59 protein-coding genes (2 of these 59 only partly in view) are annotated in these 55194 nt (G+C 71.1%); 31 read left to right on the top strand and 28 right to left on the bottom strand.

Annotated features, from left to right (window positions below):
* Window positions 1–153, bottom strand: the 5' end (the start) of a protein-coding gene (locus KNO15_RS15050; RefSeq protein WP_241704586.1) for an FBP domain-containing protein. 333 nt of this gene lie to the left of the window's left edge; 153 of the gene's 486 nt are visible here — the first part of the coding sequence; its start codon is at window positions 151–153; the stop codon falls past the left edge of the window.
* A 272-nt stretch (window positions 154–425) separates the two neighbouring features.
* The gene (locus KNO15_RS15045; protein WP_241704585.1) at window positions 426–2315 is read right to left on the bottom strand and encodes a dienelactone hydrolase family protein; all 1890 of its coding nucleotides are present in this window, start codon (window positions 2313–2315) and stop codon (window positions 426–428) included.
* 495 nt (window positions 2316–2810) lie between these two features.
* On the opposite strand from KNO15_RS15045, the gene KNO15_RS15040 reads away from it, so the two are divergent.
* From KNO15_RS15040 to KNO15_RS15020, 5 genes are all read left to right on the top strand, one after another.
* Window positions 2811–3410, top strand: a complete 600-nt coding sequence (locus KNO15_RS15040; protein WP_241704584.1) for a TetR/AcrR family transcriptional regulator — start codon at window positions 2811–2813, stop codon at window positions 3408–3410.
* A 111-nt stretch (window positions 3411–3521) separates the two neighbouring features.
* A complete protein-coding gene (locus tag KNO15_RS15035) occupies window positions 3522–4553 on the top strand; it encodes a LacI family DNA-binding transcriptional regulator (protein ID WP_241704583.1) in 1032 nt (343 codons plus the stop codon).
* Between the two features lie 84 nt (window positions 4554–4637).
* Window positions 4638–6146 (top strand): arabinosylfuranosidase ArfA, encoded by a 1509-nt coding sequence (gene arfA / locus KNO15_RS15030; RefSeq protein WP_241704582.1) that lies wholly within the window; start codon window positions 4638–4640, stop codon window positions 6144–6146.
* A 41-nt stretch (window positions 6147–6187) separates the two neighbouring features.
* Window positions 6188–6895, top strand: a complete 708-nt coding sequence (locus KNO15_RS15025; RefSeq protein ID WP_241704581.1) for a helix-turn-helix transcriptional regulator — start codon at window positions 6188–6190, stop codon at window positions 6893–6895.
* Window positions 6896–6989: 94 nt separating this feature from the next.
* Entirely contained in the window at window positions 6990–7364 is a 375-nt protein-coding gene (locus tag KNO15_RS15020; protein WP_241704580.1) for a VOC family protein, read from the top strand.
* A 76-nt stretch (window positions 7365–7440) separates the two neighbouring features.
* Here the strand turns inward: KNO15_RS15020 and KNO15_RS15015 are convergent, their stop codons facing one another.
* A complete protein-coding gene (locus tag KNO15_RS15015; protein WP_241704579.1) occupies window positions 7441–8229 on the bottom strand; it encodes an aquaporin in 789 nt (262 codons plus the stop codon).
* 156 nt (window positions 8230–8385) lie between these two features.
* On the opposite strand from KNO15_RS15015, the gene KNO15_RS15010 reads away from it, so the two are divergent.
* The 4 genes from KNO15_RS15010 to KNO15_RS14995 are packed head-to-tail and all read left to right on the top strand — an operon-like array spanning window position 8386 to window position 10139.
* Window positions 8386–8613: a hypothetical protein gene (locus KNO15_RS15010; protein ID WP_241704578.1), complete on the top strand. Its 228-nt coding sequence runs from the start codon at window positions 8386–8388 to the stop codon at window positions 8611–8613.
* Entirely contained in the window at window positions 8610–9008 is a 399-nt protein-coding gene (locus KNO15_RS15005; protein WP_241704577.1) for a type II toxin-antitoxin system death-on-curing family toxin, read from the top strand. The genes KNO15_RS15010 and KNO15_RS15005 overlap by 4 nt, the downstream gene beginning before the upstream one ends.
* 10 nt (window positions 9009–9018) lie before the next feature.
* Window positions 9019–9564, top strand: a complete 546-nt coding sequence (locus KNO15_RS15000) for a GNAT family N-acetyltransferase (RefSeq protein WP_241704576.1) — start codon at window positions 9019–9021, stop codon at window positions 9562–9564.
* Between the two features lie 23 nt (window positions 9565–9587).
* Window positions 9588–10139: a GNAT family N-acetyltransferase gene (locus KNO15_RS14995; RefSeq protein WP_241704575.1), complete on the top strand. Its 552-nt coding sequence runs from the start codon at window positions 9588–9590 to the stop codon at window positions 10137–10139.
* Window positions 10140–10163: 24 nt separating this feature from the next.
* On the opposite strand, the gene KNO15_RS14990 is transcribed toward KNO15_RS14995, so the two are convergent.
* Window positions 10164–10838 (bottom strand): BMP family ABC transporter substrate-binding protein, encoded by a 675-nt coding sequence (locus KNO15_RS14990; RefSeq protein ID WP_241704574.1) that lies wholly within the window; start codon window positions 10836–10838, stop codon window positions 10164–10166.
* Between the two features lie 167 nt (window positions 10839–11005).
* Here KNO15_RS14990 and KNO15_RS14985 point away from each other — a divergent pair, with 167 nt between their 5' ends.
* The 3 genes from KNO15_RS14985 (at window position 11006) to KNO15_RS14975 (ending at window position 15405) form a co-directional block, all read left to right on the top strand.
* Window positions 11006–12280, top strand: a complete 1275-nt coding sequence (locus tag KNO15_RS14985; RefSeq protein ID WP_241704573.1) for a HupE/UreJ family protein — start codon at window positions 11006–11008, stop codon at window positions 12278–12280.
* 125 nt (window positions 12281–12405) lie between these two features.
* Window positions 12406–14238 (top strand): FN3 domain-containing metallophosphoesterase family protein, encoded by a 1833-nt coding sequence (locus tag KNO15_RS14980; RefSeq protein WP_241704572.1) that lies wholly within the window; start codon window positions 12406–12408, stop codon window positions 14236–14238.
* 72 nt (window positions 14239–14310) lie between these two features.
* Complete coding sequence (locus KNO15_RS14975; RefSeq protein ID WP_241704571.1) at window positions 14311–15405, top strand: WxL protein peptidoglycan domain-containing protein; 1095 nt, start codon at window positions 14311–14313, stop codon at window positions 15403–15405.
* 34 nt (window positions 15406–15439) lie between these two features.
* Here the strand turns inward: KNO15_RS14975 and KNO15_RS14970 are convergent, their stop codons facing one another.
* Entirely contained in the window at window positions 15440–16135 is a 696-nt protein-coding gene (locus KNO15_RS14970) for an ABC transporter ATP-binding protein (RefSeq protein WP_241704570.1), read from the bottom strand.
* Window positions 16132–17214 carry an ABC transporter permease gene (locus KNO15_RS14965; protein ID WP_241704569.1) on the bottom strand — a complete coding sequence of 361 codons (1083 nt, stop codon included), beginning with the start codon at window positions 17212–17214 and terminating at the stop codon, window positions 16132–16134. Before KNO15_RS14965 ends, KNO15_RS14970 begins: the two co-directional genes overlap by 4 nt.
* A 151-nt stretch (window positions 17215–17365) precedes the next feature.
* On the opposite strand from KNO15_RS14965, the gene KNO15_RS14960 reads away from it, so the two are divergent.
* Both KNO15_RS14960 and KNO15_RS14955 read left to right on the top strand, forming a co-directional pair.
* Window positions 17366–18544, top strand: coding sequence for a sensor histidine kinase (locus KNO15_RS14960; RefSeq protein ID WP_241704568.1), 1179 nt, complete (start codon window positions 17366–17368; stop codon window positions 18542–18544).
* Window positions 18541–19161, top strand: coding sequence for a response regulator (locus KNO15_RS14955; RefSeq protein ID WP_241704567.1), 621 nt, complete (start codon window positions 18541–18543; stop codon window positions 19159–19161). Before KNO15_RS14960 ends, KNO15_RS14955 begins: the two co-directional genes overlap by 4 nt.
* 101 nt (window positions 19162–19262) lie before the next feature.
* Here KNO15_RS14955 and KNO15_RS14950 read toward each other — a convergent pair whose 3' ends face one another.
* Window positions 19263–19958: an SDR family oxidoreductase gene (locus tag KNO15_RS14950; RefSeq protein ID WP_241704566.1), complete on the bottom strand. Its 696-nt coding sequence runs from the start codon at window positions 19956–19958 to the stop codon at window positions 19263–19265.
* 208 nt (window positions 19959–20166) lie between these two features.
* On the opposite strand from KNO15_RS14950, the gene KNO15_RS14945 reads away from it, so the two are divergent.
* Entirely contained in the window at window positions 20167–20916 is a 750-nt protein-coding gene (locus KNO15_RS14945) for a polyprenol monophosphomannose synthase (protein ID WP_241704565.1), read from the top strand.
* Window positions 20917–20929: 13 nt separating this feature from the next.
* Window positions 20930–22282 carry a hypothetical protein gene (locus KNO15_RS14940; protein WP_241704564.1) on the top strand — a complete coding sequence of 451 codons (1353 nt, stop codon included), beginning with the start codon at window positions 20930–20932 and terminating at the stop codon, window positions 22280–22282.
* Between the two features lie 113 nt (window positions 22283–22395).
* On the opposite strand, the gene KNO15_RS14935 is transcribed toward KNO15_RS14940, so the two are convergent.
* Window positions 22396–23130, bottom strand: a complete 735-nt coding sequence (locus KNO15_RS14935) for a hypothetical protein (RefSeq protein ID WP_241704563.1) — start codon at window positions 23128–23130, stop codon at window positions 22396–22398.
* 189 nt (window positions 23131–23319) lie between these two features.
* Here KNO15_RS14935 and KNO15_RS14930 point away from each other — a divergent pair, with 189 nt between their 5' ends.
* Both KNO15_RS14930 and KNO15_RS14925 read left to right on the top strand, forming a co-directional pair.
* Window positions 23320–24732, top strand: a complete 1413-nt coding sequence (locus KNO15_RS14930) for a 3' terminal RNA ribose 2'-O-methyltransferase Hen1 (protein ID WP_241704562.1) — start codon at window positions 23320–23322, stop codon at window positions 24730–24732.
* Window positions 24729–27269 carry a polynucleotide kinase-phosphatase gene (locus KNO15_RS14925; RefSeq protein WP_241704561.1) on the top strand — a complete coding sequence of 847 codons (2541 nt, stop codon included), beginning with the start codon at window positions 24729–24731 and terminating at the stop codon, window positions 27267–27269. Before KNO15_RS14930 ends, KNO15_RS14925 begins: the two co-directional genes overlap by 4 nt.
* A 16-nt stretch (window positions 27270–27285) precedes the next feature.
* Here the strand turns inward: KNO15_RS14925 and KNO15_RS14920 are convergent, their stop codons facing one another.
* Window positions 27286–27423, bottom strand: a complete 138-nt coding sequence (locus tag KNO15_RS14920; protein ID WP_241704560.1) for a hypothetical protein — start codon at window positions 27421–27423, stop codon at window positions 27286–27288.
* 45 nt (window positions 27424–27468) lie between these two features.
* Here KNO15_RS14920 and KNO15_RS14915 point away from each other — a divergent pair, with 45 nt between their 5' ends.
* The 3 genes from KNO15_RS14915 (at window position 27469) to KNO15_RS14905 (ending at window position 29462) form a co-directional block, all read left to right on the top strand.
* Entirely contained in the window at window positions 27469–28269 is an 801-nt protein-coding gene (locus KNO15_RS14915; RefSeq protein ID WP_241704559.1) for a thioesterase family protein, read from the top strand.
* Window positions 28270–28377: 108 nt separating this feature from the next.
* Window positions 28378–28815: a VOC family protein gene (locus tag KNO15_RS14910; RefSeq protein ID WP_241704558.1), complete on the top strand. Its 438-nt coding sequence runs from the start codon at window positions 28378–28380 to the stop codon at window positions 28813–28815.
* A 5-nt stretch (window positions 28816–28820) separates the two neighbouring features.
* Window positions 28821–29462: a winged helix-turn-helix transcriptional regulator gene (locus KNO15_RS14905; protein ID WP_241704557.1), complete on the top strand. Its 642-nt coding sequence runs from the start codon at window positions 28821–28823 to the stop codon at window positions 29460–29462.
* A 79-nt stretch (window positions 29463–29541) separates the two neighbouring features.
* Here the strand turns inward: KNO15_RS14905 and KNO15_RS14900 are convergent, their stop codons facing one another.
* Both KNO15_RS14900 and KNO15_RS14895 read right to left on the bottom strand, forming a co-directional pair.
* Complete coding sequence (locus KNO15_RS14900) at window positions 29542–30078, bottom strand: dihydrofolate reductase family protein (protein ID WP_241704556.1); 537 nt, start codon at window positions 30076–30078, stop codon at window positions 29542–29544.
* Between the two features lie 72 nt (window positions 30079–30150).
* Window positions 30151–30447 carry a hypothetical protein gene (locus tag KNO15_RS14895; protein ID WP_241704555.1) on the bottom strand — a complete coding sequence of 99 codons (297 nt, stop codon included), beginning with the start codon at window positions 30445–30447 and terminating at the stop codon, window positions 30151–30153.
* A 159-nt stretch (window positions 30448–30606) separates the two neighbouring features.
* Here KNO15_RS14895 and KNO15_RS14890 point away from each other — a divergent pair, with 159 nt between their 5' ends.
* Together KNO15_RS14890 and KNO15_RS14885 are read left to right on the top strand one after the other, a co-directional pair.
* Window positions 30607–30930 carry a hypothetical protein gene (locus tag KNO15_RS14890; protein WP_241704554.1) on the top strand — a complete coding sequence of 108 codons (324 nt, stop codon included), beginning with the start codon at window positions 30607–30609 and terminating at the stop codon, window positions 30928–30930.
* A 6-nt stretch (window positions 30931–30936) separates the two neighbouring features.
* A complete protein-coding gene (locus KNO15_RS14885; RefSeq protein ID WP_241704553.1) occupies window positions 30937–31626 on the top strand; it encodes a GNAT family N-acetyltransferase in 690 nt (229 codons plus the stop codon).
* Here KNO15_RS14885 and KNO15_RS14880 read toward each other — a convergent pair.
* Window positions 31614–32033, bottom strand: a complete 420-nt coding sequence (locus KNO15_RS14880) for a hypothetical protein (protein WP_241704552.1) — start codon at window positions 32031–32033, stop codon at window positions 31614–31616. The genes KNO15_RS14885 and KNO15_RS14880 overlap by 13 nt on opposite strands.
* Window positions 32034–32089: 56 nt before the next feature.
* The gene (locus tag KNO15_RS14875; RefSeq protein ID WP_241704551.1) at window positions 32090–32872 is read right to left on the bottom strand and encodes an alpha/beta fold hydrolase; all 783 of its coding nucleotides are present in this window, start codon (window positions 32870–32872) and stop codon (window positions 32090–32092) included.
* A gap of 351 nt (window positions 32873–33223) precedes the next feature.
* On the opposite strand from KNO15_RS14875, the gene KNO15_RS14870 reads away from it, so the two are divergent.
* Together KNO15_RS14870 and KNO15_RS14865 are read left to right on the top strand one after the other, a co-directional pair.
* The gene (locus KNO15_RS14870) at window positions 33224–33889 is read left to right on the top strand and encodes a DUF433 domain-containing protein (protein WP_241704550.1); all 666 of its coding nucleotides are present in this window, start codon (window positions 33224–33226) and stop codon (window positions 33887–33889) included.
* Window positions 33890–33897: 8 nt separating this feature from the next.
* Complete coding sequence (locus KNO15_RS14865) at window positions 33898–34302, top strand: hypothetical protein (RefSeq protein WP_241704549.1); 405 nt, start codon at window positions 33898–33900, stop codon at window positions 34300–34302.
* A gap of 3 nt (window positions 34303–34305) precedes the next feature.
* On the opposite strand, the gene KNO15_RS14860 is transcribed toward KNO15_RS14865, so the two are convergent.
* A complete protein-coding gene (locus KNO15_RS14860; RefSeq protein WP_241704548.1) occupies window positions 34306–34704 on the bottom strand; it encodes a hypothetical protein in 399 nt (132 codons plus the stop codon).
* 98 nt (window positions 34705–34802) lie between these two features.
* Here KNO15_RS14860 and KNO15_RS14855 point away from each other — a divergent pair, with 98 nt between their 5' ends.
* Window positions 34803–35984: an MFS transporter gene (locus KNO15_RS14855; protein WP_241704547.1), complete on the top strand. Its 1182-nt coding sequence runs from the start codon at window positions 34803–34805 to the stop codon at window positions 35982–35984.
* 98 nt (window positions 35985–36082) lie between these two features.
* On the opposite strand, the gene KNO15_RS14850 is transcribed toward KNO15_RS14855, so the two are convergent.
* From KNO15_RS14850 to KNO15_RS14820, 7 genes are all read right to left on the bottom strand, one after another.
* The gene (locus KNO15_RS14850; RefSeq protein ID WP_241704546.1) at window positions 36083–37669 is read right to left on the bottom strand and encodes a CDP-alcohol phosphatidyltransferase; all 1587 of its coding nucleotides are present in this window, start codon (window positions 37667–37669) and stop codon (window positions 36083–36085) included.
* Between the two features lie 71 nt (window positions 37670–37740).
* Window positions 37741–38436: a RibD family protein gene (locus KNO15_RS14845; protein ID WP_241704545.1), complete on the bottom strand. Its 696-nt coding sequence runs from the start codon at window positions 38434–38436 to the stop codon at window positions 37741–37743.
* Window positions 38433–39518 (bottom strand): lysylphosphatidylglycerol synthase transmembrane domain-containing protein, encoded by a 1086-nt coding sequence (locus tag KNO15_RS14840; RefSeq protein ID WP_241704544.1) that lies wholly within the window; start codon window positions 39516–39518, stop codon window positions 38433–38435. The genes KNO15_RS14845 and KNO15_RS14840 overlap by 4 nt, the downstream gene beginning before the upstream one ends.
* Complete coding sequence (locus KNO15_RS14835; RefSeq protein ID WP_241704543.1) at window positions 39515–40333, bottom strand: SAM-dependent methyltransferase; 819 nt, start codon at window positions 40331–40333, stop codon at window positions 39515–39517. Before KNO15_RS14835 ends, KNO15_RS14840 begins: the two co-directional genes overlap by 4 nt.
* Window positions 40330–41394 (bottom strand): glycosyltransferase family 4 protein, encoded by a 1065-nt coding sequence (locus tag KNO15_RS14830; protein WP_241704542.1) that lies wholly within the window; start codon window positions 41392–41394, stop codon window positions 40330–40332. The genes KNO15_RS14835 and KNO15_RS14830 overlap by 4 nt, the downstream gene beginning before the upstream one ends.
* On the bottom strand, window positions 41391–41789 hold the full coding sequence (locus KNO15_RS14825) for a 6-pyruvoyl trahydropterin synthase family protein (RefSeq protein WP_241704541.1): 399 nt from the start codon (window positions 41787–41789) through the stop codon (window positions 41391–41393). The genes KNO15_RS14830 and KNO15_RS14825 overlap by 4 nt, the downstream gene beginning before the upstream one ends.
* Window positions 41789–42766, bottom strand: a complete 978-nt coding sequence (locus KNO15_RS14820) for a zinc-dependent alcohol dehydrogenase (RefSeq protein ID WP_241704540.1) — start codon at window positions 42764–42766, stop codon at window positions 41789–41791. The genes KNO15_RS14825 and KNO15_RS14820 overlap by 1 nt, the downstream gene beginning before the upstream one ends.
* Before the next feature lie 110 nt (window positions 42767–42876).
* Here KNO15_RS14820 and KNO15_RS14815 point away from each other — a divergent pair, with 110 nt between their 5' ends.
* Genes KNO15_RS14815 through KNO15_RS14805 form a run of 3 tightly spaced genes read left to right on the top strand, consistent with a single transcriptional unit; the run spans window position 42877 to window position 44547 of the window.
* Window positions 42877–43653: a CDP-alcohol phosphatidyltransferase family protein gene (locus KNO15_RS14815; RefSeq protein WP_241704539.1), complete on the top strand. Its 777-nt coding sequence runs from the start codon at window positions 42877–42879 to the stop codon at window positions 43651–43653.
* 52 nt (window positions 43654–43705) lie between these two features.
* Window positions 43706–43924: a hypothetical protein gene (locus tag KNO15_RS14810; protein WP_241704538.1), complete on the top strand. Its 219-nt coding sequence runs from the start codon at window positions 43706–43708 to the stop codon at window positions 43922–43924.
* 59 nt (window positions 43925–43983) lie between these two features.
* On the top strand, window positions 43984–44547 hold the full coding sequence (locus KNO15_RS14805; protein WP_241704537.1) for a YbhB/YbcL family Raf kinase inhibitor-like protein: 564 nt from the start codon (window positions 43984–43986) through the stop codon (window positions 44545–44547).
* 103 nt (window positions 44548–44650) lie between these two features.
* On the opposite strand, the gene KNO15_RS14800 is transcribed toward KNO15_RS14805, so the two are convergent.
* Entirely contained in the window at window positions 44651–47527 is a 2877-nt protein-coding gene (locus KNO15_RS14800; RefSeq protein ID WP_241704536.1) for an alkaline phosphatase family protein, read from the bottom strand.
* 332 nt (window positions 47528–47859) lie between these two features.
* Between KNO15_RS14800 and KNO15_RS14795 the strand changes: the two genes are divergently transcribed.
* Both KNO15_RS14795 and KNO15_RS14790 read left to right on the top strand, forming a co-directional pair.
* Window positions 47860–48123 (top strand): DUF1905 domain-containing protein, encoded by a 264-nt coding sequence (locus KNO15_RS14795; RefSeq protein ID WP_241704535.1) that lies wholly within the window; start codon window positions 47860–47862, stop codon window positions 48121–48123.
* 81 nt (window positions 48124–48204) lie between these two features.
* Window positions 48205–48624: a hypothetical protein gene (locus KNO15_RS14790; RefSeq protein WP_241704534.1), complete on the top strand. Its 420-nt coding sequence runs from the start codon at window positions 48205–48207 to the stop codon at window positions 48622–48624.
* Window positions 48625–48679: 55 nt separating this feature from the next.
* Here the strand turns inward: KNO15_RS14790 and KNO15_RS14785 are convergent, their stop codons facing one another.
* The 6 genes from KNO15_RS14785 to KNO15_RS14760 all read right to left on the bottom strand — a co-directional run.
* Window positions 48680–50086: an MATE family efflux transporter gene (locus KNO15_RS14785; protein WP_241704533.1), complete on the bottom strand. Its 1407-nt coding sequence runs from the start codon at window positions 50084–50086 to the stop codon at window positions 48680–48682.
* 75 nt (window positions 50087–50161) lie between these two features.
* Complete coding sequence (locus KNO15_RS14780) at window positions 50162–50650, bottom strand: MarR family winged helix-turn-helix transcriptional regulator (RefSeq protein WP_241704532.1); 489 nt, start codon at window positions 50648–50650, stop codon at window positions 50162–50164.
* A gap of 52 nt (window positions 50651–50702) precedes the next feature.
* Window positions 50703–52517, bottom strand: coding sequence for a glycoside hydrolase family 35 protein (locus KNO15_RS14775; protein WP_241704531.1), 1815 nt, complete (start codon window positions 52515–52517; stop codon window positions 50703–50705).
* Window positions 52514–53368 carry a carbohydrate ABC transporter permease gene (locus KNO15_RS14770; RefSeq protein ID WP_241704530.1) on the bottom strand — a complete coding sequence of 285 codons (855 nt, stop codon included), beginning with the start codon at window positions 53366–53368 and terminating at the stop codon, window positions 52514–52516. Before KNO15_RS14770 ends, KNO15_RS14775 begins: the two co-directional genes overlap by 4 nt.
* Window positions 53365–54327, bottom strand: a complete 963-nt coding sequence (locus KNO15_RS14765) for a carbohydrate ABC transporter permease (protein ID WP_241704529.1) — start codon at window positions 54325–54327, stop codon at window positions 53365–53367. Before KNO15_RS14765 ends, KNO15_RS14770 begins: the two co-directional genes overlap by 4 nt.
* A gap of 96 nt (window positions 54328–54423) precedes the next feature.
* A protein-coding gene (locus KNO15_RS14760; RefSeq protein ID WP_241704528.1) for an extracellular solute-binding protein crosses the window boundary here: on the bottom strand, window positions 54424–55194 show its 3' portion. It continues 525 nt past the right edge of the window; the window shows 771 of its 1296 coding nt (coding positions 526–1296); its start codon lies beyond the right edge, outside the window; it ends in the stop codon at window positions 54424–54426.

The raw sequence follows: 55194 nt of genomic DNA, 5'->3' as shown, positions 1-55194 counted from the left end.
ACCGAGGTTCGGGTTCTTGCGGTCGCGCCAGCCGAGGTAGTCGATGTCGTCCCAGCGGACGGCGTCCAGGTCGGGGAGGGTGAGCTCCTTGCGCTCGCGCTGGGAGGCGTTCACGAAGGAGGAGCGGAGCTGCGGGTCGGTGAGGGGAAGCATGGGTGGATGTCCTGTCTGTCTGAAGGGTGCGCAGGGCGCGCGGGCACGACGAACGGCCCGGAAGGATGCGCGGAGCGCGGGATCACGAGAGGGGAGACAGGACTATCTCGCGCCGGCGATGATGACGCCGACGACCTCCAGACGCCCCGATCGCGGGGCTGAGACGAACTGATCCACGGACGGCAGTCTACGCCTCGGTGCAGGGGGCGAAGACGGAAGCGGCGCCGGATGAGGTCATCCGGCGCCGCTTCGGCTGAGGCGGGGCTCGCGGACTAGCTGGCCACTGTCAGGGTGTTGCTGACGGAGATCATGGTGACGGTCGCCGCCATGATGAAGCCGCCGATGTACGGGTTGTTGGTCGCCCGGTAGATCTTCCTCGTGATCACCGCGGCGGCGGCGAGGATCACGATGACCGGGAAGAGCCAGATGCTGAAGATGCCGCCGAAACCGGGGATCAGGTCACCGGTCGCGAAGAAGGTCCAGTACTGCACGAGGACGAGGATCGCCGGGGCGAGCGCGTTGAACACGGCGAGCAGTGCCGTGTTGACCCACTCCTTCTCGCGGATGGTGAAGCGGTTGAAGCCGTTGATCGCCACCGAGTTCGCGAAGAAGTAGATCAGGAACAGCGGCAGGTAGAGCAGCGCGATGCCGATCTTGTCGGGGGTGAACGCCTTGACCGCGAGCACCCAGAGCCGGAAGTCGGTCGTGAAGAAGTAGTCGACGACGAAGACGATGGAGAACGCCGCGATCACCACGACGGCGCCCAGCCCGATCCCGTGGAAGAAGCGTCGCCAGCCGGGGAGGATCCCCACCGCACGCAGGTCCTGCCCGTTCTTGCGGCCGAACAGCAGATACGAGACGGTCATGACGATGATGGCGAACACACCGTTGATCGCCGACCACAGCCCGATGAAGAACGGCGCGCCCTGCGGGATCCAGGTGGGCACCGCGTTGAAGACGACGCCCTGGATCGCGCTCCACTGGCTGAGGGCGATGTAGCTCCACGCGGAGAACAGGGCCGACACGACGAGCGCGCCCCAGAACCAGAACAGCCCGCGGCGGGTGTTCGCCCTGAGCTCGAGTGGACCGGTCGCGCGCAGGGCGGCGAAGGGGCGCGTGGCGAGGAGGAGCTTGGCGAACGCGACCAGGAAGATCCCGAAGCCGACGAGGCCGACGGCGTTGAAGAGCTCCTTCCACTGCCAGGTCTGCGACCCGGCCGCGATGGGGTCGGGCGCTCCGAACGCCCGCTGGAAGAAGTCGATCGTGTACTCGGTGGTCTGCTTCGAGAAGGGACCCCAGGGGTGCGTCTGGGCGGGCGTGTAGATCACCCGGAAGGCGTCGCGCCCGTCGACGGTCGAGGTGTAGTAGGTCGCGGCGGTGCGCTGCGCTCCGGAGGGGTTCCTCCCGAACTCCAGGAACGACTGGGCGTTGGGCGTGTGGATGAACTCGCGCGGCGGGGTGAGCTCCCTACCGGTGGCGTCGTAGCTGCGGAAGAAGAACTCGTCGTACTGGTCCGCGACGATCCCGACGTCGCGCGAGCCGTAGTTGTTGACGTACTTCTTCGGGTCCTTCAGGTCGGTGTAGAAGCCTTCGTTGTCGACCAGGAGGGCCGCGGCGATGAGCGGAGACTTCGCGGTGTTGTCGATCATCAGGGAGAAGTTGGCCGCCCTGGCGCCGTTCGAGTGGCCGGTGACGCCGATCCTGCTGTGGTCGACGTAGGGCAGCTGGGCGACGAGCTTGACGGCGTCGTACATGCCCGTCCCGGCGTCGGCCTCCTTACCGAGGGGAAGCGGACCGGAGTCGCCGTGGCCGTACATGTCGATCGAGACGACGACGTAGCCGCGCTTGGCGAGCTCGACGTAGTTGGCGTCCTGCATCTCGCGGTTGTTCCACCAGCCGTGGCTGACCACGACCGCCGGCGCCTTGGCGGTGGCGGTGGCCGAGTCGGGCTTGTAGAGCAGGGCGCTCATCTCGATGCCGGACGCGGTCTCCCACCGCAGATCCTTCACCGCGACCGTGGCGCCGTTCGTCTGGACGAAGAAGGCGCCGACCGCGGAGATCAGGCAGAGCGCCAGCGCGATGATGACCCAGACCCCGTCGCGGCGCAACAGTGCGGGGCGGGCGGTGGCTGTGGGGGATGTCGGAGGTGGTGTGAGCGTCACTGCTTCTTCTTTCTGTGTGACTGAGCCGGTCGACCGGTCAGCGGAGGTCGCGCGTGTTCGCCGTTCCGGGCGGACAGCGGGCACGTGGGCGGCTGCGCCCGTGCCCATCCCCAGGGGGCCGAGGGTCGGGGAGACAGCTGATATCGGCAGCTGTCTCCCCTATCCGAGACCGAGCCGACGTGGATCGGCCGTGGAGGCCTCGGAATGGTGGACGCGGATGCAGGTCTCCGCGCACGGTCCGGCCCTCGGTCGATCGAACGGCCACGTCACGGTCGATCACCAGGGTGCTGTCGAGCTCCGAATCGCTCGACATAGCCAGATGCTAGCGAGAACCCGGAGCGGTTCTCGCCGTGGAGGACTGCACAATTGTGCGGATCGACCACAGTGATCCGCGGAATCCGGCTGATCTTCGTGCGAACAAATGTGCAGCGCACCGCCGGATGGCCTTACTTAGTGGCTGCTAACTAAGTTGCGGACTCCGCTAGATTTGTCTCCATGGCCCGAGAGCGAATGTCCGCTGCCGATCGGCGGCCGCTGGCCACCCGCGCTGCGCTGAGCGTCTTCGCCGATGCGGGATACGTCGGGACCTCGATGACCCAGGTCGCTCAGCGGCTCGGCGTCTCGCAGCCGTACCTCTTCCAGCTGTTCGACTCGAAGCACGCCCTGTTCGTGGAGTGCGTCGAGCTCTGTCACGACCTCATCGAGGCGACCATCGACGAGCTGGAGGAGGAGGCCGGGGCGACCGGTGGCACGCTGACGCTGGCCGCCCTGGGTGCGGCGTACGCGCACCTCCTCGCCGACGAGTCCGTCCTTCAGTTCCAGCTCCAGGCGTGGGCCGCGGCGTGCGCCGACGACGAGATCGAGCGGATCTGCCGAGTCCGGATGACACGCCTGGTCGCGCGGGTGCGCCAGCTCACCGATGCGAGCGAACAGGACGTCGACATGTTCTTCGCCCGCGGAGCGCTGAGGATCGTCCGGACCGCGATCCGGATGCCCATGCCCGCCGAGTTGGACGCGACGATCGACTACGGCGGCGGCGCAGGCGACACGGCGACCGCGGTCACCTTCCTGCCGCCGGACCGCCCGCGAGGGTAGGCCGCGCGGAGCGGACGGGGGCAGCTGCGCCGGCCGTTCCCGTCGCCCCGAGATCGCGCGGATCACGGGTGGTATAACGTTGTAAAACCTGCGGCCCGTGGAGGGGGAGCGATGGCGGTGACGCTGCACGACGTGGCCCGGCGGGCCGGGGTCTCGATCAAGACGGTCTCCAACGTCATCAACGACTACCCCCACATCCGTCCGGCCACCCGCACCCGGGTCGAGGAGGCGATCGCCGAGCTCGGCTACACGCCGAATCTGACCGCCCGCAACCTGCGGTCGGGCCGCACGGGCGCCATCGCGCTCGCAGTGCCCGATCTGGCGTTGAACTACTTCGCCGAGCTGGCTGCCGCCGTGATCGCGGAGGCCGAGAGCGCCGGCTTCGCCGTTCTCGTCGAGCAGACCGGGGGCGAGCGGGAGCGGGAGCTGGAACTGCTGCAGAGCCCGCGGCGGAAACTCACCGACGGTCTGATCTTCAGCGCCCGAGGCATGGGGCAGGAGGACGCGTCGCGGCTCGACGTGCCGTACCCGCTCGTGCTGCTGGGCGAGCGGATCTTCGATGAGAACGTGGACCACGTGACCATGCGGAACGTCGAGGCCGCCCAGGCCGCAACCCGGTACCTGCTGGGGTCGGCTCGGCGTCGCATCGCGGTCGTCGGCGCCCACCGCGGCGAGGTCGTGGGTTCGGCGGGGCTCCGGCTGCGCGGCTACCGGGAGGCGCTCGAGGAGGCCGGGATCCCGTCTGACCCTGACCTCATCACCTACGCCGATCCGTGGCATCGGTTCAACGGCGCGGCCAGCGTGCGGACTCTCATCGAGACGGGCGTCGCCTTCGACGCGGTCTTCGCGTTCAACGACGCCCTCGCGTTCGGGGCGATGCGCGCGCTCGACGAGGCCGGCCTCCGGGTTCCCCAGGACGTCGCCGTGATCGGCTTCGACGACGTCGACGAGGCCGAGTACTCCATCCCCTCGCTGACGAGCGTCGATCCGGGACGCGCCTGGATCGCCCGTTCGGCGGTGGGGCGCCTCCTGGAGCGGATCACCGCGCCGGAGGCCGCGGGGCCGCCCCGGCTGCTGCTCGCCGATTTCCGCATCGTCGAGCGCGAGTCGGCGACGGCGGGCGCCAGAGGCAGCGGCGCCTGACCCGGCCCGTCCTTGACGGGACCCGGACCGCTCGATATTCTCTACAACGTTTACCTACAACGTTGGAGAGCGACGAGAAGCCCTATGACCAGTGCACACCTCACCATCGACCCGCGTTCGGCGATCGGCGCCGTGCGACGCCGCCTCTTCGGCGGGTTCGTCGAGCACCTCGGCCGCCACGTCTACGACGGCATCTACGAGCCCGGCCACCCGGAAGCCGACGGCGAGGGCTTCCGCCGCGACGTGATCGAGCTCGTGAAGGAGCTCGGTGTGTCCACCATCCGCTACCCGGGGGGCAACTTCGTCTCCGGGTTCCGCTGGGAGGACAGCGTCGGTCCGCGCGAAGACCGGCCGCGGCGTCTCGACCTGGCCTGGCACTCGACCGAGACCAACGAGGTCGGTCTCCACGAGTTCGCCTCCTGGCTCGACAAGGTCGGCAGCAACCTGATGATGGCCGTGAACCTCGGGACGCGGGGCACGCTCGAAGCGATCGATCTGCTCGAGTACGCCAACGTGCCGGGCGGGAGCACCCTCAGCGACCGCCGCGTCGCGAACGGCCGAACGGCGCCGTTCGACGTGCGCATCTGGTGCCTCGGCAACGAGATGGACGGCCCGTGGCAGCTGGGCCACCGCTCGGCCGACGACTACGGCAAGCTCGCAGCGCAGACCGCGAAGGGGATGCGCCAGCTCGACCCGTCGATCGAGCTGGTGGTGTGCGGCTCGTCGGGCGCCGCCATGCCCACGTTCGGCGAGTGGGAGCGGGTCGTGCTCACCCACACGTACGACGACGTGAACTACATCTCGCTGCACGCCTACTACCAGGAGCGCAACGGCGACCTGGACAGCTTCCTGGCGTCCTCCACCGACATGGACCGCTTCATCGAGTCGGTGGTCGTCACGGCGGACCACGTGAAAGCCGTCCGCGGAAGCGACAAGACCATCGAGCTCTCGTTCGACGAGTGGAACGTCTGGTACATGGACCGCTGGCAGGGCGTCGACAAGATCGAGGGCATCGACAACTGGCCGGTCGCGCCGCGCCTCCTGGAGGACGTGTACTCGGTCGCCGACGCGGTCGTCTTCGGCAGCCTGCTGATCTCGCTGCTCAAGCACGCCGACCGGGTGACGAGCGCGTCGCTGGCCCAGCTGGTGAACGTGATCGCGCCGATCATGACAGAGCCGGGAGGCCCCGCCTGGCGGCAGACGACGTTCTTCCCGTTCTCGATCACTTCACGGCTCGCCCGCGGCGAGGCGCTCCGGATCCCGATCGAGAGCCCGACCCACTCCACCGCCGTCTACGGGGAGGTGCCGCTGGTCGACGCGGTCGCGACGAACGACCCCGAGTCGGGGCGGACCGCCCTGTTCCTGGTGAACAGGAGCGTGACGGAGCCCATCACGGTGATCGCCGACATCAGCGCGCTCGGCGACGTGGGCGTCCTCGAGTCGCACACCCTCACCGACGACGACGTGAACGCGAAGAACACGCTCGAGGACCGCGAGCGGGTGGCGCCGCGCGCCGCCGCGGTCTCGATCGCCGATGGCGTCCTGCGCGTCGAACTGCCGCCGGTGTCGTGGACGGCGGTGTCGCTGGGGTGAGCGACGCGGGCGGGACCCGGGCCGCCGTCTAGAGTCGAGGCGTGAACCGCACCGACCGTCTCTACGCACTGGTCGAGGAGCTCCGCGCCGTCGCGCCGCGCCCGCGCAGCGCCCGGTGGCTCGCCGAGCGTTTCGAGGTCAGCTCGCGGACGATCGAGCGGGACCTGTCCGCCCTGCAGCAGGCCGGCGTGCCGATCTGGGCGGAGTCCGGAAGGACGGGCGGGTACACGATCGACCGCGCGCACACCCTGGCCCCGCTCGGGTTCACCGTCGACGAGGCGCTCGCCGTCACGACGGCGCTCGGGATGCTGGCGTCGAGTCCGTTCGCGACGTCCGCCGCCTCCGCGCTGCGCAAAGTGGTCGCCGTGATGGACGAGCCGAAGCTCCGCGAGACGGCGGAGCTGGCGGCACGCATCCACCTCCTCGACGACGGCCGGGCGGCGGAGGTCGTGGCGGGCCTCGACGGCGCGCTGCGCTCCGGACGCGTGCTGCGGATCGTCTACCGCGACCGCGCCGGTACCGAGACGGAGCGCGAGGTGGAGCCCCTGGGCTACGTGGGCAAGGGGCGCGACTGGTATCTCATCGCCTGGTGCCGGCTGCGCGACGGGATCCGCGCCTTCCGCGGCGACCGGATCGCCTCGGTGGAGACCACGGGCGAGCGCCCGCCCCGCCGCGCCCTCACCATCGCGGAGCTCGACATCGCGTACGGGGAGGTCCGCAGCCTCCGGCTCGGCGACGATCAAGCCTGAACGCCGTCCGCTCGTAAACACCGACAGGACGGTGTCGCCCGGCCGCCGCAGTCTGGATGGCGGGGTCGAACGGCCCCGGCAGAGAGGATCACCCATGGACTTCGCATCCGTCCGCATCATCACCGACGATCTCGACGGTCTCGTCGCGTTCTACGAACTCGTCCTGAACGCTCCCGCGTCCCGGCCGGCCCCGGTGTTCGCCGAGTTCCGCACGCGGGCCGGCGCGCTCGCCATCGGGAGCACGGCCACCGTGGCGATGCTCGGCGAGGCGGCGCCCCGGCCCGGAAGCAACGCGTCGGTCATCCTCGAGTTCGTCGTCGCCGACGTCGACGCCGAGTTCGCCCGCATCGAGTCACGGCTGCGGGAGGTCGTGCTGGCGCCGACGACGATGCCCTGGGGCAACCGGTCGGCACTCTTCCGCGACCCGGACGGGAACCTGGTCAATCTCTTCAGTCGGCCGGTGGAGTAGGCCGGTGGAGTAGGCCGGTGGACGACGGGAGGCCGGCCCCGCCATCCGGGACCGGCCTCCTGTCGTCGCGCGTGGATCAGCTCGCGCGGCGCAGCTTGTCGAACAGCGGCTTGAAGGTGATGCCGGCGATCGCCGCGCCGACGATCGGCGCGACGATGGACAGCCAGAGCTGGGCGAGAGCCGTGGGTCCGCCGTAGATCGCGGTCGCGATCGAGCGGGCCGGGTTGAACGACCCGTTCGAGATCGGGATCGCGACCAGGGCGACCAGGGTGAGGGTGAGCCCGATGGCGAGGGGGCCGAAGCCGTCCGCCGCGCGGCTGCTCGTGACGCCGAGGATGACGTAGACGAGGATCGCGGTCGCGATGATCTCCACCAGCAGCGAGGAGACCAGACCGAAGCCGCCGGGGGAGAGCTCGCCCCAGCCGGTCGACGCGAAGCCGCCCTTCTGCGCGTTGGCGAGGAACCCGTCCGGCCCGGCTGCCGCGATGGCGACGAGGAGGGACGACGCGACGATGCCGCCGACGAGCTGCGCGACGATGTAGCCGGCGACGTCCTTCCAGGCGAACCGGCCGGCGATCGCCAGGCCGATGGTCACGGCCGGGTTGAAGTGGCCTCCCGAGACCGGCCCGAAGGCGTAGGCGGAGACCAGCACGCTCAGGCCGAGGGCGAGCGCGACGCCGAGGAAGCCGACGTTCAGCCCTGCGGTGCCGCCGTTGAACCCGGCAGCGAAGAGCGCCGTGCCGATGACGCCGAAGACCAGGACGAACGTCCCGGCGACCTCGGCGGCGAGACGCGCGGCCACCGCGGGGGAGGCGGGCGCGACGGGCGCGGCCGACACGGTGGCGGGCGGTGCTGCTTCTGACATGCTGATCCTTTGCTGGATGTTCAGGGGGAGTCGGAAGTGACTCCGATTTGAACATAGCGAGGGTCGACGGGGAGCGCGAGGAGTGTTACGCGGGTTTCATCCGCTGCTAAAGAGATATATACTCGCCGCACATCTCTATATACAGGGGGGGGGCTTGTGACCCAGACAGAACCCGTCCACCGCAGCAAGAAGCTCATCGCCTTCCGCGACGATCAAGTGGCCATGCTCTCGGCGATCGCGGATGACACCCACTCGACCTTCACTGCCACGGTGCTCGACGCCGTCGATGCCTACATCGCGGCGCACGACAGGGTGGTGCAGCAGGCCATCGACCGGATCGTGACGGAGAACGCCGGCCTGCTCGAGCGGCTGCGCGACGCGTGAGCGTCCGCTACCTGACGCTCGAGGAGGCGCTTCTGGGCATCGCGGCCGTCCATGGCGGCAGGCCGCTCGACTACATTCGCGACACGGTTCTCCTGCAGTCCGCTCTCGAGCGGCCGGCGGCGACACTGTTCGGTCGCGACGCCTATCCCGATGTCTACGCCAAAGGCGCGGCTCTGCTGCACTCGCTCCTGCGCAACCACGCGCTGCTCGACGGGAACAAGCGCACGGGCTGGATCCTCTGCGTGCTCTTCTTCCAGCTCAACGGGTTCGAGGAGAACTACGACGAAGACGCGATGTTCGACACCATCGTGGCGATCGCCGCGGGGGAGCTGCAGGAGATCGGGGACATCGCCGAGCGGCTCGCGCTGTGGTTCACACGCGTCACCAACGATTGAGTCCGCCCGCATGACCATCACGCTTTCACGCGTCGATCCCGTGGCGGATGCCGCCGAGCTCATCGCGTTGCTCTCGACCAACCGGTTCCCGTTCCACAGCTCCGTGCAGCCCACCCGCGAGGAGGTGGCGAGACGTGTCGCCCGGGGCGACTTCAGCGGACCGGCGAACGAGGCGTACTGGATCCAGGATGCGTCGATCGGGGAGGGCCATCGCGTGGGGCTCATCGTCTTCGAGGAGATCACCGACGGCACTCCGCTGATCGATCTGCGAATCGCGGAAGCACATCGCGGGCGCGGCCTCGGCCGGGCAGCCCTTCGGCTGGCCACCGCGACGGTCTTCCGCGCGCATCCCGAGCTGAACCGGATCGAGGGCAACACCCGCATCGACAATGCGGCGATGCGTCGCGTGTTCACGGCGGCCGGGTACGTCAAGGAGGCTCACTATCGCGAAGGCTGGCCCGTCGCGGGGAAGCCTCCGCTCGACGCGGTGGCGTACGCGATCCTGCGGAGCGATTGGACCGAAGGCACCATCACGCCCGTGCCCTGGGCGACCTGACCCGCCCTCGATAGGGTGACTCCATGCTCTCCACCACCCTCCCGTCCGGCGCCACCCTCAGCCCCCTCGAACCGTGGCGGGCCGAGGAGTTCGCCGCGCATCTCGATCGGGCGCGCGAGCACATCCGGCCGTGGGTCGGGCCGTCGTTCGTCACCACCGACATCGACGGCGCGCGGGCGACGCTGGACCGCTACGCCGAGCGTGCGGCTCGGGAGGGTGCGGGCATCTACGGGATCCGGGTCGGTGAGATGCTCGTCGGCGGCGTCATGTTCGTCGACTTCTCGCCGGCGACCGGCTCCTTCGAGATCGGCTGCTGGCTCGAGCCGGGTGCGGAGGGCCGTGGCCACATCACCGCCGCCGTGCGCGTGCTGCTCGCGTATGCGTTCGACGAGCGCGGTATGCACCGCGCCGAGTGGCGGTGCCGCAGCGACAACGAGCGCAGCTCCGCCGTCGCCCGGCGCCTCGGGATGACGCTGGACGGCGTGCTCAGGGAGGCGTGGCCGGTCGCCGGCGTGTTCCACGACAAGCAGGTGTGGTCGCTGCTGGCGGGGGAGTGGGAGGCCGCTCGAGGCTGACACCCGCCGGGCGGGAGCGAGGGCTCACTTCAGGTGCAGCACGATCCCGGTCAGGCCGTGCAGCACGCTCGCGACCCCCGCCGAGACCGCGTCGGTCGCGCGCCGGGCGGTGACGGCGGTGGGATCGATGTCGCCGTCCTGGCTGATGCCGGTGCCCCGGAAGCTGGCTCCGGCCCAGATCACCGAGGTGACGTTGGCCGTCGGCTCCGGCAGTTCCGCGCCGACGATGAGGAACTGCTGGTGCAGGTGCTGCGCGGTGGTCAGCGAGAACACGTCGACGACGTCCGGGCCGGCTCCGATCACCAGGTCCGGTGACGTCTCGATCGCGCGGAGCAGCTGGTCCTCGACCTCGTCGTCGCCGCGCGCGGTGAGCGCGGTGACCGTCACGCCGCGCTGCCGCGCCCAGCGCGTGACCCCGGAGACCAACGTCGAGGTCGCGCTGTCGGCGCCCGCGCTGACGACGACGACGGTGTAGCCGGCCGGGGGCTCGACGCCGTCCCACGATCCGCGTTCCGGCTCGATCGTCGCCTCCGGAGTCGGCGTGGTGACGCTGCCGAGAAAGCCGCTCCCGAGCGGCTGGACGCCGGAGGCGCCCGTCGTCACGGGCTCGGGTGCGAGCGCCGCGCAGCCGGAGAAGAGAAGGGCAGCGGCGGCGCACACGGCAGCGACGAGCGGCGCGCGTGGGTGGAGTCGAGGCACGCCCCCACGCTCCCCGAGAGGGCGAGCCGAACAATGACGACGGGGCCGTGGGCGGGTGAACGGGAGGCAAACACTCGTGACGGCCCCGGGCCGCCCCGGTGGCCCGCGTTCCCCCGCGTTCGCGTCCCGGCCCCGACCCGTTCACCCGGCTCCGAAACGTTGTGGCGGTGATCCAGACCCTCCCTCGCCTCCAGACCGACCTCCGACCGCGCCGCCGAGCAGGTCGACGAGCCCGCATCCGGGCGCTCGTCGCCGTCGCGCTGGCCGCCGCCGCCGTGCTCCTCCCCGCCGCGGCCGCCGGGGCGCACGGCTTCTCGTCCGTGGCGTACGTCGACGTGACCGGACGAGCCGACGGTGTGGTCCGCACCGCCCTCGACCTCGAGTACGACCTGCTCGTGGTCTCGGCGGCCGAGAGCGAGAAGGACCGGGCGCTGTTCGACCAGGGGACGGAGCTCTTCCAGACCGGCGAGGAAGCGACCGCGATGAACGCTCACGCCGACTCGGTCACCTCCTATGTCACCGATCGCTTCACCGTGAGCGCCGGCGGCGCCACCTGCCGGCCGGCCCGCGTCGGCGACATCACCGTGCACGAGCGCGACGGGGTGCCCTACGCCACGCTCGTCCTCGACCACACCTGCGCGGGAGGCTCCGGTCACGAGTTGCGGAGCGGGTTGTTCCCCGACGCGGAGGGCTACGTCAAGGACACCAAGACCATCGTCACCTATGCGATCGACGACAAGGACGGCAGCGCGGCGCTCGACGCGGAGCACCCGTCGTTCTCCACCGAGCAGACCGCGGGGGAGCGGTTCGGGGAGTTCTTCCTGCTCGGCGCCGAGCACCTGCTGAGCGGGATCGACCACATCCTGTTCCTGCTGGCGCTGATCGTCGGATCCCGTCGCCTCCGGGATGTGGTGCTCGCCGCGACGACGTTCACGGTCGCGCACTCGATCACCTTCCTGCTGGCCGCGCTCGGGCTCGTCACCGTACCGGCCGCCGTCGTCGAACCGGTGATCGCGCTGTCGATCGCCGTCGTGGCGGCCTGGTACCTGTGGACCGTGCGGCGCCGCATCCTCCTGCCGTCCGCCGAGCTCGCGCCCGAGCTCGTGCCCACGCCGCCCGGGCCCCTCGGGCTCGGGCGCGCGGACTGGCTGCGCCTCGCGGTGGTCTTCCTCTTCGGGCTCGTGCACGGCCTCGGGTTCGCGAGCGCGCTCGGCATCGACGAGCCGTGGTCGTGGACGCTGCTGTGGTCGCTCCTGGTCTTCAACGTCGGCATCGAGGCCGTGCAGCTCGGGATCATCGCCGTCGTCTTCCCACTGCTCCTCCTGCTGCGCCGACGCACTCCACGGACGGCGCTGTGGATCGGCATCGTGGTGGCCGCGGCGGTCACCGTCGTCGCCCTGTTCTGGTTCGTCGGCAGAATACTGGGACTCGAATGGGGGTGACTTTCGCGCCCAGTCCACGCTTACAACTCTGAGAGTTCACTCAGGATTCATCACGGCCCGAGACGGTGGTCACATCCGCGCTTCGCGGACACCTCACCAGATCACCAGAAAGGCATCGGACCTCCATGTCGAGTGACGACATCCGGCGCGCCAGCGCGTCCCTCCATCGCCGCACCACAACACGCCTCGCCGCAGCAGCGGTGTGCATCGGCGTGATGCTCGGAGGCGGCGCCATCGCCGCCCCGGCCGCCTTCGCGGCCTCCGCCAACCAGACCGACATCGTGTTGCACGTCGGCTCCGACCAGTCTCAGCGCAACTTCTCCTGGTACTCCGCGGCCGACGTGCCGCAGGTCGTCCAGGTCGCCTACGCGTCCGACGTCGTCGGGGGCGCGTTCCCGCAGGTCTCCAAGAGCATCCCCGCCACGGGAGGCCCGACCACCAGCGGTGAGTTCAACCGCTTCGCGACCGTCACCGGTCTCAAGGAGAACACGGCCTACGTGTACCGCGTCGGCACCGAGGGCGACTGGTCGGCGACCTACTCGTTCCGCACCCAGAAGTTCACGGGGGACTTCAACTTCCTGTTCTTCGGCGACCCGCAGATCGGTTCGTCCGGCAACGTGCCGAACGACGCGGCCGGCTGGGTCGACACGCTCAACGTCGCCACCGCGGCCTACCCCGACACCGAGATGCTGTTCTCGGCCGGCGACCAGGTCGAGACCGCGGCCAACGAGACCCAGTACGAGGCGTTCCTGCAGTCCGACAAGCTGCGCCAGATCCCGTTCGTCGCCACCAACGGCAACCACGACGTCGGCTCGAAGGCGTACGAGCAGCACTTCAACACCCCGAACGTCGACCGCACCGCCGGCGCGAACACCGGCACCGGCTCGGGCGGCGACTACTGGTTCATCTACAAGGACGTGCTGTTCCTCGACATCAACTCGAACAGCCGCGACGCCTCGCACATCGCGTGGATGCAGAAGATCGTCGCAGAGCAGGGCTCGAAGGCGAAGTGGAAGGTCCTCGCCTTCCACCACTCGATCTACTCGTCCGGTCCGCACGCCACGGACAGCGACATCCTCGACCGCCGCAACGTGCTGCCGACGGCCATCTCCGACCTCGGCATCGACCTGGTGCTGCAGGGACACGATCACAGCTACGCGCGCAGCTACCTCATCCGCAACGGTGAGAAGGCGAACGCGGCCGAGGCGGCCGGGGCCGACTCGGTGGTCGCCGGCCCGGGCGGGGTGCTCTACGTGACGGCCAACTCGGCGTCCGGATCGAAGTACTACGACCTGCAGAACAAGGGCTTCTGGTGGCTCTCGGTCCAGAACCAGGAGAAGGTCCGCAACTACAGCGCGATCGACATCACCTCGAACGCCATCACGGTCAAGACGCTCCGCAGCCAGGCCAACGGCTCGGACAAGCCCGTGAACAGCATCGTCGACCAGGTCACCCTGACCCGCGAGGCGAAGCCGGACACCGACGCGCAGCAGCTGCAGGTCACCGTCCCGGAGGCCGCCCCCGGCGAGTTCGTCTGGAACGTCGACGGCACCAACGGCCTCGTCGACCTCGGCAAGGCCGTTGCGGCCGGCGACCACTACGCCGCTGTCGGCTCGATCAACCCGATCCGCGTCACGGACACCCGTGCCGCCGGACCGCAGTGGTCGATCTCGGCCCAGGTGAGCGACTTCGCCGCGGGTGACAAGAAGTTCTCGGGCAAGTACCTCGGCTGGACGCCGGCGGTCACCCAGGCCGGCGGCGACGCCAAGGCCGGCGACCGCGTGCAGTCCGGGTTCTCGGGCGGAAACGGTCTCTCCGCGTCGTCCACGCTCGGTCACGCCGACGGCGGTCACTCGAAGGGCTCCGCCAAGCTCGGCGCCGCCCTGGAGCTCGACATCCCCGTCGACGTCGCCAACGGCACCTACACGGCGACCCTGACGCTCACCGCGCTCAGCTAGCCGACCGCACCACTGGTCCGGGCGGGCGGCCGCCGCCCGCCCGGACTCCCACGAACCTCACCAGGAAGAACGATGCGCACCGCGACCCTCCCCTCCGCCTCCCCGCTCGCGCGCCTCACCGCCGCGCTGGTCTCCGCCCTCCTCGTCGCCGCGACCGTCGCCGTCGGCGGTTCCGCGTCGCCGGCGCTCGCCGCGGGCGACGGTGACGTCACCTGGGGTGTGCGCACCGCCGCCAACCAGAACGGCGCCGACCGCCAGAACTTCGGCTACCGGATCGCGCCGGGCGGCACGATCACCGACGCGATCGTCGTCGGCAACCACGCGGCAACACCGATCACACTCGACGTCTATGCGGCGGACGGCTTCACCACGAGCAGTGGTCAGCTCGACGTGGCGAAGCGCGACGCGAAGGCGGTGGCCGTCGGCGCGTGGACCGCACTGCGCGACCACACGGTCACGATCGCCCCCGGCGGCGCGGTGGAGGTGCCGTTCACCGTCACCGTTCCGAAGGACGCGACACCCGGCGACTACGCGGGCGGCATCCTGACGTCGCTGCCGCACGCCGCGCAAGAGAACGGCATCAGCGTGGACCGCCGTCTGGGGATCCGGATGCACCTCCGGGTGGACGGGAAGCTCGCCCCCGCGGTCGCCGTCGAGAAGATGCGCGTGGACTACACCGGCACGCTCAACCCCTTCGGGACAGGTGACGCCACGGTGACCTACACCGTTCGCAACACCGGCAACGTGCGGCTCTCGGCCGGTCAGACGGTGGCGCTCAGCGGGCCGTTCGGCTGGTTCCCCGTCGAAGCGGGAACGGTCACCGCCGTCCCCGAGCTGCTGCCGGGCGAGTCGTGGAGTGTGTCCGTGCCGGTCCGCGGCGTCATCCCCGCCTTCTGGCTGACAGCGAAGGCCGTGCTGAGCCCGAAGCTGCCCGCTGTCACGGGATCGACGCCGGGCGTCGACGGCGTCGCGGCCGAGGCCGGCGCCCTGGCCGTGCCGTGGCCGCTGCTGGTGCTCCTGCTCGTGATCGCGGCCGCGGTCGTCGGGACCGTGCTGCTGCTCCGCCGTCGCCGGCGCTCGAGCGCGGAGCGCGAGGACGAGCGCGTCAAGAAGGCGGTCGAGGAGGCGCTGAAGGGCGTGGAGGGCGAACCGGCGGCGGGCGCCTGACCCGCGCGCCGGGCGCGCCTACCGCCCGGCGCGCCTACCGCCCGGCGCGGCTCCCGGTCGCGATCCGGCCGTCCACCACGGTGACGATCTCGTCGAGGGTGGGCGAGTGGACCAGGTCGTGCGTGACGAGCAGGGTGGCGGTCTCCTGGCCGTGCGTGAGCCGCGCGATGAGGTCCATGATCGCCGCGCCGCGCTCCTGGTCGAGTGCGCTGGTCGGCTCGTCGACCAGCAGCACAGAGGGCTGCCGCACGAGCGCTCGTGCGATCGCGACCCGCTGGCGCTGGCCTCCGGAGAGCTGGGCCGGTCGCTTGTCGGCGTGCTCGGCGAGCCCGACCGCGTCGAGCAGCCCGTCGACGCGGTCGCGGACCGCGGCCCGCGCCGACTTCCTGCGGCTTCCGCCGAGCTCGCCCATGACCTGCAGCTGCTCGCGTGCGGTCAGCGACGGCAGCAGGTTGGACTGCTGGAAGACGATGCCGATCCTCTCGCGGCGCAACCGGGTGGCCTGCTCAGCGGACAGTCCGCTCGCGTCTTCTCCATCGATCAGCACCCGCCCGCTGTCGGGGCGGATGAGGGTCGCGGCGAGGGCGAGGATGCTCGACTTGCCGGAGCCGGACGGACCGGTGATGCCGGTGACCACACCGGGCCGGCCGTAAAGGGTGACGCTGTCGACCGCGGTGATGCGGCCGGCGCCGTCGGGGAAGGTCAGGGTGACGTCGTCGAGGGTGATCATCGGTTGCTCCCGAGTGCGGTGAGGGGGTCGGCGTGGGTGACGGTGCGGAGGGCGACGGCGGCGCCCGCGAGCCCGAGGACGGTCATCGCCGCCGCGGGGACGAGCGTCGTGATCGGCGCCACGAGGAACGGCAAGGCGTTTCCGGCGAGAGCGCCGAGTCCGACGACGGCCAGCATCCCGATCCCGATGCCGCCCACCAGCACGACGAGCGCCTGGCCGAGGGCGTCGAGCACGAGCGAGCGCTGGGTGGCGCCCAGGGCTTTCAGCACCGCGATGTCGGCGGAGCGCTGCATGGTCCAGACGGTGAAGAAGGCGCCGACGACGAGGGCGGAGATCCCGAACAGCATCGCGACCATCAGGCCGAGGGAGCCGATCTCGCTCTTGAAAGCCTCCAGCGCCGTCAGGCTGAGCAGGGTCGGCTGGGCGCTCGTGCCCGTCGCCGACGCGACGGCGTCCCAGTTCGGGCTGCCGGTCACGGCGAGCACGGTGGCGTCGCCGTCCCCGCCCATCCGCTTGTCGGCCTGCGCCCAGGCGGCGGGCGTCAGCGCGACCACCGCGGTGTGGCTGTACCAGGCGTCGCCGCCGACGGAGGCCACGCGGTAGTCGGTGCCCAGGATCGTGACGGTGTCGCCCGCGGACGCGTGCAGTTCCTTCGCGGCGCCGGCCGAGAGGCCGACGGTGTCGTCGGTGCTCGGGGCGAGGGCGGTGAGGTCCGTCTCCCTGGGTGCGCCGGTGTCGGGGAGTCCGAACAGCGCGACCCCGGAGGAGGCCGAGCCCGACTGGGCGCGGGTCTGCGCGATCCCGATCGGGACGACCGTGTCGACCCCGTCGGCCTTCCGCCAGTGCTCGACCGTCGCGGGGGACAGCGACGACTCGCTGAAGCTCGCGCTCCCGGTGGCCGGTTTCTCGAGCACGAGGTGGTCGCCGGGGAGCCCGAGCACCGCGGAGATGTTCTGGGCGGCGAGTCCGCCGGTGAGGCCGGCCAGGAAGCCGACGAGGACGGTGATGAGCGCGACGACGGTCCCGATGAGGAGGAACCGGCCGCGGGCGTGGCGCAGGTCTCGCCAGGCGACGAACACGAGGAGTCCTTTCCGAGGGCGGAACGGTTCCGCCTTTCGTTCCTCCAGCCTTCTCGTGATCCCCAGCGGTCACATCGTCAGCACGGTCCAACCTCGTCTCCGACTTTCCATTGATGCCACGGGCGCGGCCGATCCCTAGGCTGGAGTCGTCATGTCCCACAGCGCACTCACCCCGGTCTTCGTCGGACTGCGAGTCGGGCTGCACGTCCTCATCGCGGGACTGCTCGTCCTCGTGGTCGTCCGGCTGCCCGGGCTGGAGCCGCAGGCAGCGGTCGCCGGGCTGGTCCTCGCCGTGCTGTTCGCCGTGGTGTACCTCACGAGCCTGCTGATGCGGGCCGTCCCCCCGCAGAGCAGGAGGCGCGCGGGCGTCGTCTGGATCAGCGCGCTGGGCCTGGTCTGGGTGGGGCTGGTCATCGTGGTCCCCGAAGCGGCCTACCTCGCGTTCCCGCTGTTCTTCCTCTGCCTGCACCTGCTGCCGCGCTGGGTCGGCCCTGTCGCCGTCGTGGCGCTGACCGTCGTCGCGATCGTCGCTCTGAGCCTCCATCAAGGCTTCTCGGCCGGGGTCGTGATCGGCCCGCTGATCGGCGCGGCCGTGGCGATCCTCCTGGGTCTCGGCTACCGGGCGCTGGCGCGGGAGGCCGTGGAGCGCGAGGCGCTGCTCACGGAGCTCATGGCGACGCGCGACCGGCTCGCCGCGACCGAGCGGGAGCAGGGCGCGCTGGCGGAGCGCGGTCGCCTCGCCCGCGACATCCACGACACCGTCGCGCAGGGCCTGTCGAGCATCCAGCTGCTGCTGCACGCCGCGGAGCGGGCCGACCCTGACGGCCCGGGGATCGAGCAGATCCGACTCGCCAGGACGACAGCGGCCGACAGCCTCGCCGAGACCAGGCACATCATCCGCGAGCTGACGCCGCCGTCGCTCGACGGCGGCCTCGGGGAGGCCCTCCAGCGCCTCGGCGCCGCGCAGGCCGTTCCGGGCTCGCTGCGCGTGGACGTCGAGACGCCGCCGGCGATCGACCTGCCGATGGACGTGCAGACGGCGTTCCTGCGGATCGCGCAGGGCGCGATGGCGAACGTGCGGACGCACTCCGGCGCGACGCACGCGCGCATCCTGCTGCGGTCGAGCGACGACGGGACGGTGCTGCGCATCGCCGACGACGGCGTGGGCTTCGACCCCGACTCCGTCGGGTCCGGTGCCGGCGGAGCCGATTCGTTCGGCCTGCGTGCCATCGCCGAGCGCGTGGCCCAGCTGGGCGGCCACCTCTCCGTCGAGAGCGCCCCAGGGGAGGGGACCTCGGTGACGGTCACGCTGAGGAAGGACGCGACGTGATCCGCATCCTCATCGCCGACGACCACCCGGTGGTCCGCGCCGGCATCCGCGCCCTCCTCGACGGGGAGGACGACCTCGAGGTCGTCGGCGAGGCGCCGACCGCGGATGAGGCGGTGACGCTCGCGTCGGCCTCCACCCCCGATCTGGTGCTGATGGACCTGCAGTTCGCCGACGGCCCGCGCGGTGTGGAGGCCACGCGCCTGATCCGCGCGCTGCCTTCGCCGCCGCACGTGCTGGTGCTGACCAACTACGACACCGACACCGACATCCTCTCGGCCATCGAGGCCGGCGCGAGCGGCTACCTCCTGAAGGACGCGCCGCCCGACGAGCTGGTCGCGGCCGTGCGGGCCGCCGCCGCGGGCGAGAGCGCCCTCGCGCCCGTGATCGCGAGCCGGCTGATGGCCCGGATGCGCTCACCGCAGATCACCCTGTCGTCCCGCGAGCTCGAAGTGCTCGAACTGGTGGCGCAGGGAGCGGGCAACGCCGAGATCGCCCGCCGCCTGCACATCGCCGACGCGACGGTGAAGTCGCACCTGGTGCACGTGTTCACCAAACTCGGGGTGGCGTCGCGCACCGCGGCCGTGAACGCGGCGCGGGAGCGGGGGATGCTGCGGTAGGAGGCGCCCCCACCCCCGGCATTCCCGAAGATTCGTGACGAATGTCGACATTCGTGCCACGAATCTCGACATTCGTCACGAATGTCGAGCTGGCAGCGGCCTCACCGCCGGCGCATCGGCCGCACGGTGAGCGACTCGATCGCGCCGGTGGGAGGGAGGTCCACAGCGACGCGCACGGTCGCCGCGACCATCTCGGGGGTGATCGCGTAGGCCGGGTCGTAGGCGTGGCCCTCCCGGGCGACGAGGGCTCGCTGCATGTCGGTGTCGACCCGGCCCGGGTGGATGCTGGTGACCCGGACGCCGTTCGGCCGTTCCTCCTCGCGCAGGGCGTCGGTGAGGGCGCGGAGCGCGAACTTCGAGCCGGAATACACACCACCGCCCGCTCCACTGGCGAGTCCCGACCCGCTGTTGATGGCGACCACGAGCCCCTGCGCCGACCGCAGGGCGGGGAGCGCCCGGCGCAGGAGTGCGGCGATCGAGAACACGTTCACCTCGAACACACGGCGCCAGGTGGCGTCGTCGGTGTCGGCGATCGTGCCGCCGTCCTCCACGCCGGCGGACAGCACGATCACGTCGAGGCGGTCCGGCAGCGGCGGGAGCGTCTCCCCGGTCAGGTCGCCGACGAACGGCTCGGCGGACGGCAGGGCAGCCACCACCGCGGCGACGGCGTCGGCATCGCGGCCGCCGACCACCACGTGATGCGTGCGGCCGAGCTCTTCGGCGATGGCGCGGCCGATGCCGCGCGAGGCTCCGGTCACGAGGACGACAGGGCGGGACGGGGATTCGGTGGCGGCCACCATCCGACTCTACGACGCCGACGCGATACCGATGCCGACGCCGATGCCGACGCCCAGGTGGAGGCGTTTCTGTGAACCTCCATCGACGCACGCACACGACCCCGGCGGATCGATCGGATACCCATAGCAGACATTCAGGATATGTCCCGATTTCTGTGTCGAATATTGGAGCCCGCGAGCTTGAATGGAGGGGAGAGAAGGGCCGGGAATGGAACTGAGCGAGGTCGACGAGGGCACCCTCCTGGCGGGGGTCTCCGTCGTGGTGCCGACCTTCGACGAGGCGGGCAACATCGGTGAACTCGTCGACCGGCTGGCCCGACTGCTCGACCCGGAGCTCAGCGAGATCGTGATCGTCGACGACTCCGCCGACGACACCGCCCTGGTGGCGTCGACCCGCGCCGCCCTGCTCCCTCACCGCATCACCGTCGTCCACCGGGAGACCCCCGTCGGCGGTCTGTCCGGCGCGGTCCTCGTCGGCATGGAGCTCGCGACGCAGCCCTGGGTCGTCGTGATGGACGGCGACTTGCAGCACCCTCCGGAGGACCTCCCCCGGATGATCGGCGCGGCTCGCGACCGCGGTGCCGACATCGTCGTGGCCTCCCGTCACCTCGACGGCGGCAGCGCCGGCGGCCTCGACGGCCTGCTGCGCCGCATCGTCTCCGCCGCCAGCACGGTCGCCGCGCGCGCGATGTTTCCGCGCCGCCTGCGCGACTGCACCGACCCGATGACCGGGTTCTTCGCCGTGCGGCGCGAGACGCTGGTGCTCGATTCGATGCATCCCCAGGGGTTCAAGATCCTCCTGGAGGTCCTCCTCCGGCACCGCCTGTCGCTCATCGAGGTCCCCTTCGTGTTCGGCACCAGGACGGCCGGAGTCTCGAAGGCGACCTTCGCCAACGGCGCGGCCTACCTGCGTCAGCTCGTCGCGCTCCGGTTGCGCGTGCCGGCCGGGATCGGCTGACCGGGCGGCGACGATGACGATCGCTCCGGTCGTCCCCCGCTCCCGGCGGCTCCGCCTCCCGGAGGCGCTGGCCCGACGGCCGGGGCTGCTGCTCCTGCTGCTCGGCGCGAGCTGTGCCGTGATCGCGTGGCTCCGGCTGCCGGAGATCGCCCGCGACACCTTCTGGGCGGAGGACGGGAGGACGTTCGTCTCCGCCGCGGCCATCGGCGGACCGGGTGTGATCGTTCAGCCCTACGCGGGCTACCTGCACACCGTGCCCCGCCTGGTGGCCGCCCTGGTCGTGCTGCTGCCCGTGGGCTGGTGGGCGCTCGCGACGACCGCGGCGGCGTGCGCGATCGCCGGAGGGCTGGCGGTCGTCGTGTTCGTCTGCGCCCGCGACCTCGTGCCGTGGCTTCCGGCCAGGGTCGCGGTCGCCGCACTCACCGTCCTCGCGCCGTTCGCGCCGCGCGAGGTGCTGGGGAACCTGGCGAACCTCCATTCGCTGTTCCTGTGGGCGCTGTTCTGGATCGTGCTGTCGCGTCCCCGCAGACTGCGGACCGCAGTCGCGCTCTCGATCGTGGGATTCTTCGGCGCGCTGACGGAGATCCAGGCGGTGTTCCTGACGCCGCTCCTCCTGTTGCACCGGCGGGATCGGCTGGTCTGGGCCGCCAGGGCGGGACTCGTCGCCGGCCTCCTCATCCAGATCGCCGTGACGCTGGGCTGGCCGCGCGCCCACAACACGAACCCCGGGATCGACCCGCTGTCGCTGGGCTACGGGTTCCTGATCAACGCGGTCATGCCGCTGGCCGTCCCGCAGTCGCAGCTCGGTGCCGTGCTCGCCGCGAGCGGGCCGCTCGCGGGCCTGACCGTGCTGGCCGTCCTCCTCGCCGCAGCGGTGTACGCGGGCGTGCGGGGCTCACGCGCGCAGCGGATGCTCGTCGTGGCGGCGCTGAGCGGAGCCGCGCTGATCTTCGCGGCCGACGTCGAGACGAACCCCAACGGCTTCTACGACTATGCGGCGCTCGCGCCGGGCCAGCTGCGCGACGCGTGGCTGACCCGGTACGGCGTGATCCCGTCGATGCTGCTCGCGGTCGTGCCGTTGGTCGCGGTGTCGATCGCACTGGCGAGGCGCCGGGAGCACGTCGCGCTCCGGTGGACGGCGGCCGCGGTGGCGGCGCTCTCGCTCGTCCTCGTGCTGGCGCAGGCCGGGCCGCAGTGGACGCGGCGGTCGGAAGGCCCCGCGTGGACACCTCAGCTCGCGGCGGCCGGCGAGCAGTGCCGGCGCGACGACGAGCTCGCGTTCGTGAACCTCCACGAGACCATCGGCTGGAAGGTCACGGTGCCCTGCCGGTATCTCCTCCCGGCCGGCTCCGACCCGGATTCTTAGCCCTTCCTGGGTTCGGTCCTCCTACGGTGTTCGCAGGCGCCGGCGGTGGGCGTCCCCAGTGCCCCGCTGCCGGCGCCTTCCACGTCGGGTTGTGCCTCGGTCAGCGGCGCCCCCTACTTCAGCGCCTGCCGGATCGCCTTCGCGTCCGCCTCCGCCTTCTTGGCCGCCGTCCGCGCCGACTGCAGCGACGACTTCACGGACGACAGCGCCGAGTGGTTCGAGTCGTAGGCGCTCGGTGTGACGGCGAGGGCCGCCGGCGCCTGGCCGCTCGCGTCGTGGGAGGCTGTCGCGAGCTGCGCGCTCAGGTCGCTCAGATCGGACTGCAGTGCGGCGGTCGACTTCGCCTTGTCCTTGCCGGAGAGCAGCCCGGACAGCGTCGACTGCTCCTTCGTGAGCTTCGGGAGGGTCGTCCCGGTCAGCCGGTCGGCGTCGGAGGCGAGGCGGGCCTGGGGGAGGGCGACGGCGTAGACGCGGTACTTCGAATACACCGCCTTCAGGTCGGCCTCGGCCTGGGTCCTCGTGGTGTCGCCTGCGATGGCGGAGGCCGACGACTTCATCGCGGCGAGGTCGGCGTTCAGCGTGCCGAGGATCGTGGAGCGGTCGCTCGAACTGAGCGCCTTGTCGGCGGTCACCTTCGTGATCGCGGCGCCGAGCTTCGCCTCGCGGTCGCTGGTCGCCTTCGCGCCGGCCGCCTGGATCTCGGCCAGGGTGCGCGGCGCGTGCGACTTCGCGCTCGGGCTCGGCGTCGGGGTCGCCGTGGTGTCCGCGAGCGCGGGTGAGCCGATCAGGGCGAGGCCGGTGATTCCGGCGGCCGCGGCGACGACGAGGCCGGTGATGCGTGTTGGCATGGTTCTCCCGTTCAGAGGTGGATGCCGGAGTCTTTCCGGCCTCCCTCAGCGTCGCTCCCGAATGTTCGGGTCCCGTAAAGGGACCGTTCGGGACGGGTATCGCGCGTCGCGGGCCGGTAGGCTGCTTGCGCCATCCGTTCGTCGAGCGCACCCTGCTCGCCGTGATCCGGAAGCCGAGGGGGACTCCGCATGCTGATGACCGTGTCCTACCGCGGTGCCGACCCGGGCGATCTCGGCTACCTCCTGCACAAGCACCCCGATCGCGTCCACGACTTCGACCTGGCCGTCGGGCAGGCGCACGTGTTCTATCCGGAGCTCGACGAGCACAGCTGCACGGCCGCGCTGCTGCTGGAGGTGGACCCGATCGAGCTGGTCCGCAGCAAGCGGTTCCGCGGAGACGCGGGGACGCTCGGGCACTACGTCAACGATCGGCCGTACGCGTCGGGGTCGATGCTCGCGGTCGCGCTCGGCTCGGTCTTCCGGACCGCGATGACCGGCCGCAGCGATGCGCGCCCCGAACTCGCCGCCTCGCCGCTCGACCTGCGGATCGGCCTGCACGCGGTGCCGTTGCGCGGAGGCGCCGACCTCCCTCGCCGCCTCTTCGAGCCGCTCGGCTGGCGGCTGGAGGAGTCGACGGGGCTGCTCGACGACCGGTTTCCCGAGTGGGGAGCGTCGCCGTACGCGTCGATCACCCTGCGCGGCTCGCTGCGGCTCGGCGAGGCACTGCGGCAGCTGTACGTCCTCCTCCCGGTGCTCGACGATGCCAAGCACTACTGGGTCGCCGACGCCGAGGTCGACAAGCTCCTGCGCGCGGGCGAGGGCTGGCTGCCGCAGCATCCCGAGCGCGAGCTGATCTCGCGGCGGTACCTCGTGCACCAGCGCGAGTACGTCGCCGCCGCGACCGCGCGGCTGGCCGAGCTCGACCAGGATGCCGGGACACTCACCGAGCCGGGAGGCGAGGCGGAGGACGCCACGGTCGCGGAGGCCGCGCGTCCCCTCAACCGGCTCCGCGCCGACGCCGTCCTCGCCGCACTCGACGACGTCGGTGCGCGCTCGGTCGCCGACGTGGGATGCGGCCCCGGCGCCCTCCTCTCCCGCCTCGCGGCCGACCCTCGGTACACCAGGATCATCGGGACGGACGTCTCGCCCGCTGCCCTCGAGACGGCGGCCAGGAGGCTCGACCTCTCCGAGCGCAGCGACGCCCAGCGCGACCGCATCACGCTGCATCCCTCGTCCGTCACGTATCAGGACGACCGCATCGCCGGGCTCGACGCGATCGTGCTGATGGAGGTCGTCGAGCACATCGAGCCCGAGCGCCTGGACGCGGTGGCCCGGTCTGTGTTCGGCCTCGCGAAGCCCGCGGCCGTCGTTCTCACCACGCCGAACGCCGAGTACAACGCGCGGTATCCGTCCCTGGCGGCCGGTGCGTTCCGCCATCCGGATCACCGCTTCGAGTGGACGCGGGCGGAACTCGCCGCATGGGCCGGCGGGGTCGCGGACCGCTACGGCTACCGGGTGGAGTTCCGCGCGGTCGGTGACCCCGATCCCGTGCTGGGGCCACCGACGCAGCTCGCACTGTTCCGTGTGGAGGTCGCCGCATGACCGAGCTCGCCGTCCCCGCCACCTCGCTCGTCGTGCTCGTCGGCGTCAGCGGCTCGGGCAAGTCGACCTTCGCGCGCGAGAAGTTCGGCGCGTGGGAGACGCTGTCGAGCGACGCCTTCCGCGGGCTGGTCTCCAACGACGAGAACAGCCAGAGCGCAACGGGCGACGCCTTCGACGCCCTGCGCTACGTCGCCGGCACCCGGCTGCGGAACGGCCTGCTCACCGTCATCGACGCGACGAACGTGCAGCCAGCGGCCCGCAAATCGATGGTCGCGCTGGCCAAGGAGCACGACGTGCTGCCCGTCGCGATCGTCCTCGACGTGCCGGAGCGCGTCGCCATCGAGCGCACCGAGGCACGCGACGACCGCGGCTTCGGAGCGGAAGTCATCCGCCGGCAGTCCACGCAACTGCGCAGGGGACTGGCGGGGCTGCGCCGCGAGGGCTTCCGGACGGTGCACATCCTCCGCGACCAGGCCGAGATCGACGAGGCGACCATCGTCCGCACCCGCCTGCTCAACGACCGCACCGACGACCACGGGCCGTTCGACGTCATCGGCGACGTGCACGGCTGCCGGTCCGAGCTGGAAGCGCTGCTCGAACGGCTCGGCTACGACCTCCAGCGCGACGACCGGGGCCGGCCGATCGACGCGGTGCACCCGGAGGGCCGCCGCGCGCTCTTCCTGGGCGACCTGGTCGACCGCGGTCCCGACACCCCTGGCGTCCTGCGACTCGTGATGGGGATGGTCGGCGCCGGTCACGCGGTCGCCGTCGCCGGCAACCACGAGGACAAGCTCGCCCGTGCGCTGCGCGGCGACACGGTGACGGTGGCGCACGGCCTGGAGGTCTCCCTGGCGCAGCTGGCGGCGGAGACCCCGGAGTTCCGGGACGAGGTGCAGCGGTTCTGCCGCGAGCTGGTCTCGCACTTCGTGCTGGACGACGGCAGGCTCGTGGTCGCGCACGCGGGACTCCCCGAGCAGTACCACGGCAGGGCGTCGGGACGCGTCAGGGCGTTCGCGCTCTACGGTGACGTCACCGGCGAGAAGGACGAGTACGGCCTCCCGGTGCGCCTCGACTGGGCGCGCGACTACCGCGGGGCGGCCACCGTGCTCTACGGGCACACGCCGGTGCCGCGCGCCGAGTGGGTCAACAACACGATGTGCCTCGACACCGGCTGCGTCTTCGGCGGCGCGCTCACGGCGCTGCGGTATCCCGAGAAGGAGCTGGTTTCGGTGGCGGCCGAGCAGGTGTGGAGCGAGCCGGCACGGCCGTTCGCGCTCGCCGTGGACGCCTCCGCGGAGCGCGAGGGCGACGTCCTCCGGATCGACGACGTGCTGGACACACCGATCGTGGAGACGCGCACGTCGGGCAAGATCCGGCTGCGCCCGGAGTTCGCCCTCGGTGCGCTGGAGACCATGAGCAGGTGGGCGGTGGATCCCCGCCGGCTGCTCTACCTGCCGCCGACGATGTCGCCGCCCGCGCCGTCCTCGCGGCCCGGGATGCTGGAGCACCCCGACGAGGCGTTCGCCGCGTACCGCAAGAGCGGAGTCACGAGCCTCCTCGCCGAGGAGAAGCACATGGGCTCGCGCGCGGTCACGCTCGTGACGCGCGACGGTGCCCGGTTCGGCGCGGACCCGGATTGGCCCGGGATCGTCCACACCCGTACCGGACGCCGGTTCTTCCCCAGCGCCGACGACGAGACCCTCTTCCTGTCGCGCCTGCACGACGCGGTCTCCCGCGCCGGGCTGTGGAGCGAACTGGGCACCGACTGGCTGCTGTTCGACGGCGAGATCCTCCCCTGGTCGCTGAAGGCCGGAGCGCTCATCCGCGAGCAGTACGCCGCCGTCGGCGCCGCCGCCTCCTCGGCGCTTCCCGCCGCGGTGGCGACGCTGGAGCAGGCTGCCGCGCGCGGACTCGACGTCGCGTCGATCCTCGACCGGACCCGTCGGCGGGAGGCCGATGCCGCCCTGTACACCGAAGCGTACGGCCGGTATGTGCGGCGCACGGACGGCATCGACGGCGTGCAGCTCGCGCCGTTCCAGGTGCTCGCGGGCGAGGGCGCCGTCTACGCCGAGCGCGAGCACGCGTGGCACCTCGCGCTCGCCGACCGGCTGGTCGAGGCCGACCCCGTCCTGATCCGCGCGACACGGTGCATCGCCATCGACCTGGACGACCCCGGGTCGGTCGACGCCGCGGTGGCCTGGTGGTCGGCGCTCACCGACGCCGGCGGCGAGGGGATGGTCGTCAAGCCGGCGGCCGGCCTCGTGAGGAACGAGCGCGGGCTGGCTCAGCCGGGCATCAAGGTGCGTGGACGGGAGTACCTGCGCATCATCTACGGACCGGAGTACACCGAGGAGTCGAACCTGGAGCGGCTGCGCGACCGCAACGTCGGCCACAAGCGGTCGATGGCACTGCGCGAGTACGCGCTCGGCCTCGAGTCGCTGCACCGGTTCGTGGAGCACGAGCCGCTGTGGCGCGTGCACGAGGCCGTCTTCGCCGTGCTCGCGATGGAGTCCGAGCCGGTCGACCCGCGGTTGTGAGCGGCGCGGCCGGGCGTTAGCCCGGTTCCTCCTCCGCCTCCAGCGTCTCGTCGGCGTCGACGAAGCCGTCGTCCGTCTCCGTGGCCTCCACTGCTTCCGCCGCTTGCGCGCGGGCTTCGGCGTCGGCCTCCCGCTGCCGCTTCTCTCTGTTCATGCCCACAGTCTCTCCCGTTCCACCCACTGCGCCTAGGTTGGAGACGTGGATGCTCAGACGACCCCCGATGCCTACTTCGTCCCCCTCGGCGACGGGAGGTACGCCCCGACCCGGCACGCGGGCGGTGCGTGGGCCGACGACGAGATGCACTTCAGCCCGCTGGGCGGTCTGATCACCCACGAGATCCTGCGCTTCGCCGCGAACTCCGACGGACCGGAGCTCCAGCTCGCGCGGATCAGCTTCGACATCCTCGGCTTCCTCGCCCTCGCGGACGTGGAGGTCGCCGTCCAGACCATCCGGCCCGGCCGCACCATCGAGCTCCTCGAAGCGACGGTCGTCATCCACGGGCGCACGGCCGTGCGGGCGCGCGCCTGGCTGCTCTCCGCGTTCGACACCGCGGAGGTCGCCGGCGGAGCGCCCGCCGCGCTGCCGTCGCCGGAGACCGCTGTGCCGTGGTCGATGTCGGACGACTGGATCGGCGGCTACGTCGCCTCCCTCGACTCGCGTGCCGTGCAGCCGCCGCAGGCCGGGCGCGGGATCGCGTGGCTGTCGACGCACTGCGCCCTCGTCGACGGCGAGGAGGTCGACCCGGTCGCCGCCTGGATCACCCTGGTCGACACCGCGAACGGCGTCGCCGTGCGCGAGCATCCGACCCGGTGGATGTTCCCGAACGTCGATTTGACCATCCACCTGCACCGGGCGCCGAGCGGAGGCTGGCTCGGGCTCGACACGGAGGTCGTGTTCGGGGCCACCGGCCTGGGTGTCACGCACTCGGTGCTGCACGATCGGGACGGAGCCGTGGGCTTCGCCGAGCAGGCGCTCACGGTGCGGCGGCTGACCGAATAGGGCGTCCCGCACGTCCCGCACGGCAGGGGGATCCGGGTCTTGACGACCCACTTGTTTTTTGCAAGTATGGGTCTCAACAACAGCGATCCACGACAAGGGAGAACCACGATGACCGCGATGATGTTCGTCAACCTGCCGGTGACCGATCTGGAGCGCGCGAAGGCGTTCTACACGGCCGTCGGTTTCACCATCAACCCGCTCTTCACCGACCACAACGCCGCCTGCGTCGTCGTCGACGAAGACCACAACTACTTCATGATCGTCACGCGCGAGTTCTTCTCGACGTTCTCCGACCGCCCGGTCGGCGAGCCCTCCAAGACCGTGTCGGCATCCACCTCGATCATGCTCGACAGCCGCGAGGTCGTCGACAAGACGATCGCCGACGGCGTCGCCGCCGGTGGCGTCGAGGAGCGTCCGGCCGCCGACTACGGCTTCATGTACCAGCGTCAGCTGGCCGACCCCGACGGCAACATCCTCGAGTTCGGCTGGATGGACCCGGTCGCGGCGCAGCAGGGCCCCGAGGCGTACCTGAACCAGCAGGCCTGAGGCCGATGGTCGCGCGAGACTACGGCCAGTACGACGGCATCACGCGCGGCCTGGAGCTGGTGGGGGAGCGCTGGGCCCTGCTCATCGTCCGTGACCTGCTCGTCGGGCCGCGCCGCTACGGGGAGCTCGCGGCGGGACTGCCCCGCATCCCGAGCAACATCCTGGCGGCGCGGCTCAAGGAGCTGCAGGCGGCCGGCATCATCCGCCGGGCGCCGCGCTCCCGCATCATCCTCTACGAGCTGACGCCCTACGGCCGGGAGCTCGAACCGATCGTGCTCGCGCTCGGCGCCTGGGGGTTCAAGGCGATGGAGGATCCGCGCCAGGAGCAGATCGTCACCCCGGACTCGATGGCGATCTCGCTGCGCACCGCGTTCCAGCCGCAGGTCGCCGCCACGCTCCCGTCGACGGCGTACGGTGCCCGCTTCGGCGAGGGCAGCCTGTTCATCCGGGTGGACGGTCCGACGCTCGCGGTGGCGCGCGGCGAGGGTCCCGTCGACTTCGCCTTCGCGAGCGGCCCGGGCCTCCATCGGCTCATCTCGGGCGAACTCGCCCCGGCCCGCGCCATCGAGACGGGAGTGGTGGAGGTGCTCCGCGGCTCCGGCGACCTCCTGTCGCGCTTCGCGAGCACCTTCCATCTGGCCGCCTGACGCGCACCTGACGCCGAGGGGCACGCAAACGCCCCTAAAACACGCACTTAGGGGCGTTTGCGTGCCCCTCGGCGGGTGGTCAGTGCGCGATGCGGTAGTCCACGAGCAGATACCCCGTCGCCGAGGTGACGTTGCGGATCGTCTCGAGCCGCAGCGGCGGGAGGCCGTCGAGAAGCCGGCGTCCGGCCCCGGCGATCCGGGGCGCGATCACGAGCCGCAGCTCGTCGACAACGCCGGCCGCCAGCAGCGTGCGCGCGACCGAGATGCTGGCGTGCACCCCGATGTCGCCGCCGTCGCCCTCCTTCAGCCGCCGCGCGAACGCGACAGGGTCGCCGTCGACGGCAGTGGCGTTCGCCCACCGCCCGTCGAGCGGCGTCGACGTGACGATGTGCTTCGCCACCCCGTTGATGAACGTGGCGAACGGCTCGATCGTGCTCGTCGGCCAGAACCGGGACCACTCGTCGTAGCTGCGGCGCCCCAGGATCACGTCACCCTGCGTCCCGATCACGGCGCCGAGCTCGGCGTCCATGTCGTCGTCCCAGCCGACGATGAACGCGTCGGGGTCCTCGGCCACCCCGTCGAGGGACAGCAACTCGTAGACCACGATCTTCCGCATCGGAACCTCCTCGGCTGAGGCCACCCTACGCGGCGCGCCGGACGCGACCGCGCGTCCGGCGCGCACGCCTGCTCACATGTCGATGGTCTCGTGGATCTCGATCCGGCCACCGGAGGCCAGGTGCGGATGCCCCACGAGCAGCCCGTCCACCGCGGCGGCCGAGCCGGCCTCGACGACCGAGTATCCGTTGACTCCGCTCGCGGGCAGGTCGGCCCCCTCGGCGGTCGACGCGCCGAAGGCGTTGCCGCGGTCGAGGATGGCGTCACCGGCCCTGCCGAACCACTCCACCCACGCCTTCGTCAGCTGTTCGCCCTCTTCGGGGCTCTGGGGTGCCGCACCGCCCTGGTACAGCAGAACGAATTTCGTCATCGTCGTCCTCCTCGTCTCGCGCTGCCGGTCGGCAGCTGTTCACCCCTACGACGTGCCGACCGGCCCGAAATCGACAGCCGTCGCCACGAACGGATCGCACCTAGCGGTGTGGCGACGATTCCGGTTCGATAGGATCCTGACCCGATCGAGAGGATCGCCATGACCGACCGCCCCGACGTCGCCTTCGACCTGCTCTCCACCCAACTGCTCAACGACCCCGACCTGGACGTGTCGCTGACGGTCACCGGCCTCCACGTGCGCGGCCGGCTCTTCGCGTATCTCGACGACGACGCCCTCGTGACCGACCTGCCGCCCTCGCGCGCCGCCGACCTCGTCGGCCGCGGAGTCGCGTCCGCCGTCGCCGCCGGCCGGGCCGAGCCGAAGGGCGCCTGGGTCGCCGTCTCCGAGGCCGAGGACTGGCCGGAGCTCGCCGGCGAGGCGCACCAGTTCGTCGGCGAGCCCGCGGTCGGGATGGACTCCTGAGGTGGCGTGAGCGCTCCGACCGACCGCGCCGACGAATACTGGGCGGGCGTCTTCGGCGTCGAGACGCGTGAGCTGCGGCGGCCCGGCCTGCACACGACCTACGTCGACGACCCCGGAGCCGGCATCTACGTGCTGAGCCTCGGCGGGACGGTCCGCGTGCGCGCACCGAGCCTGCGCCGCCCAGAGGTCGAGGAGATCTCCCACGATGTCGCGTTGGACCCCCGTGCCTGGCGAGAGGTGCTCGGTGATGCATCGCCGGTCGTCCTCGGCCCTGCCGCCCACTATCTCGGGAGCGCGAGCGTGGCGCCGACCATCGCGGAGGTCCACCCCGATCCCGCCGAGGTGCTGCGGATGGTCGAGCGCATCGAGCCGGAGGAGGTCGAGGAGTCCGGCGTCGTGGAGCCCGACGCCATCCGGTTCGGGCTCTGGCACGGAAAGACTCTCGTCGCCGTGTCCGCACTGGGCGGATGGGTCGGCGGCCATACGGATGTCGGCCTCCTCGTCGCTCCCGAAGTCCGCGGTCTCGGCCTCGGCAGGGCGGTGGCGTCCGTCGCGTTGAGCGCGGCGACCCGGGAGGCCGGGATCGCGCGGTGGCGCTGCCGCGAGGACAACGCGGCCTCGGTCGCTCTCGCCGGGAGCCTGGGGCTGCAGCGCTACGGCAGGAACCTGGGGATCCGGCTGCCTCAGATCCAGTGAGATCCCGCGACGCCTGCGGTGCCGGAGCGTGGTACCGCGATCGCCTGAACAGCGTCCTCGTAGATCACCCGCCCCGGGTCGTCCGTCTCGACCCGCTCCCATGCCACCTGATGCGCGTCAAGCAGTTCCGCGTAGAGCGTCGTCATCTCGATCAGCTCGACGGCCGTGCGTCTGAACCAGGCCACCGCCCCCGGGTTCGCGGTGCGATCGTACACACACGGGTCGATCGACGTGGGCTCCGGATACGCGGCCTCGAACCAGGCGTTGGCGCGCCTCCACCGTTCGCTCTCCTCCGGGGTGAACGCGCCGACGCGCTCGAGCCCGTTGGCCAGGGCGAACATGCCGACCTGCACGCCGCGGGCGTTGGGAGTGGGCGAGCGGAATCGCACATACCGGAGGGCGGCCATCGGCCTCACCCTAGCGTGCATCGAGGTCGACGCCTCAGCTGCCCCTCGACCGCTCCTCAGCGGAGGAACGCGGCGATCCGCTCCGGCCAGGTGTCGGCGTCGGCGGCGTGTTCGGCGACGAACAGCTGCGAGCCGGGCAGGAGCTCGCGCAGCCGCTCGGCGGTCGCGAGCGGGTGGCCCGGGTCGCCGGCCCACGGCAGCAGCAGCACCGGCATCCGCAGGGTCGCGAGCTCGTCCGGCGCCGGGAGGTCGGAGAGCGCGGCACCGCGCGGCACCGTCGGCGCTGTCTCCGGCCGCAGCTCGAATCGCGGTGTCAGCTCCCGCTCCGCCATCACCGGCGGCAGCGTCACGGGCGCGGCGGCCAGCAACTGCTCCAGCCCCTCCCAGCCTCGCGTCTCGATGATGTCCGCCATCTGCCCGTAGAGGGCGGCCTGCGCCGGACGGGTGTCCCACGCCGTCGGCGGCAGCCCCAGCACGAGCCGACGGAAGCGTTCGGGATGCCGCACGGCCGCCGTCAGGATCGTGCCCGTTCCCATCGAGATGCCGATGGCGTCGACGGGCTCCTGCCCGCCGACCTCGTCGAGCAGGGCGATCAGGTCGTCCGCGAGCGTGGTCCAGCGGTAGCGCTCCGGGTCGTCGGAGCCGGGAGACCGCCCGTGCCCGGCCGCGTCGTAGCGGACCAGCCGGTGGCCGTCGTCCGCCAGGGCCCGCACATCGAGCAGCTCCAGCTCCGCGTCACGGCTCGAGGTCAGGCCATGGGCTTGCACCACGAGCGGTCCATCGCCCGAGCTGTCGTAGGCGAGGGTCGCACCGGGTCGGGTCAGCGTGAGGTCGTCCATGTCGGGCCATCGTAGTCGGCGGCAGTGCTGAGGACGGGTGCAGCTCCGCACCGCAGGCCGACGCGATGGAGCCAACCGCTGCATGCGCGCGTCGGCCGCCCGACATGGCGTTCGCCTCGACCTTCGCGAGCGGATGGCCGAGAGCACCGGCCGACACCGTCATCTCATCGCTCGTGCTCTGCACGGTCACCGACGCGGACGCCGTTCCTGCGGAGGTGTGCTGCATCCTGCGCCCCGGGGAGCCTTCCGCTTCGTCGAGCACGTCTCGGCACCTTTCGGAGCGGCGACGCGTCTCGGCAGGTGCGCGCTCCGGTAGTATTTCTCATTGAGCCGACTCCGGGAGGGGACATTGTGGATGAGCTGCTGATGACCCCGCTCTACGCGCAAGGCGAGGCGGCTGACTTGATCGGGATGCCTCGGTCGACATTCAATCACTGGGCGACCGGATACACGACCACGGCGGGCAATCGTATGTCGCCGTTCATCACCGTCGAGCGTCCGGGCCGTGGTTACACCGTCCCGTTCGTCGGTCTTGCGGAGGCCTGGATCGTCCGTGCTTTCACGAGAGCGGGCGTGCCGGTGGCGCGGATCCGACCTGCGCTCGAGCAACTCCGCACGCAGATAGGGCTCGAGCACGCACTAGCGAGCGACCGGCTTAAGACAGACGGCGCCGATATCCTCTGGGATCTTCGAGAGAGGGACAGCGCCTTCGATGACAACCGGTTGGTCGTCGTCCGCAACGGTCATGCGATGTTCGGTGAGATCGTGCGAGAGCACCTCAAGCACGTGGACTACCGGGACGGCTTCATCGGGCAGTTGCGCATCCCCCGAGCGGCCGGTGCGGACTGGACGCTCGATCCGGCGATCAACTTCGGACAGCCCACGCTCACCGACTACGGCGTCCGGGTCGACGACATCCTCGCGCGCATTGCGGCGGGCGAGTCGATGCAGGACGTCGCCGCCGACTTCGACCTCCCGAACGCGACCGTAGAGAATCTGGCCCTCGCGGCTGCCTAAGCCATAGGATGTCGGGCCGTCGGTTCTTCTGCGACAGGAGTCTCGGAGACCATCTCGTCCCTGAGGCTCTGCGGTCCGCAGGATGGGTTGTCGTGAGTATGCGTGAGCGGTATGGCTCCGTGACAGCGCAGCAGCTCGCGGACATCGACTGGATCGAGGACGCCACTTCGGAGGGCGAGATCTTACTCACGGGCGACAAGGCGATCGCGAAGCGGCCCCTCGAAGCGCGGGCGGTCGTCGCGGCGGGAGCGCGTGTGTTCGCTCTCGGGAGCAGTCAGCTTACCGGCGAGGCGAAAGCCAAGAGGCTGCTCGACCACGATCGCGCGATCTTCCGGCGCTCGGACTCGAAGCAGGGCCCGTACATCTTCAGTGTGACGGGCCACGGCCTGCTTCCGCTGCGCCTGCTCGATTAGCGACTACGCCACCCGAGCCCCCCGCCGGATCGCCACCCCCGACGTGACCGCCAGCACCACGATCCCGAGAGCCTCGATCACCACGGTCTCCGGCACGAGGGTGAAGCTCCACACCTCGGTGATGCCGAACAGGCCGACCGTGAGGGCGAGGAGCAGTGCCACGAGGCTCGCGATCAGGAAGAGCAGCGAGAGGACGGTGGCCACGCGCAGCCACGTGCCGTGCAGCACCAGCATGCCGACCGCCAGCACGAAGGCTGCGATGGCGTTCAGGACGAAGAGCGTGCCCAGCAGCCCGCCGACGCCGTCGAAGATGAGGAACAGGTGGATGCCGCCGGTGGCGGCGAGGATGATCGCACTGAGGATGCGCAGGAGCCACAGGGGACCCTGTCGGCTTTCGGTCATGGTGTTACCCGCTTCCGGTCCGGGCCTCCCGCGTGAAGGCCTCATCGGGAACACGAACGAACACGGGGATGGGTTCAATCGCGTCTAGCATCGCACTCATGCCTCCTGCGTCGGCCTGGACCCCCGGTACCGTTCGCGATGCCGCCGGCGGCCTGGTCGCGCTGACGCTCGCGACCTTCCTCGCGGTGACGACCGAGATGCTGCCGGTCGGCCTGCTGCCGGCCATCGGGCACGACATGCAGGTGTCCGACTCGATCGCGGGCCTGCTCGTCACCGTGTACGCGTTCATGGTCGCGGTGCTGGCCGTTCCGTTGACGCTCTTGACCGCGCGGTTCTCGCGCAAGGGCCTGCTGGTCGCCACGCTCGTCGCGTACACCGTGGGCAACGCCGTCGTCGCCGTCGCACCGGACTTCGCCGTGCTGGCGGCCGGCCGGGCGTTCGGCGGGGTCGCGCACGCCCTCTTCTTCTCCGTCAGCATCGGCTACGCCTCCCGGCTCGTCGCGACCGCGTACACGGGCCGGGCGCTGGCGCTGGTCACAGCGGGCGCCTCCGCCGGCTTCGTGCTGGGCGTGCCGGTGTCGACCTCGCTCGGCACCGCCCTGGGCTGGCGTGCCGCGTTCGGTGTGCTCGCCGGGGTGTGTGCGCTCGCCGTCGTGATCGTCGCCGTGCTGCTGCCCCCGGTGCCGGGAGGCGGTTCCGCACACAGGGGGGAGGGCGTCGGTGCGCGCCGTACCCGGTTGGCCGTCGTGTCGACCGCCAACGCCGTGGTCTACCTCGGGCAGTTCACCGTCTACACCTTCGTCTCGGTCCTGCTGCTGGCGACGGGCCTCCCGGCCGCGTCCGTCGGTCCTGTGCTGCTGGGGATGGGCGCGGTCGGCCTGGTCGGCACCTGGTTCGCCGCCGCCACTCTCGATCGCCGTCCGCGTGCGACCGTGCTGATCCTGCTCTCCGCGGTGACGCTCGGACTGATCGGTGTGGGCCTGGCCTTCCCTGCGCCGGCCGGGGTCCTGGCCGCCGCCGTCGTGTGGGGCGCGGGCTTCGGAGGGGTGGCGTCCGTGTTCCAGACGGCCGCGATCCGCACGCGGGGAGCGACACCGGAGGTGATCGGCGCGCTCATCAACTCGACGGCGAACATCGGCATCGGCGCCGGCGCCGCCGTGGGCGCTGCCGTGCTCGCCGGCCCGGGGCTGGGCTGGCTGCCGTTCTCGGGTGCGGTGCTCGTGCTCGCGGGCCTCGTCGTCGTGCTCACCGCGCGCCGCTCCTTCCCCGCGGACCCGTAGCCGCCGACGTCCGGACGCCCACGTCCGGACGCCGAGGGGCACGCAAACGCCCCTAAAACCCGCGGGAAGGGGCGCTTACGTGCCCTTCGAGCCCGCGCTCACGGTCCGTAGGCGGCCAGGAATCGGTCGCGGAACGCGTCCATCCGCCACACCGGCGCGCGCGGCGACGGCAGCATCCCGGGCTCCCACTTCCAGGAGCCGATCCGGTCGATCACCGTCGGGTCCTTCGAGATGATGCTGATCGGCACCTGGTGGTTCGCGCCGACGCCGCTGACGACGGTGGCCGGCTGGTGGTCGCCCAGCACGACGAGCACCAGGTCGGGGTCGTCGAACGTGGTCAGGAACGAGAACAGCGAACCCATCGTGTACTCGATCGACTGGCCGTAGAGCTGCTGCACGTGCTGCGGGCTCTGCCAGACGACGCTCGGCGGGAGGCCCTCCGCGGGCTGCGGGTCGTAGACCGAGCCGTCGCCGACGGCGTCCCACGGGACCAGCCGGGGCAGCGGCGTCCACGGGGTGTGCGACGACACCAGGTCGATCTCGGCCATCAGCGGGGCGTGCGGCACCCCGAGCTCGTGCTTCTGGAGGTACGCCCACGTGTACTGGTCCGGCACCCGCGCGTAGCTGAAGGCGGGGCCGCGGTAGCCGACGTTCTTCGCGTTCAGCTGCGTGCCGAAGTGGTAGAACGAGCTCCCGATCGACCACGGCCGGGTGTCCGACGGCACGTCGCTGAGGGTCCGCCAGCCGGCCTTGCGGAAGGCGTCGCTGAGCGTGAACCGCGTCGTGGCCGTGACCTGGTCGTACTTCTGCTGCGAGTCGACCCAGAGTCCGGTCTGCAGCGTCGAGTGCGCGAGCCAGCTGATGCCGCCGAACGTCGAGGAGGTGAGGAAGGCGCTGCGCTCGGAGTACCCGTGTGCCGCGAGCTCCGCGTCACCGCTGCGGAGGACGGAGTCCACTCCGGAAGCGAACGGTGTGCCCTGCACGGCCACCTGCCCGTAGCTCTCGACGAACACCACGAGGACGTCCTTGCCCTTCAGGCCGGTGAGGAGGTCGGAGGCGGGCAGCCGCGAGTACGGGTCGCTCGCCGCCGACCGGTCGAAGACCGCACGGTCGCGCGCCGAGACCTCCACCTGGGCGACGGTGGAGGCCGCTGCCGTGATCGAGTCCGCCGCGGCGACGGGCTCGCCCGCGACCACCTGCGCGCCCACGAGCGCGAGCACCAGCCAGCCGGCGGTGAGGACCGACGCTCCGATCAGGCTGGCCCTCCGACGCCGGCCGAGCACACGGGCCAGGTGCAGCAGGGAGGCCGCGACGGCGACGACCGCGGCGACGATCAGGAGGCCGATGAGGACGAGGAGGGCGAGTGCCCCGAGGGATCCGGCGGAGTCGCTGACGACGCCGTAACCGTCCACGAGCTCCGACCAGCCGGACACGACGTCGAACGGCCTCCCGACTGTCGAGAGGAAGACGCGGTCCAGTGCTGCGAGGATCGCCGCCGCCACGAGGAGCACAGCCGCCAGGACCGCGATCGCGCGGCGCACCCAGCGCCACGGCAGCAGGATCAACGCCACCAGCGCGAGCAGGCACTCGAGCGGCAGGCGCGCGAGCGCCAGCGGCGAACCGGAGTCGATCAGCCCCGGTGCGACGGCGGCGACGAACACGGTGACGGCACTGAGCACCGTCACGACAGCGGACCACGCTCGAGAGCGCGGGCGCCGCGCCCGGCCCCTGCGGGGTGTGCTGCTCGTCCGGCGGATCATGGCGACTCGACGAACCGCCCGGAGAGCGCGTAGCGCAGCAGCACGACGTCACCGATCGGCCGCGCCTCCGCGAGCCGGGCCCTCCGGTCGCTGGTCCAGGGGAAGTCCGCGGGCCCGACGAACCGCGGAGCGGCGGGGTCGCCGACGAAGAACGGTGCGATCGCGACCTGCAGCTCGTCGACGAGCTCGGCGGCGAGGAACTCGGTGAGGGTCGTGCCGCCGCCCTCCACCATGAGCCGCTGGACACCGCGGGCGCCGAGGTCGCCGAGGAGGTCGACCATCCGGACGTCGTCGTCGAGCGCGACGACGGTCGCCAGGTCGCCGAGCCGCCGACGGAGGCCGTCCGCCGCACGGCGCGGGCTGTAGACGAGCTTCGTGGTGTCGCCCAGGGTGAAGAACCGAGCCGAGGGGTCCAGGTCGCCCGACACGGTGACGGTCGCCTTCCACGGTGTGCGCGACCTCCCTGCAGCCTCCCGCCGATCCTGCCGCTCGCTGCTGCGGACCAGGAGGCGCGGATCGTCGCGCCGCACGGTCCGCGCGCCGACCAGGATGACGTCGTTCTGGGCGCGCACTTCGTCCACCCGATCGAAGTCCGCGTCGTTCGACAGCGCGAGCTTGGGCGGCCGCGCGGTGTCCAGGTAGCCGTCGAGCGAGACGCAGCAGCTGAGGGTGACGTACGGCAGGTCGTTCATGACCGCAGTCTCCTCCGCACGATGGCAGACGACACTGCGGCGATCGCTCCGGGCAGGATGCCGACGAAGGCGAGGATGCCGTACAGCGTGGCCGCCGACACCCCCGTCGCCGCTCCGAGCCCGGCGACCGCGAACGCCCAGCCGGCCGCGCCCTCGCGCGGCCCCCAGCCGCCGACGTTGAACGGGAGGGAGGCGGCGAGCAGGACGACCATCGCGAGAGCGAGCAGGCGATCGGGCGGGACGGACGCTCCGACGGCGGTCGCCGCGATCGCGAAGATGGCGAGGTGGCAGCCGAAGACGACGATGGAGGCGACGACGGCCTGCGCGCCGACGCGCAGCGAGCCGAGCCCGGCGCGGAGCTCGCCGGCCTCCCTGCGCAGGAGGCTGCGGACCCGCCGGCTGCCGATCGTCACGGCGACGCCGCCGACCGCGACCGCGGTGAGCGCGATGCCGACGGTGGGGAGCAGCACGCCCTCGTACTCGTCGCCGACCACGGCCAGCACGGCGAGGGAGAGCACGACCTGCACGCTCTGACCCAGGATGCGCTCGATCGCGACGGCGCGGGCCGCCGCGCCGACTCCCGCGCCCCCGGCCTGCGCGGACGCACGGCCGTGATCGACCGCCCGCTGCACGTCCCCGATCACTCCGCCCGGGAGCACCGTGTTGACCAGCTGGGATCGGTAGTACATTCCGACGGCGGTCCGCCAGCGCAGGGAGGCGCCGAGCCGGCGGGCGATCAGCGTCCAGCGCCACGCCGCGGCCGCGGTCGCGACGGCGAAGAGCGCGAGCGATGCGGCGACGGCGGAGGCGTCGAGACTGAGGAGGCCGTGGAGGAACGGCCCGGCGCCGACCCGCGCGACGATCGCGACGAGCACCGCCGCGCCGACGAGCGTCCGGACGACGACACGCGCCCGGTGGGAGGCGACCAGCCGCCGGAGGCGGACCGCCGCCGGCAGGGTCGTGCTCTCGGCGCTGCGCGGCTTCACGGCCGCGCCTGCTCTCCGGGCCGCGCCTGCTCTTCGGGCCGCGCCTGCCGTCCCGGCCGCGCCCGCCGTCCCGGCCTCCGCCGCGTGCAGGGTCATCGCGGCCACGCCAGCAGATCGAGGTGGTACACCGTCGCCACGAGCTCCCCGCGCGACCGCTGCGCCCACCGCAGCTCCCGGTACTCTGCGGCCTCGCGGAGCAGCCCGGGCTCCTGCTCGACCGCTGCGCCGGTCCAGCCGTCGAACCACTCCTCGAGGAGGAGCGGCTCCCGCCGATCGAGCCGCCAGGTCGTGAGCGCCGTGCGGACGCGCCAGCCGGCCATCCCGAACAGCCCGCCGACCAGGGTGGCGCCGTAGCGGCCGAGGAGCCGGCGGCCGGCGACCTCCCGGCGCTGGTGCGCGTTGAACGCGCGCGCGAATCGGACGTCGCGCGGGTCCCACGGCGTGAGCGCGACGTCGCCCGTGACGCTGAGGGACAGGAGCACGGGCGCGCCCGCCACCAGGCACGCATCGACGATGGCGTGCGCCTCGGCCGCCGTCAGCACATCCAGCAGTGCGGAGGCGGTCACGAGCGACGCCCCGCTCAGCGCGGACGTGTCGAGCCGGTCGAGCTCGCCGATGCGCGAGCGGAGCTCGACCGGCCGCCCCGACCGGTCGTTCGGGCGCGGCCCCTCCGACGCGCGCGCCGTGAGGCTCGCGTTCCAGTCGTGCAGCACCCAGGTCTGCGGCCCGGGGAGGCGCGGTGCGAGCCAGCGCATCATGGATCCTGTGCCGCTGCCGAGGTCGTGCACCGTGACGGGACCGGCGCCGAGCAGTCCGGGCACGGCGTCCGCGAGCGCGGCCGACCGCGCGCGGGCGTCCTCCGCCTCGCGCAACGCGAGCCAGTCGACGCTGACCTCCAGGAGTTCGCTCATGAGGGCACGGCCTCCGTTCGGCCAGGGTCGGTCCGCCCGACGTCCGCGAGCGCCGCGTCGAGGGCTGCAGCGACGATCGACGTCGTCGTACTCCACGACCGCCCGGCCGCACGCGCCTGGAACGCGGCGGTCGCCCTGGCGCTCCGCAGCGCGGGGTCGGTCCACCACTGCTGCAGCACGACGTGCAGCGCCCAGACATCGTCGGGCGGCACGAGCACCGCGGCTCCCGGCACCGCGATCGCCTCGGGGAGACCTCCGACCGCCGTCGCGAGCACGGGGACGCCGTGCGCGAGCGCCTCCGCGACCGCCATGCCGTAACTCTCGGTGCGGGAGGGCAGCACCATCAGGTCGGCGTCGGCGTACGCGGCCTCCAGCGCTCGACCCGTGAGCACACCGGTGAACCGCACTCTGCCGGCCAGTCCGACGGCGTCGATCTCCGCGCGGAGCGCCTCCACGAAGTCGGGGTCGACGCGCAGCGAGCCGACGACGTTGCACGTCCAGTCGTCGCGGTCGGCGAAGCCGATCAGCGTGCGCACGAGAAGGTCCTGGCCCTTGTGCGGCGCGACCGTCGCGACGCACAGCAGGCGGCCTCCCGAGGCGGATGGCCGGGTCGCGGGCGCCGGGTCGGTTCCGGGATGGGCGACGACGATGCGGTGCGGGTCGGCGGCGTCCTGCTCCAGCAGTTCGGATCGCGTCCAGTCGCTGGTGGCGATGATGCGTCGCGCGGCGCGCAGGGCCGCGGTCTGGTCGTCGGTCGGCGCGTCGGCGACCAGGTGCACGAGGACGACGAGGCGCAGGCGTGCGCCGTGCACCGTCAGCGCCGCCGGTTCGCGCGTGGCGAGCAGCCCGTCGACGAGCACCAGCGCGTTCTCGGGCAGCTGCGCGAGCGCCCCGGCGGTCGGGCCGGCGCCGCGGTCGGTGACGAGCACCATCCGCACCGCCCAGCCGTCGGCGCGGAGGCCGTCGCGCACGCGCTGGTCGTAGCGGTTCCCGCCGCTGACGCGGTCGGGGTCGTCGATCGCGTCGGGGACGACGAAGAAGACCGCCCGGCCGCCGTTCACAGCGGCCTCGAATAGCCGGCCCACGCGATGTGCGACTCGTGCAGGGTGACCGACACGGAGGTCAGCCCGGTGGGGCGGCCGAGCTCCCCGGCCGCCGCGCGCGCCGCCAGCCGGTCGGCGATCACCCGGCAGAGCACCTCCGTCGTCGTGTTCGTCCCCGCGAACTCCGGCTCGTCGTCGAGGTTGCGGTACGTCAGCGCACCGGTGATCTCCGCGAGCGCGGCGGTCGCCCGGCCGATGTCGACGACCAGCCCGTCCGCGTCGAGTTCGTCGGCGCCGAAAGTCGCGTCCACGACGAACGTCGCACCGTGGAGGCGCTGGGCGGGGCCGAAGACCTCCCCGGTGAAGCTGTGCGCCACCATCAGGTGGTCGCGCACGGTGACCGTGTACGGCATCAGGCATCCCTCCAGTCGATCGTGTGGCAGATCGTGTCGCCCGGGTCGGCGGACAGCTGCGCGAGCATGTCGGGCAGCGTCCGCCACGACGACTCCCCGGTGAGCAGGTCGTCGAACGCCGGATCCCGCAGCAGGTCGAGCGCGAGCGCGAGCCGGTCCGTCGTGCTGCGGCGATCACGCCGGGCCGGCGGCACGACTCCCACCTGGCTCGAGCGGATGGTGAGCCGGCGCGAGTGGAAGTCCTCGCCCAGCGGCAGGCTCACGCCGCGGTCGCCGTACCAGCTCGCCTCGATGATCACTCCCTCGGTCACGACCGTCTGGAGCGCGAGCCGCAGCCCGGCCTCCGAACCGCTCGTGTTGATGACGAGGTCGCGGTCGTGCGGCGCGGACTCCGGTGCGCTGACGTGCACGCCGAGCGCGTCGGCGATCCGTCGTCGCGACGGCTCGACGTCGACCAGCGTCACATCGGTGCCAGGGAGGCCGCGGGCGAGCCGGGCGACGCAGCAGCCGACCATCCCGGCGCCCACGACCGTGATCCGGTCGCCGACGAGCGGCGCCGCGTCCCAGAGGATGTTCACCGCCGTCTCGACCACGCCCGCGAGCACCGCCCGACGAGGCGGCACCGCCTCCGGCACCGGCACGACGGCGGAGGCCGGCGCCACGAAGACCGACTGGTGCGGGAACAGCGTGAACACCGTTCGGCCGGTGAGCTCGGGAGGTCCCTGCTCGACGACGCCGACGTTCAGGTAGCCGTACTTCACCGGACCGGGGAACTCGCCCTCCTGGAACGGCGCGCGCATCAGCGCACGCTGGCCCTCGGGCACGCGGCCGGCGAAGACCGTCGACTCGGTGCCCCGGCTGACACCGGTGAACAGGGTGCGGACGAGCACCTCTCCGTGAGCGGGGGCGGCGAGGGGGAGGCGTCGCAGAGCGCCGACCCCGGGTTCCTCGACCCAGAATGCCATGGCTTCGAGCACGTCATCACCCCTTCCTGAACCATCCGTCCACGTGCAGCGTGTTAAGACAAGGCCGGTCGACACAAGGGTTGACAGCGCGGCCGCGTTCACAGACGAGACACGAGGCGCAGGTGAAAAGGGTTCAACTCGCGGCGATCGGCTGGGCCGGTGCGGGTGCGATGGTGGTGCTGCTCGCCGGGGTCCTGGGGGCGGCCTGGTGGACGATGCCGCTTCCGGCCTCCGGCTGGCTCGCCGTCGTCGCCTATCTGGCGGTCTCGAACGCGCTGCTGATCCGCGGCCTCCAGCGCCGCAGGTCGGAGCGGTTCGGGCCGGCGAACATGGTGACCTCGATGCGGTCCGCCCTGGTCGGGCTGATCACCGGGCTGGTCGTGGCGTCGTTCACGGACCCGATCCCGGTCGCGCTGCTGGTGGGCCTGGTGGTTCCCACGCTGGCACTCGACGCGGTGGACGGCTGGGTCGCGCGCCGCACCGGGTCGACGAGCGAGCTCGGCGCGCGCTTCGACATGGAGGTCGATGCGTTCCTCCTGCTGGTGCTGAGCGTGTACGTCGCGCCCGCCCTCGGGTTCTGGACGATCGCGATCGGGGCGCTGCGCTACGCGTTCGTCGTGACCGGGTGGATGCTGCCGTGGATGCGGGCGACGCTGCCGTACCGCTACTGGCGCAAGGTGGTGACCGCGTACGCGGGGATCGCGCTGGCGGTCGCCGCCAGCGGCCTCCTGCCCGGTCTCGACAGCCTGCTGGTCGCCCTGGCCCTCGCCCTCCTCCTCGAGTCCTTCGCCCGGGACACGCTCTGGCTCGCGCGCCGCAGGCACGCCGCGCCCGCCGCGCCCGCCGCGCTGCCCGAACCCGCCGAGGGGCACGCAAACGCCCTCAAAACCCAGGAATAGGGGCGTGTGCGTGCCCCTCGACGCTCGACGGCGGCCGGGCGACAATACGCACATGGACAATCTGGAGACGGCTGAAGAGGCCATCCGCGTCGCACGCGCGAAGCTCGCCGCAGCAGCGGGCGCGACAGCCGTCGCGGCCGACGCGTGGGTCGAGCCGGTGCGACTCGCGCTCGATGCGATCGAGAGCGCGGTCGCCGAGCTCAGCGAGCTGCGCGACCCGACGCACGAGAACACGGGGGAGACCGGACCGGATGCGTCCTTCATCGGCTAGCGCGACGTATATTCGGTAAGTCCCGCACCCGCCACTCCCGACCGAGAGGCCGCACCACCATGCCGAACCCCATCGGACGCGCGCTGCGCGACCGCCGCGCCGGTCACGACAAAGTCGTCTGGGAGCGTCCCGGCCTCCAGGCGCCCGAGTCGTTCACCCTGACGAGTCCCGCCTTCGACAGCGGCGCTCCCATCCCTGCCGAGTACAAGGGGCGGCTGTTCGGACAGGATCTGTCTCCGGCGCTCGCGTGGACGGCGCCGCCGGTCGCGACCGAGGAGCTGGTGCTGGTCGTGGAGGACCCCGACGCTCCGCGGAGGCAACCGGCGGTCCACACGATCGCGCGCGGCATCGACCCGGCGCTCGGTGGCCTCCCCGAGGCCGCGCTCAGCCGCCGTACCCCGCCGGTCGGCGTGACGTACGGCCGAGGCTCGCTCGGCTCGCGCGGCTGGCACGGCCCCATGCCCGTGCCGTCGCACGGGCCGCACTCGTATGTCTTCCAGCTCTTCGCCGTGGATCGCCGCCTCGACCTCCCCGCGTCGTTCGGCCTGGAGGACGTGGTCCGCGCGATGCGCGACCATGTCATCGCCCGGGCGCGCCTCGACGGCACGTACGAGAACCCCTGAGCCCCGGAGCCCCGGAGCCCCGGAGGACACGCAGAACGCCCTCATCCGCGCGGGATGAGGGCGTCTGCGTGCTCCTCGGCGTCAGGAGCTCAGCGTGCGGAGGTCACTGGTCGTCGTGGTTCGTCGACCCCGGGGCGATCCCGGGCACGTCGTCCGGGCCGTAGATCTTCGCGTCGCCCGGGTAGGGCGAGGTCCAGTGGTGCGTCTGGTACCAGGTCCATCGGTTCATGAGCAGCGGGTTGTCGTAGTCGGGGATGGCGGGGTGGCCGGCGGTTCCGGTGAAGTGCTGCTTCCCCGCCCACTTCTGCCACTTCGCCGCCGTCGCCTGCTCGGCCGCCGGGACCTCCGCTGCCTTCGCCGCGGCCGCGTTGATCGCCGTGGCGGCGGGCCCGGTCGCGCCCATCGTGTCGTAGCCGCACGCGGGTGCGGTGACGACGCCCTCCGTCAGCGGCACCTGGTTGGGCACCGCGGCGTAGGGGGTCAGGTCGGGCTTGTTCGTGAACGCATCGGTCATCGGCGTCGCCGCGGCGAGCTTCTGGTTCATCGGCTGGGCGCCGAGGATCTGCTCGATGGTGCGGACCAGGTTGATCTGCGAGTAGAACGTGCTCACGGTCTTGCCGTGGGCGGCGTACGGGCTGATCACCTGGATGGGCGCGCGGTGGCCGTCGACGTGGTCGGCGCCGTCCTGGGTGTCGTCCTCCGCCACGAAGATGGCCGAGTCCTTCCAGTACCGGGAGTGCGAGATCTCGTCCACGATCTTCCCGACCGCGAGGTCGTTGTCGGCGACCTGCGCCTCCGGGTCGGCCGTGCCTCCGGTGTGGTCGCTCGAGAGCCAGACCATGTTGAGGTTCGACGGACCGTTCTTCTCGAAGTCCTGCTTCCAGGTCTCGTACCGGTAGATGTCCGGCACCGCGAGGTCGAACGGCGCAGCGTTCGGGTCGGTGATCGCGTTCAGCGACGGGATGGCCGAGCTCGCGTGCAACTGGAGCGACGGGTCGAACAGGGTCGACGGGTTCCCGCCCGCCATCACGCCCTGCGCCGTGCAGTAGTACTGCTGCCAGGTCGCCCCGGCCGGCTTGCCCTCGCCGTACTCGAACTCGCCGAAGTTCTTCGCCGTCTTGCCCGCGGACTGCACCGACGTCCACAGGAAGCCGGAACGCTGGTGGCCGAGCACATCCTCCTCGGTGTCGTACGAGCGGGTGTACTCGCCGGCGCTGGTCTCGGTGTACGCCGGGTTGTCGCCCTGCATCAGCCAGTTGTGGCCTTCGGCCGAGTTCGTGCCGATGTCGTAGGTGTTGTCGTACAGCCCGAACTGGGTGGCGAGGGCGTGCTGGTTCGGCGTGACCTTGGCGCCGAACTGCGTCAGCGTCGGATCGCCGTTGCCCTGCTTCATGTCGCCGTACAACTGGTCGTAGCTGCGGTTCTCCTTGACCAGGAGGAACACGTGCTTGATCGGAGACGGCTCGCCGATCCGCTTCGGGATGGCGTTGGCCTGCTGGTCCTGACCCTGACCGTCCTGGTTCTCGCCCTGGTCTCCCTGGCTCTGGAGCGGGCTCCTGGTCCAGCCGTTCTGGGCGAAGACGGTCGCGGTGTACTTCTGGATCTTCTTGTCGTCCGGCAGCGTGAACTTCGTGAGCGAGGCCGTCGTGGAGTGGGTGCCGTGCCCGGTCGCCGGGGTGGTGCCCTGGCCCTTGGTGAAGGTCAGCAGCGGGCCGCGTGCGTCGATACCCCGCGTGTTGGTGACGACGATGCTGCCCTTCACCGCGGTGACGTTCTCCGGGAAGTAGTCGGTCGGAAGGAGTCCGATGAAGCTCGCCGGGTCGCGCGGGTCCTTGCGGTCGATCTTGTAGACCGCGATGGCGTTGGCGCGGCCGAGCGAGACGAGCAGGTGGTCGCCCTGCTGGGTGATCGCGGTCGGCTCGTAGCCGGTCGTCGAGGAGGCCCACGGCTGGGTCGCGAACGTCTGCACGACACGGTCGGTGCGGGTGTCGACGACCGAGACGGTGTCGCTGTTGGTGTTGGCCACGTACAGCGTCGTGCCGTCGAGGTGCATCGCGGTGGGGTGCAGCTGCACCGGGATCGTCCCGACGGCGCTCGCCTGGTTCGCGGTGTCGATGACGCTGACGGTGCCCGTCGTGCTGGTGCCGAGGTTCGTGTCGGCCGGGACCGCGGTGCCGTAGGAGCCCATCGTGGTGTCGCCGGCGACCGCCTGGCGGCCTCCCTCGTTCGACACGAAGAGGTGCGAGCCGACGAAGGTCAGCTGGCGCGGCGCGATGCCGACCGCGAAGGTCTGCGTGATCGTGCCGGCGACCGGGTCGATCGCGACGACGGTGTTCTGGCCGTTGACCGCGGCGTACAGCGTGGAGCCGTCGGCCGAGAACGTCATCCCGGCGGTCAGCGCCTGCTGGCCTGCTGCGGAGTTCGGGATGGCGATCTTCGTGCCGGCGCCGAGCGAGCCGTCCGGGTTGAACGGGTAGCGGACGATCCCTGTCGCGACCGGCTCGAACAGGAACTTGCCGTCGGGGGAGAAGACGGGGCCCTCCTGCCCGACGGTGCCGTCGCTGATCTTGAGGTACTTCATGGCGCCGTAACCCGCATTGGAGGCCGCGGTCGCGAACGACGCGGCCGCGAGCGTGCCGGCTGCGGCGACGGGCTGGTACGAGTCGAGGTCGAAGACCTGCAGGTCGACCGAGCGATCGGTGCTCGTGCCGACGAGGTAGCGGCCGTCGGGGCTCACGGTGGACCCCATCAGCTTTCCGAACGGCGTCATCAGGCGGGTGCCGACGGGCTGGATCACCTGGTTGTCGGAGACCTGCTCGCCGTTCGGGTAGTTCTGGCCGACCTGCTGGTCGCCGAAGCCGATCGTCGAGGCGGCGGCGATCCCGCCGCCGAGGAGGGCGAGCGCGCAGGCGGTCGCGGTGACCGCTAGGACGCGCTGTCGTGTGGTGAGTGTGGAGCGTCGGGGGATGTTGCCGTTCATCTGCCGAGACCTTTCCCGAGGTGATGTGGTGAGAAGGCAGACCGGTGGCACGATGCGAGGGTGTGTCGACCGGTTGAGCGACCTCAGAGGGAGGTCACAGGGTCGAGACTGGTGTGGCCCCCGTGAGGGGGTCAACCAAACGGTTCATGAATCGACGGTTACGGTCGCGGCGACGGCACGGCGTGTCGGCGGGCGGCATCCCTGGTGGGAGGCGGGAACCGAAGGTGAACGCCCGCCGAGCGCCGGCCGACGGGTCTGTACGGACTCTCAGGGTGGTGCGGGAGTAGGCTCGCCCCGTCCCACCCGCGCACCACCCCGACGCTGGAGGTCCGATGGCCGTCTTCCGCACTGTGCTCGAGTCCACCGGCGGCAACAACGTCGGCATCGTGGTGCCCGAGGAGGTCGTGCTCGCCTTCGATCGCGGCAAGCGCGTCCCCGTCGTCGTAACCATTGATGGCGGTTACAGCTACGCGACGACGATCGGCGTGATGGGAGGTCGCTACCTGGTCTCGTTCAACGCCGACACCCGCAAGAAGACCGGCCGCGGCGCGGGCGACGAGATCGAGGTGGAGCTGGTCGTCGACCCCGACCGCTGAGCCCCGCCCGCGAGGGGCGACAACATGTCACCTCTCGGTGCGAGGGGCGACAACATGTCACCTCTCGACTAGATTCGTGCCGTGATGAGGCAGCAGCGCACGCCGCGACGCGGTGCGTCGGCGTGGGCGCCTCTCGTCGGCGAGGTGCTGGGCTCGCGCATCGCGGCCGCGTCCGTCCTGGCGCGAGCTCTCGTGGTCGTGACCGCGGTCATGGCCGCGTCAGCGGTCGGGATCGCGATCCTCGGCGTCCCGCTGGACATGACGTCCGGGTTCGGCTGGGTGCTGCTGCTGCTCGCCCTCGCCGTCGCGTACGCCAGCCCGCTCGCCCTCCTGCGAGGTTCCCGCATCCGGGAGCAGCTCCGGACCCGCCTCACGGATGCCGGCCTCCGCTTCGAGACAACGCCGCCGGTCGCGACCGTCGCCGGCTTCGAGCGCTGGCTGGAGCGCAACCACCTCGACCGCGACGACGTGCGATCGGCCCTCACCCACCCCGAGATGTGAGTATTCGCGGGAATCCGACCTCGGATTCCCGCGAATACTCACGTCTCGGCGGCTGTCAGGCGGCGGTGAGGGCGGCCTCGGCCTGGGCGGCGGCCTCGGGGGAGGGGGCGTTCAGCGCGCGGCGGGAGCGGGCGAAGAGCAGGGCGCCCGCGGCGAAGCACAGCGCCTCGGTGACGGTCATCGACCAGATCACGCCGGCCATCCCGAACACCGCGTTGCCCAGCAGCACGATCGGGATGAACAGCACGCCCTGCGCGACCGACATGATGGTGGCGTTCCGCATCTGCTCGGTGGCCTGGAAGACCGCGATGATCAGCCCGGTGAACCCGTTGAACAGGGTCGAGACGAGCATGGCCGTCAGGATGAGCGTGCCGTCGGCGATGACCGACGGGTCGGCGCTGAACAGTGCGAACACCTGGTCGCGGAACAGGAACACGATGGTCGAGAAGACCGCGGTGATCCCCGCGATGGCGATCGCGCATCCGGTGATCGCCTTCGTCAGCCTGGCGTGGTCCCGTGCTCCGAACGCGTAGGCCAGCAGTGGGATCGCACCCATGAAGACGCCCATGCAGATCATCTCGGGCAGCTGCGAGATCCGCAGGGCCACACCCATCGCGGCCAGCAGGGACGCGCCGTAGCCGATCGCGATCCAGTTCATGACCAGCGTGGTGACGATCAGGAACGACGACATCAGCAGCTCGGAGACGCCGACGCCGAACACCGAGGTCAGCATCTCCCGATCGGCGCGGAAGTGCCGCGGTGCCAGCGAGATCGTCTCGCTGCGCGCCGTCAGCCACCAGACGTAGTAGCCGACGGTGACCAGGTTGGACAGCCCGAGCGCGATGCCCGCGCCGAGCACGCCCCAGCCGAGTACCAGGATGAACAGCACGTCGAACAGGAGGTTCGCGATGGTGGACGCGATCAGCCCGGTCATGGAGGCCACGGCCGCGCCCTCCGCCCTGACCAGCTGCTCCAGCGCGAACGCGGCGACGTACACCGGTGTGAAGGCGAACATCGCGCCGATGTAGAGCGCGGTCGGGGCGACGGACGCGCCCGAGGCGCCGACGGCGATGGCCAGGGGAGTGGCGAAGATCAGTCCGACGACGCCGATCACCGCGCCGGCGATGAGGGCGCCCCACAGAGTGAACGACGAGACCTGCTTGATGCGCGCCGCGGACGCGGCGGTGTCGGCGCCCTCCTGATCCTGCGAGCCGAGCAGGCGGGACACGTACGTGCCGCCGCCGACGCCGAAGACGCCGCCGATCGCCATCAGGAGGGCGAACACCGGCAGGGAGAAGGTGAGCGCTGCGAGCAGCGGGGTGGAGTGCAGCGAGCCGACGAAGCCGGCGTTGATGATGTTGTAGACGCTGCCGACTGAGAAGCCGGCGATCATGGGCACACACAGGTGGACCAGCGAGCGCCAGATCGGCGCGGACGAGAGATAGTGGCGGTTCGAGGACATGACGGGGCCTCCGTTCCGTGAACGGCTTTCGATGAGAGAAGAAGTGAGGGTGCGGAGTGCGCCGGTGGCAGCCGACTAGCGGCGGCCGGAGGGTGGCGCTGTGCGGGACGGTCCGCCTCCGGAAGGAGCTGTGGCGGACGGATCGGCGTCGACCACGCGTTCGAGCAGCGCGATCAGCTGATCCTGCTCGTTCTCGTCGAGGGCGTCGAACAGCTTGCGCTGCTCGGCCGCCATCGACTCGTCGAAGCCGGCGACGACCCGCGCTCCTTCCGCGGTGACGCGGACGATCTTGATGCGGGCGTCGTTCGGTGACGAGGTGCGTGTGACGTAGCCGCGCTCCTCCAGCCCCTGCAGGAGGCTGGTGACACTGGCGGCGGTGGTGCCGGACATCTCGGCCAGTTCGCGGGCGATCACGTCGCGATCCTGGTTCTGCTCGAGGTAGCCGAGCGTGAACGCCTGCTGCCGGGTGAGCCCGCTGTCGCGCACCCACTCCTCGGCCGCCGCGCGCCCGGCGAAGGCGACGCTGCGGACGAGCTCGGTCAACCGGTCGATCCTCGATGTCATAGTTAGAACTCTAATAGTTAGAACTCAAACTGTCAACCGGATCGCCGAGCGGTCAGAAGGTCTCGACGTACTCTTCGGGAGGGCCGAGCTCCGGCCGGTCGCGGAACGCGAGGTGCGTGCCCGAGTGCAGCAGCTCCAGCACCGTGACGGTGTTCACGCCGACCTCGAGCACGGGAGCAGGCACATACAGCGTCGACTGCGGCCCCACCTCCCAGTAGCGGCCGAGCAGGAATCCGTTCACCCACACGAACCCCTTGCCGAAGCCGGGCAGAGCGAGGAAGGCATCCGCCGGCTCGCCGTCGCCGAGTACGAAGCCCGCCGTCGAGAAGCCCGCCGCCGCATCGTCGGCCGCGCCGGCAGCGCCCGTCGCGCCGCCCGACGCCAGCGCTCCCAGCTCCGCCGCCGACCACTCGTCGAGCGGCAGCGGCGTCGTCGTCCAGCCGTGCACGAGCCGGCGCCCGAGCTGCACCCCGCCCAGGATCCCCTTGCCCTGTCCGAGCAGCGGCCCGTAGTTGATGCGGCCCTGGTTCTCCACAAGGATCCGGAGGTCGACCCGCGTCCCCGTTCCCCGCACGGGCAGCGAGCCGTCGCCGTCGAGCACGCCGATCGGCTCCCCGTCGACGAAGACCTGCGCCCGGTCGTGCAGCCCTCGAACGCTGAGCTCGAGCTCGCCCAGCGGCACGCGGGGCGTCGCGGCGTAGAGCACGAGACCTGAGGCGATGCCCAGCTCTTCGAAGCTCGGAGGCGTCGGGCGCGCACCGCGCGGCGCGATCGAGCCGAGCGCCGGGAGCAGCCCGGAGCCCCGGACGACCGGGATGCTGCGCGCCGGGAGGATCACCGGGTCGGCGGGAACGGGGAGCTCCCGACCTCCCGCCGCCACGAATCGCGACCGGAACGCGTGGAACTTGGCGGTGACGGCCCCGTGCTCGGCGATCGGCGCGTCGGAGTCGTAGCTCGTGATCGTCGGCTGCAACCTCCCGTCGTGGTTGGCGCCGGCCCACAGCCCGAAGTTCGTTCCCCCGTGCGCCATGTAGAGGCTGACCGACCCTCCGGCGTCGAGGATGTCGCCCAGCGTCGCGTCGGCGCTCGGCACCGAGCGCACGTGGTGCCGCTCGCCCCAGTGATCGAACCAGCCGTTCCAGAACTCCGCGCACAGGAGCGGCTCGTCCGCGCGGCGGGAGCGCAGCAGCCGGAACGCGTCTGCCGCGCGGGAGCCGAACGTCGCGGTCGCGAGCGTGCCGGGGAGGGAGCCGCCGTCGAGCATCAGATCGGTGGGACCGTCCGCCGTGTAGAGCAGCTCGGACGCACCGCGGTCGACCAGCGCCTCGCGCAGCCAGGCCAGGTACGAAGCGTCGTCGCCATAACTGCCGTACTCGTTCTCGACCTGGAAGGCGACGATCGGTCCGCCGTTGGACGCCTGGAGGGCGGCCAGCCGCGGCATGAGGTCGTCGAACCAGGCTGCGACGGCGGCGAGATAGGTCGGGTCGGAGGTGCGGGCACGCGTTCCCACGATCGCCGTGAGCCAGGCGGGCAGGCCTCCGTTGTCCCACTCGGCGCAGATGTACGGACCCGGACGCACGATGACGTCGAGTCCGAGCTCGCCCGCGATCGTGACGAAGGCCTCGAGATCCCGCCAGCCCTCGAAGGAGGCCGCACGGTCCGGGCGGCCCTGGTGGAAGTTCCAAGCGACATAGGTGTCGACCGTGTTGAGCCCGAGGGCCGCGAGCCGCTCCAGCCGGTCGCGCCACTGCGCGGGATGCACCCGGAAGTAGTGCAGCGAGCCCGACAGCACCTGGTGCGGCACGCCGTCGCGGAACAGTCGCCCGTCGTCGAACGTCAGCAGAGCGGAGGTCGCCGTCAGCGTCACTTCACGGCTCCCGCGGTCATCCCGGCGCGCCAGAACCGCTGCAGGGCGAGGAACGCGATGACCAGAGGCACGATCGAGACGAGCGAGCCGATCACCACCAGCGGCGGGGGGACTGCGACATGGCTGGCGTTCCAGCCGACGAGTCCCACGGTCACCGGCTGCAGGCGGTCGTCGCCCAGCACCATCGCGGGGAGGAGGTAGTTGTTCCAGATCTCGACGAACTGGAAGAGGAAGATCGTCACGAGGGCCGGCAGCATCATCCGGGTCGAGATCGCGCGGAAGATGCGGAACTCGCCCGCGCCGTCGAGCCTGCCGGCCTCGATCACCTCGTCCGGCACCGACTGGGCGGCGAAGACCCGGGCCAGGTACACGCCGAACGGGCTGACGACGCTCGGCAGCAGCACGGCGAGCGGGTTGTCGATCAGGTGGACTCCCGAGAACATCAGATAGAGCGGCAGGGTGAACAGGATCTTCGGCACCAGCACGGCCGCGAGGATCAGCCCGAACAGCGCGCCGCGTCCCGGGAAGTCGTACTTGGCCAGCGCATAGCCGCCCATCGCCGACAGCAGGGTGCCGATCGCGGCGCCGAGTCCGCAGTAGATCAGGCTGTTGAGCATCCACTGCCAGAAGATGCCGTTGTTCTGGGCGGTGAGCCTGGCGAGGTTGTCGAACAGCCCGAAGCCGTCGAACCACAGGCCGTTGCCCGAGAACTGCTCGCCGAACGGCTTGGTCGCCGACACCAGCAGCCACCAGAGCGGGAAGAGGAAGTAGACGGTCGAGACGGCGAGCAGCACCGTCACGATGGTTCGGCTGAGCGGTGTCGTGTCGCGCCGCGGGCTGAGGAGGGTCACGCCGCGTCCCCTTTGCTGGTGAGTCGGAAGAAGACGAACGAGATCACGCCGACGAGCACCGCGAGGATGACCGACTGGGCGGCGGCGTAGGGGTAGTTGCCCGCGCCGACGGCGGCCTGGGCCGACATGATGGGGGTGAAGGTCGACGGGATGGAGCCGCCAGAGATGGGTTGGAGCACCGTCGGTTCGTTGTAGAGCTGCGCCGAGCCGATGATCGAGAAGACGGCGGTGAGCACGATCGCGCTGCGCACCATCGGGATCTTGACGCTCCAGGCGGTGCGGAAGGCGGACGCGCCGTCGAGTCTGGCGGCCTCCAGCACCTCGGCCGGGATGGACTGCAGGGCCGCGTAGATGATGATCATGTTGTACCCGGTCCAGCTCCAGGTGACGATGTTCGCCACCGACCAGAGCACCGTGCCGTCGTCGAAGAACGGCAGTTGGATGCCGATCGGCTCCAGGAGGTGGTTGATCGGGCTCGAGGTGGTCGAGTACATGAACGACCAGACGAGCGCAGCGCTCACGCCGGGGATCGCGTAGGGGAGGAAGCTCGACAGCCGGAAGAAGCCCTTGCCTCGCGCCGACTTCGAGTCGATGAGCAGCGCGAGCGCCAGGGCGAGGCCGAGCATGACCGGAACCTGCACCACACCGAACAGGAGGACCCGGCCGAGCGACGCGACGAAGTCGGAGTCGCTGAAGGCGTGCAGGTAGTTCGCGATCGGATCGAAGACCTGTTCCGGTGCGGTGAGGCCGAGACCCGACCGCTTCACCGTGAACAGGCTGCTCACGAACGCGTAGACGATCGGGGCGATGTTCATCGCCGCGAACAGCACGACGAACGGCCCGAGGAAGAGCAGCGGCGCCCGCCACCCGATCCAGCGGCGCGGCTTTCGCTGCGCGCGCGGGCCGGCGGGTCTCGCCGCTGAGGTCGCCGGGGGTTCGGCGACGGCCAGGTCGGTCACGGGTTCCTTCTCTCCTGCGGGCGTTCGTGGTGCGTTGTGCGGCGGGATGCGGCGGTCCACTCGGGGTCGACCGCCGCATCCCGGTCCGGGAGGTCGCTACTGGCTGACCTTCAGACCCTGCTTCTTCAGTTCGGCGATCGTCTTGTCTTGCGCCGTCTTCAGCGCGTCGGCGATCGTCCCCTGACCAGACCAGGCCTTGCCCAGCCCGTCGTCGAGGTCGGCTGCGGTCTTCGTCATGACCGGTCCCCAGGTCCAGTCGGGGTTGACCTTCGGCGCCGCCTTCGCGAACACATCGAAGATCTTCTGGCCGCCGAAGTACGCGTCGCCCTCGGTGAGCGCCGGGAGGTCGGCGAGCCCGGTCGCAGCAGGGTAGAGTCCGGCCTTCTTCACCAGCATGTCGAAGGTGGTCTTGTCGGTGCTCAGCCAGTGCGCGAACTCCCACGCGGCCTTGGGGTCGGAGCAGCCCTTGAGCACGGCGGTCGCCGAGCCTCCGGCGTTGCCGACCTGGTCGTCGCCGGCGGACCACTGGGGCATCGGTTCGACGGCCCACTTGCCGGAGCCGTCGGCCGCGCCGCCCTTGATGACGCCCGCCTGCCAGACCGCGCCGACCACAGTGGCGATGCTCCCGTTGCCGAGACCCGTGTACCAGGCCTGGTCGTACATCGGGGCGCTGCTGATCAGGCCCTCGGAGACGAGTCCCTGCCAGTAGTCCGCGATCTTCAGGTTGGCGTCGGAGGCCAGGCTGACCTTCCAGGCGTCGCCGTCGACACCGAACCACGCGGCCCCGGTCTGCCAGGCGAGGCCGGCGTAGTCGTAGTCGAGGTAGGGGGAGGAGATGAATTTGGTCGGGTCGGACGCGTGGATCTT

It is taken from the genome of Leifsonia shinshuensis (genome assembly GCF_022606355.1).
Lineage (GTDB): Bacteria > Actinomycetota > Actinomycetes > Actinomycetales > Microbacteriaceae > Leifsonia > Leifsonia shinshuensis_B.
Note: the sequence above shows the minus strand (reverse complement) of the source record. Positions and strands in the feature narration are given on the sequence as shown.

Bases quoted from the DNA above. Each gene is read 5' to 3' on its own strand.
- arfA (WP_241704582.1), top strand. From the start codon at position 4,638: ATGACCAGTGCACACCTCACCATCGACCCGCGTTCGGCGATCGGCGCC.
- KNO15_RS14960 (WP_241704568.1), top strand. From the start codon at position 17,366: ATGTCCCACAGCGCACTCACCCCGGTCTTCGTCGGACTGCGAGTCGGG.
- KNO15_RS14880 (WP_241704552.1), bottom strand. From the start codon at position 32,033: ATGGCCGCCCTCCGGTATGTGCGATTCCGCTCGCCCACTCCCAACGCC.
- KNO15_RS15000 (WP_241704576.1), top strand. From the start codon at position 9,019: ATGACCATCACGCTTTCACGCGTCGATCCCGTGGCGGATGCCGCCGAG.
- KNO15_RS14895 (WP_241704555.1), bottom strand. From the start codon at position 30,447: ATGACGAAATTCGTTCTGCTGTACCAGGGCGGTGCGGCACCCCAGAGC.
- KNO15_RS14825 (WP_241704541.1), bottom strand. From the start codon at position 41,789: ATGCCGTACACGGTCACCGTGCGCGACCACCTGATGGTGGCGCACAGC.
- KNO15_RS14865 (WP_241704549.1), top strand. From the start codon at position 33,898: ATGTCGGGCCGTCGGTTCTTCTGCGACAGGAGTCTCGGAGACCATCTC.
- KNO15_RS14975 (WP_241704571.1), top strand. From the start codon at position 14,311: ATGCGCACCGCGACCCTCCCCTCCGCCTCCCCGCTCGCGCGCCTCACC.
- KNO15_RS14945 (WP_241704565.1), top strand. From the start codon at position 20,167: ATGGAACTGAGCGAGGTCGACGAGGGCACCCTCCTGGCGGGGGTCTCC.
- KNO15_RS14935 (WP_241704563.1), bottom strand. From the start codon at position 23,130: ATGCCAACACGCATCACCGGCCTCGTCGTCGCCGCGGCCGCCGGAATC.
- KNO15_RS15015 (WP_241704579.1), bottom strand. From the start codon at position 8,229: ATGTCAGAAGCAGCACCGCCCGCCACCGTGTCGGCCGCGCCCGTCGCG.
- KNO15_RS14800 (WP_241704536.1), bottom strand. From the start codon at position 47,527: ATGAACGGCAACATCCCCCGACGCTCCACACTCACCACACGACAGCGC.
- KNO15_RS14995 (WP_241704575.1), top strand. From the start codon at position 9,588: ATGCTCTCCACCACCCTCCCGTCCGGCGCCACCCTCAGCCCCCTCGAA.
- KNO15_RS14810 (WP_241704538.1), top strand. From the start codon at position 43,706: ATGGACAATCTGGAGACGGCTGAAGAGGCCATCCGCGTCGCACGCGCG.
- KNO15_RS14875 (WP_241704551.1), bottom strand. From the start codon at position 32,872: ATGGACGACCTCACGCTGACCCGACCCGGTGCGACCCTCGCCTACGAC.
- KNO15_RS15020 (WP_241704580.1), top strand. From the start codon at position 6,990: ATGGACTTCGCATCCGTCCGCATCATCACCGACGATCTCGACGGTCTC.
- KNO15_RS14905 (WP_241704557.1), top strand. From the start codon at position 28,821: ATGGTCGCGCGAGACTACGGCCAGTACGACGGCATCACGCGCGGCCTG.
- KNO15_RS14795 (WP_241704535.1), top strand. From the start codon at position 47,860: ATGGCCGTCTTCCGCACTGTGCTCGAGTCCACCGGCGGCAACAACGTC.
- KNO15_RS14925 (WP_241704561.1), top strand. From the start codon at position 24,729: ATGACCGAGCTCGCCGTCCCCGCCACCTCGCTCGTCGTGCTCGTCGGC.
- KNO15_RS14930 (WP_241704562.1), top strand. From the start codon at position 23,320: ATGCTGATGACCGTGTCCTACCGCGGTGCCGACCCGGGCGATCTCGGC.
- KNO15_RS14900 (WP_241704556.1), bottom strand. From the start codon at position 30,078: ATGCGGAAGATCGTGGTCTACGAGTTGCTGTCCCTCGACGGGGTGGCC.
- KNO15_RS14840 (WP_241704544.1), bottom strand. From the start codon at position 39,518: ATGACCCTGCACGCGGCGGAGGCCGGGACGGCGGGCGCGGCCGGGACG.
- KNO15_RS14980 (WP_241704572.1), top strand. From the start codon at position 12,406: ATGTCGAGTGACGACATCCGGCGCGCCAGCGCGTCCCTCCATCGCCGC.
- KNO15_RS14805 (WP_241704537.1), top strand. From the start codon at position 43,984: ATGCCGAACCCCATCGGACGCGCGCTGCGCGACCGCCGCGCCGGTCAC.
- KNO15_RS15040 (WP_241704584.1), top strand. From the start codon at position 2,811: ATGGCCCGAGAGCGAATGTCCGCTGCCGATCGGCGGCCGCTGGCCACC.
- KNO15_RS14835 (WP_241704543.1), bottom strand. From the start codon at position 40,333: ATGAGCGAACTCCTGGAGGTCAGCGTCGACTGGCTCGCGTTGCGCGAG.
- KNO15_RS14940 (WP_241704564.1), top strand. From the start codon at position 20,930: ATGACGATCGCTCCGGTCGTCCCCCGCTCCCGGCGGCTCCGCCTCCCG.
- KNO15_RS14785 (WP_241704533.1), bottom strand. From the start codon at position 50,086: ATGTCCTCGAACCGCCACTATCTCTCGTCCGCGCCGATCTGGCGCTCG.
- KNO15_RS14780 (WP_241704532.1), bottom strand. From the start codon at position 50,650: ATGACATCGAGGATCGACCGGTTGACCGAGCTCGTCCGCAGCGTCGCC.
- KNO15_RS14845 (WP_241704545.1), bottom strand. From the start codon at position 38,436: ATGAACGACCTGCCGTACGTCACCCTCAGCTGCTGCGTCTCGCTCGAC.
- KNO15_RS14855 (WP_241704547.1), top strand. From the start codon at position 34,803: ATGCCTCCTGCGTCGGCCTGGACCCCCGGTACCGTTCGCGATGCCGCC.
- KNO15_RS14920 (WP_241704560.1), bottom strand. From the start codon at position 27,423: ATGAACAGAGAGAAGCGGCAGCGGGAGGCCGACGCCGAAGCCCGCGCG.
- KNO15_RS14970 (WP_241704570.1), bottom strand. From the start codon at position 16,135: ATGATCACCCTCGACGACGTCACCCTGACCTTCCCCGACGGCGCCGGC.
- KNO15_RS14890 (WP_241704554.1), top strand. From the start codon at position 30,607: ATGACCGACCGCCCCGACGTCGCCTTCGACCTGCTCTCCACCCAACTG.
- KNO15_RS14910 (WP_241704558.1), top strand. From the start codon at position 28,378: ATGACCGCGATGATGTTCGTCAACCTGCCGGTGACCGATCTGGAGCGC.
- KNO15_RS15035 (WP_241704583.1), top strand. From the start codon at position 3,522: ATGGCGGTGACGCTGCACGACGTGGCCCGGCGGGCCGGGGTCTCGATC.
- KNO15_RS14860 (WP_241704548.1), bottom strand. From the start codon at position 34,704: ATGACCGAAAGCCGACAGGGTCCCCTGTGGCTCCTGCGCATCCTCAGT.